Below are 55397 nucleotides of genomic sequence, written 5' to 3'. Positions count from 1 at the left end.
ACCAGGAGGGCGGCCGGATACGGCGCCTGCCGGGCGGCCCCGTCATGTCGCAGAAGGAGATCGGCGCGGCGTCCGACCCCCTCGCGTCCGCGGGCCGGGCGGGCGAGACCGCCGGACGGCTGCTCGCGGGCGTCGGGATGAACGTCAACCTCGCTCCGGTGCTGGACGTCCATCGCGTCGAAGGCGACTTCGCCGACCGGCTCGGGCGCTCCTACAGCACGGATCCGGCCGTCTGCGGCCGGCTGGGCGCCGCCTTCGTCACGGCGCAGCAACAGACCGGGGTCGCGGCGACCGTCAAGCACTTCCCCGGGCTCGGCGCGGCCGGCGCCGGCGAGAACACCGACCTGAGACCCGTCACGCTCGACGTCTCCCGCGCCGTCCTGCAGCGCGTCGACGAGCCACCGTACGCCACGGCGATCACGGCCGGCGTCAAGCTCGTCATGCCGTCGTGGGCCGTTTATCCGGCGCTCGACCCGGCCCGGCCCGCCGGCCTGTCCCCGGTCGTCCTCCGTGAGCTGCGCGACCGGTTCGGGTTCCGGGGCGTGACGGTGAGCGACGCCATCAACGCCGGCGCGCTGACGGCGTTCGGCACGTACCCGCAACGGGCGGTGGCCGCCGCACATGCCGGGATCGACCTCATCCTGGTCTGCTCCCAGCGGGTCGCGGACGGGCAGGCGGTCGTCGCCGGCCTGGCCGGCGCTCTGCGGAACGGCCGGCTCGACCGGGGCGGCTTCGACGCCGCCGGGGCACGCGTTGCGGCCCTGCGGCGCGCTCTCGGCTGAGCCCGGCGACCCGCCCGCGCTGAGCCCCATGCCACGGACCGGACCGAGCCCGGCGCCCCCAGGCCGAGCCCACGCCACGCGCCGAAGTAAACCCGGCGACCCGCCGGGCCGAACCCACACCACGGACCGGACCGAGCCTGGCGCCCGCGGGCTGAGCCCGGCGACCCGCCGGACTGAGCCCACGGCACGGGCCGGATTGAGCCCGGCGACCGGCTGGGGCGTCCAGCCGGGCGATCCGTCCGCGGTTGATCGAACGTGCCTGCGGCAAAATCCAGGTTTCGGGCACTACGATCCGGTGTGTCCATCAACCGGTCGTGGGCACGGCCGACGCACCCGGAGAGAGGCCCCCATGAGTGGCGATCAGGGCGATGGCGACCTGACCGGGATGGCAGACTTATGGACCCCATGCGCACGACGCCCTCCCACATCCTCGTGGTCAACGGCACCAAGGTCCGACGCCCGGTCTTCCTCCTGGGCGCCCCCCACTCGGGCACGGACCTGCTGGCGCGTGCGCTGCGGCGCACCGCCGCGTTCCACGTGACGATGGGACGGCCCGGTGTGGTCCGCACGGTGTACGCCTTCGCCCGGCGTCCCTCGATCGCCAGTGAACGGGGACAGGGCGCGGCGCGAGTACTGCGCGACGCGTACGCGCACAGCTGGCAGGTCACCCGGGAGGGCTGCGGAGAGTGCCCGGCGGAGTGCCGGGAGCTGGGCCGGATCGGGGCCGACGGCACGTGCGGGGATCCGCGCGGCGTCCAGCGGTTCGGCGACGCCACCCCCGACCTGATCTACAGCACGGACGTGCTGCTGGACGCCTTCCCCGACGCGCAGCTGATCCAGGTGATCCGGGACGGCCGCGACGCCGTCGCCGGGATGCTCACCGACGAACGCTGCCTGGCGTGGTTCCGGCCCGGGTTCGCCAACCTCGACGAGGTGTTCCCGAACCCGTTCCTCGGCGTCGAGGACGTGACCGAGCGCCTCCGCTGGCCGCGCGCCGGAGTCGCCGTCAAGTGCGCGCTGCGCTGGCGGGGATCGATCCGGCTCAGCGCCCGGCTCCGGGCCCAGACGCCGGAGGAGCAGCTGCTCACCGTTCGCTACGAGGAACTCGTGGCCCGGCCGCGGGAGGTCATCTCGGCCGTGTCCGACTACCTCGGCCAGCGGATCTCCCGCACCGCGCTGTACGGCGTCCACTACGGAGGTGTCGGCCGCTGGCAGGACGAGCTGACACCCAAGCAGATCACTCAGGTCGAGAAGGTCGCCGGGGCGGAGCTCACCCGCCTGGGCTACCGGCTCACCGACCGGTCATCGACGTCGTGACCCGCGCTCGTTCGGCATAGCGCCAGCCGATCGCCAGCCCGGCCGCACCGCATCCGACGACGAGTGCGGTGATCCGCCGCACTCCGCGCCTGTTGTTCTTCATCATCGCGCTCAACTCCGCAGTGACGATTCGCCGCCTGCTCTCAGACTCACCAGAACGCGCGACGGCGGCGTTGCCATGAGAATGCGCTCAGGTGAAACCGTTCCTAAGGGCTGAGCATGAGCCGTGCGTGCTCGGCCGGACGCTCCGAACGGCGTTGAGCGTCCTGGTTCCCTGCTTCCGCTCCGCACCCGATCGTTGCGACTCGTGATCGTGGTGCTGGGGCGCGGTTCCGCACGCCCTGGGGACGCCTGGGCGGTGGGACCCGGGACGGTCAGTCGTCGGGGCCGTCCTCGGGGCCGTTGTCGCGCAGGACGGTGTCGCCCGACCGGTCGACGTCCTGCCCGGACCGCTGGACACAGTGCACCGCAGCGCCGCGATCTGATCGGTGGGAGGAGGCGCAGCCGTTCTCGGGTTGCGTCGGCGGACGCCGCCGGAGCGGGAGCGGCGTAACCTCGCGGGCCACCCTCTCCCTGATCGCCCGCCCCGTCCAGGCATCCCCGTCCCCGCGGTGGACCGGCCCACGTTCCGGATGGACGCGAAAGGCCCTCGCCGTCCGGTGATGGGAGAGGTCCGCGTCCGGCGGCCCGGTCTCCTGGCGGCAGCCGGCGACCGCCAGCGCGGCTCCGAACGCCGCGCCCGCCACGGCGAGCGAACGTCTCATCCTCTCCCCCGATTCGCGTCCCTCAGGGACTGAAGTAGTGCTGCATCCGCGTGACCCGCCCCTGGGCGTCGAACCAGAGCTCGAACATGTGCGAGCGGTCCAGCAGCGGGTGAAGCCGCTCCTGAAGTTTCAAGAGCAGCGTGTGGAACTGTTGCGGGCTCAGCCGGACCCCGCGCACCCAGTCGGTGACGCCCTCGTTGGCGATCGGGGCCGACGCCCGGATCACGGCGCCAGAGGCCAGCCGGAGCCGGACGTACTGCCCCACGTTCGCCGGGTAGACCGTCTCCGGTCCTCCGGGCTGCACCTTGCGGGCCGGGGCGAACAGCACCATGTCCGCGGTGGGACCGGCCTCGACCAGGCCGAACACGCGGGACCGGTTCGCGTAGGCCGACCCGGGAGCTGCGGTCTCCGTGCCGGACTCCGCACTGGGGGACGCCGACGGCGCACCGGGCGCCGGCGGGTCGGCCGCCTCCGTCCGCGCGCCGGTCAACAGCAGACCGCTTACGCAGGCGCTCGCCGCGACGACGGTTACCCACAGTGCCCGTGCGGTATACGCAGCGCTCACGCGGTGGATCTACCCGCCTCGCCGCCGCTTACTCCTGGAATGACGGCACGCGGTCAACGGTCGTGGCCCTCGGGCTGGACGGCCGTCTCCGGCTCCTGGCTCCGCTCGGCGGACCTCGTCCGCTCCGATCGCGGCCTCCGGGACGCGCGCTCCCGCGCCTGATCCTTCCCAGCGCTCCGGCCAGGGCGTTCGAGCTCCTCGGCGACGACGCGGCCGACTTGCCGCATCAGCTCGCTGATCGGCCAGAGCTCGGCCGGCGGCGGGATATGGGTACGGGCGCGGTCATCCGGCATCACCATGACCGTTCCCTTCGCTCGCGGACGGGTGCTCGATGAGATCGTCTACCCGCGATCGGCGGTTGTACGCCCGGCGGCCCCACTCCCCCGCCGACGCGCCTGGCCCGGGGGCGCAGCCGACTCCGGCGCCCCCGCCGGCGAGGCCGACCCGGGTGCCTGCGCTCCTCCGGCGGCGCAGCCGGCTCCCGGCGGCCCGTCCCGCGTCGGCGCGCCTGGCCCGGGGGCGCCCCCAGCGCAGCCGACTCCAGCGCCCCCGCCGACGAGCCCGACCCCGGCGGCCCGTCCCCGCCGGCGCGCCCGACTCCGGGAGGCGCCGGCCCGGGCGTACGGCCGGTCAGTGCACCGTGTCGGGGAGGCTCTGCCGGGCGAACTGCGTGTCGTACAGCTCGCTGTACAGGCCGCCCTCGTCGAGCAGCTCGTCGTGCCGGCCCCGCTCGGCGACGCGGCCGTCGTCGATCACGAGGATCTGGTCGGCCTCGCGGATGGTCGACAGGCGGTGCGCGATGACGATCGACGTACGGCCCGCGAGCGCCGTGCTCAGGGCCCGCTGCACGGCCGCCTCGGACTCGGAGTCCAGGTGGGCCGTCGCCTCGTCGAGCACCACGACGGACGGAGCCTTCAGCAGCAGCCGGGCGAGGGCAAGGCGCTGCTTCTCGCCGCCGGAGAGCCGGTAGCCCCGATCCCCCACGACGGTGTCGAGGCCGTCGGGCATGCTCGCGACGAGGTCCCAGATCTGCGCGGCCTGGAGGGCCTCGGCCAGCTGCTCGTCGGTGGCGCCGGGCCGGGCGTACTCGAGGTTCGCGCGGATCGTGTCGTGGAACAGGTGCGCGTCCTGGGTGACCACGCCGACGGTGCCGCGCAGCGACTCCAGGGTCACGTCCCGTAGGTCCTGGCCGCCGATCCGTACGGCGCCGTCCGAGACGTCGTACAGCCGGGACACGAGCTGGGTGATCGTGGTCTTCCCGGCCCCTGAGGGCCCCACCAGGGCGGTCATCGTTCCGGGTTCGACGCGGAAGGTCACCCCGTGCAGCACCTCGCGAGCCGGCGCGGTGTCGGCCCGGGCGATCGACTCCAGCGAGGCGAGGGAGACCTCGGAGGCCGCGGGGTAGCTGAAGACCACGTCGTCGAACTCGATCGCCGGGGCGGCGTCGCCACCATCGTCGGGGTCGTCGTTCGCGGCGAGCGGGTCCGCGTCCGGCTTCTCATCGATCATGGGCTTGAGGTCGAGCACCTCGAAGACGCGGTCGAAGCTGACCAGGGCGGTCATCACGTCGACGTGGACGTTCGACAGCGCGGTCAGCGGGCCGTACATCCGGGTGAGGAGCGTGGCCAGGGCGACCAGCGTGCCGAGCTGGAACCCGCCGTTCACGACGAGCGTGCCGCCCACGCCGTACACCATGGCGGTGGCGAGCGAGGCCACCAGCGTAAGTGCCGTGAAGAAGACCCGTCCGTACATCGCGGAGGTGATGCCGATGTCGCGCACCCGCTGCGCGCGGTCGGCGAACCCCGCCGACTCCTCCTCCGGGCGGCCGTACAGCTTGGCGAGCATCGCGCCGGCGACGTTGAACCGCTCGGTCATCAGCGAGCTCATCTCCGCGTCCAGCTGCATCTGCTCCCGGCTGATCTTCTGCAGCCGCCGCCCCACCCACTTGGCGGGGAAAATGAAGATCGGCGTCAGCACCAGCGCGATCAACGTGACCTGCCAGGACAGCAGGAACATCGTGCCGAGCACGAGCAGCAGGCTGATCACGTTGGAGACGACCGACGACAGGGTCGTGGTGAGGGCGCGCTGGGCGCCGATGACGTCGCTGTTGAGCCGGCTGACCAGCGACCCCGTCTGCGCCCGCATGAAGAAGGCGACCGGCATGCGCTGGACGTGGTCGAAGACCTCGGTGCGCAGGTCGTAGATGAGACCCTCGCCGATGCGCGCGGAGTACCAGCGCTGGGCCAGCCCGATCAGCGCCTCGACCAGGGCCAGGCCGCCGACGGCGATGGCGAGGCCGAGGACGACGCCGCTCTTGTGCGGCACGATGCCCTTGTCGATGATCGACTTGAGCAGCAGCGGATTGGCCACGACGATCACCGCGGCGACGGCGTTCAGGGCCAGGAACAGGATGAGCTCGCGGATGTAGGGGCGGGCGTAGCCGGCGATGCGCCGGACCGTCCCTGCCTTCAACCGCTCCTTGACGACGGATTTGTCGCGGCGGAACGACGCCATCATCATCCAGCCGTTGTCCGGCATGCCCACGGCGACCCTCCCGTTGGGTTCAGCGACGTAATCATGTAAGCGTCCGCGACAACGTACCGGACCGGCGGTTGATTCCCACCCTGCGGAACGCCGATCGCGGCCCTCACGAACAGACTGCGCCATTCGCGAGGGCCGCGCCATCGGCCATGCGCCGGAGAACGCCTCAGACGGAGGACCTACGGCGTCGCTGGAGCAGAAGTCCGTTCGCGGCGGCCGGCGCCACGTCGCCCACCGGATGCGCGGCGACCGCTCCGAGCCGCGCGGCTACTTCCTGCCGACGGCGTTCGTCGAACGCGCCTCCGTCGGGCCGCCGAAGCGGGTCACGCGCCGAGACCGAACATGTCCAGGACGGGGTCGCCGGAGCCGGTCACGCGCCGAGGCTGAAGGTGTCGGGGTTCGGCCCGGTGCGCTCGCCGCGGTTCAGGCGCGCGATCGCGGCCAGGTCGTCGTCGCTCAGCTCGAAGTCGAAGACCTCGATGTTCTCGCGGATGCGGGACGGTGTGACCGACTTGGGGATCACCACGTTGCCGATCTGGACGTGCCAGCGCAGGACGATCTGCGCGGGGGTCCGGCCGTGCTCGGCCGCCAGCCGGGTGACGGTGTCGTCCTTGAGCAGCGTGCCGCCCTTGGCGAGGGGGCTCCAGGCCTCCGTCGCGATGTCGTGCTCGGCGTGGAACGCTCGCAGTTCCTCCTGCTGGAGGTACGGATGCAGCTCGATCTGGTTGACGGCGGGCACGACGTCCGTCTCCTCGAAGAGCCGCCGCAGGTGCGGGATCTGGAAGTTCGAGACGCCGATCGCCTTGGCGCGGCCCTCGTTGTACACCTTCTCGAGGGCCTTCCAGGTCTCGACGTAGGCGTCCTTGGCCGGGAGCGGCCAGTGGATCAGGTAGAGGTCGATGTAGTCGAGGCCGAGCTTGTCCAGGCTCAGGTCGAAGGCCCGCAGCGCGCGGTCGTACCCCTGGTCGGCGTTCCACAGCTTCGTGGTCACGAACAGTTCGTCGCGGGGCACCTCGGGCAGGGCGATCGCCTTGCCGACGCCCGCCTCGTTCGCGTACGCCGCGGCGGTGTCGATGCTGCGGTAGCCCGCCTGGATGGCGGTGCGGACCGCCGAGACTGCCTCCTCGTCGGGAACCTGCCAGACGCCGAACCCCAGCTGCGGCATCGCGGCACCGGTGTTCAGGGTCACGATCGGGACGGTGGTCACGAAGAAGAGTCCTTCCGTTGTCGTGTTCTCGCCCCCACGGTAGGGCCCCGACCGGAACGCGCCTCCGGCCGGGGCCGGTTCAGCCGCCGAGGGGGCGGACCATCACGTATTGCCCTCTTTGTCGGTCCCCATTCCGCGGTCGCGGACGGCGACGAGGTCGTGCCGGGCCTCCGGGCCCTTCCCCTCTTCGGCGCCCTCGACGACGAACCCCGCGTCGGCGATCATCCGCAGATCGTCGTCGCCGGCCTGCCCCTCGCTGGTGAGGTAGTCGCCCAGGAAGATCGAGTTGACCACGTGCAGCGCGAGCGGTTGCAGGCTCCGCAGGTGGATCTCCCGCCCGCCGGCGAGCCGCACCTCGACGTCCGGGAAGACGAGCCGGAAAAGCGCGAGGATGCGCAGACAGCGCAGCGGCGTCAGCTCCCAGGTGCGGGCCAGCGGCGTGCCCTCGAACGGGATGAGGAAGTTCACCGGCACCGAGTCCGGGTTCAGCTCGCGCAGCGCGAAGGCGACGTCGATGACGTCCTCGTCGCTCTCTCCCATGCCGAAGATCGCTCCGGAGCAGGGGGACAGCCCGGCCGCCGCCGCCTCGTTGACCGTGTCGACCCGGTCCTGGAAGCCGTGGGTCGTGCAGATGTCGCCGTAGCGCTCGGCGCTGGTGTTGAGGTTGTGGTTGTAGGCGAACGCCCCGGCCTCGCGCAGCTGCTCGGCCTGGCCCGGCTTGAGCAGGCCGAGGCACACGCAGACCTCGACGTCGCGGGAGGCGATCTCCCGGACGGCCTCGCCGACCCGGTCGATGTCCCGCTGGGCGGGCCCCCGGCCGCTGGCCACCAGGCACACCCGGCGGGCGCCGCGCGCGACGGCCTTGTCGGCCGCGCGGACCATCTCCTCGGTGTCCTGCCAGGAGTACTTGAGGATGTCGGCGTCGGACCCCTTGCGCTGGGAGCAGTAGAAGCAGTCTTCCGGGCACAGGCCGCTCTTCATGTTGACCAGGTAGTTCAGCTTCACCCGGTCGCCGAAGAACTCCCGCCGTACGCGCCCGACCGCCGCGACGAGTTCGAGCGTGCCCGCGTCGGAGACGCCGAGCACCGCACGGGCCTCATCCCGGGTCGGCGCCTCCCGGCGCATCGCCTTGGCCACGATCGGATCCACGAGATCGTCCATGGGGCGAGTCTGCCGTGTCGCGCTCGAGGCGCGGAACGGCCACCGGCACAACAGGGCGGACCGTGGCTTGTAGACGCGGTCTACTTGACGTCGCCGCGCCTCTCAGGAGCCGAGCAGGACCACCTGCTCGCGGCGCTCGGCCGCCGCCTGCTCCTCGAGTGTGTTGTGCGGGGCCTGCCGCAGGAGACGCTTGGTCGCGGCCGCCGTCTCCGGCTTGACCTGGAGGATCGCCGCGACGAGGTCGGCGACCGCGGAGTCGAGCTCGGCGGCGGGCACGACCAGCTCGGCCAGGCCGAGGCGGGCGGCCTCGTCGGCGAAGATCGTGCGGGTCGTCAGGCAGATCTCCAGGGCCCGGGGCACGCCGACGATGTCGACGAGCGGCTTGGTGCCGGTGAGGTCCGGGACGATGCCGAGCGCGGGCTCCTTCATGGCGAACTTCACGTCGTCGGCGACCACGCGCAGGTCACACGCGAGCGCGAGCTGGAAGCCGCCACCGATGGCGTGCCCGTGGACGGCGGCGATGGAGACGATGTCGGGGCGGCGCAGCCAGAGGTACCCGGCCTGCAGGCCGGCGATGAACTCCTCGTCGCGAGGGCCGGCGGTGTCCTCTCCGGGAACGCCCTCCGGGCTGAACAGGCGCAGGTCGATCCCTGCCGAGAACGACGGTCCGTCGCCGCGTACGACGACGACGCGCACACCGTCGGGCAACGTCTCGCCGATCCGGGCGAGCGTCCGCCACGTGCTGAAGGTCAGGGCGTTGCGCCGCTCGGGCCGGGCCAGAGTGATCGTCGCCACGGCGTCGTCGACGTCGAGGCGCAGACCGGCTCGTTCGAGCTCGGCGGTGGTGAGCGGTGAATCCGCCATGACGCCCCTTCCGGCATGTGCGTCGTGGCGGAGGGCCCGCCACCGCGCCCGACCCTAGCGGGTCGGGCACGGTGGCCTCTCATGCGGTCCGGCGCCGAGAGTTGGGGGGAGCTAGTCCGTTAGGACTTCTTACCGCGGGTAGCCCCACCGCGTCCGCGCAGATTCACGCCGGACTCGGTGAGGATGCGGTGGATGAAGCCGTACGACCGTCCGGTTGCTGCAGCCAGGGCACGGATGCTCTCGCCGGAGTCGTAACGCTTCTTCAACTGCTCCGCCAACTTATCTCGCTCGGCACCGGTCACGCGGGTGCCCTTCTTTAGGGTCTCGGCCACGAGTACCTCCCGTAGTGATGCGGTGACCGCTGCGTTATCCCCAGCCATGATCAGACATTCGCGCGCGATCGGCTACCCACTACGCCAGAAAAGATCTGCTTCCTTGGGTCAAGGCTGCGCTGCAGGTCAGGCAAGTGCCACGAGATCGGAAAATTCGTCACTCCAGATGTCCTCTACACCATCCGGAAGCAAGATCACTCTTTCCGGTTGCAGCGCCTGCACCGCACCCTCATCGTGGGTCACCAGAACGATGGCCCCGGCGTAGGTGCGGAGGGCCGCCAGGATCTCCTCGCGGCTCGCCGGATCGAGGTTGTTCGTGGGCTCGTCGAGCAGCAGCACATTGGCGCTGGAAACGACGAGAGTGGCCAGCGCCAGGCGGGTCTTCTCGCCCCCGGAGAGCACGCCTGCGGGCTTGTCGACGTCGTCCCCGGTGAACAGGAAGGAGCCCAGGATCTTACGCGCCTCCGTCTCCGGAAGGTCGGGGGCGGCGGACCGCATGTTCTCCAGCACGGTACGGTCGACGTCGAGCGTCTCGTGCTCCTGGGCGTAGTAGCCCAGGCGCAGGCCGTGCCCGTCGATAAGCTCGCCCGTATCGGGCTTTTCGACGCCTGCGAGCATGCGCAGTAGGGTCGTCTTGCCCGCGCCGTTGAGGCCCAGGACGACCACTCGACTGCCCCGATCAACCGCTAGGTCGACATCGGCGAAGACTTCCAACGAACCGTACGATTTGGACAAAGCTCGTGCCATGAGCGGCGTTTTGCCGCACGGAGCCGGCGCGGGGAACCGAATCTTGGCCACCTTGTCGGCCTGACGCTCGTCCTCGACCCCCGACAGGAGGCGCTGGGCACGGCGCTCCATCTGCTGTGCGGCCTTCGCCTTCGTCGCCTTGGCCCGCATCTTGTCGGCCTGGGCCTGCAGGGTGCTCGCCTGGCGCTCGGCGTTGGCACGCTCGCGCTTGCGGCGCCGCTCGTCGGTCTCCCGCTGGGTCAGGTAGGTCTTCCAGCGGACGTTGTAGAGGTCGATGACGTTGCGGTTCGCGTCGAGGTGGAACACCTTGTTCACGACCGCGTCGAGCAGGCCGACGTCGTGACTGATCATGATCAGTCCGCCCTGGTGCGACTTCAGGAAGTCGCGCAGCCAGGAGATCGAGTCGGCGTCGAGGTGGTTGGTCGGCTCGTCGAGCAGGAGGGTGTCGGCCCCGGAGAACAGGATGCGGGCCAGCTCGACCCGGCGGCGCTGACCGCCGGAGAGGGTCCGCAGCGGCTGGCCGAGCACCCGGTCCGGCAGGTTCAGGCTCGAGGCGATGGAGGCGGCCTCCGCGTCGGCGGCATAGCCGCCGAGGACGTGCAGCCGGTCCTCCAGCCGGCCGTACCGGCGGACGGCCTTGTCGCGCTCGGCGCCCTCGGCCGTCGCCATCTTCTCCTCGGCCTGGCGCATCTCCCTGATGACCTCGTCCAGTCCGCGCGCGGACAGGATCCGGTCGCGGGCGAGGACCTCCAGATCGCCGGTGCGGGGATCCTGCGGGAGATAACCCACGGTGCCGGACCGCGTCACCTCGCCGGCGGCGGGCAGGCCCTCTCCGGCGAGCACCTTGGTGAGGGTGGTCTTGCCGGCCCCGTTGCGGCCGACCAGGCCGACCCGGTCGCCGGGGTTGACGCGGAACGTGGCTCCCTCGAGCAGCAGACGGGAGCCGGCGCGGAGTTCGATGTCACGGGCGGTGATCACAGTGAGAACGCTCCTGGGGGGCGGGCTGGGAGAAGGCGGGGACGACGAAAAGGGCGCCGCCCGGGGCCTCGTCCGGCCCGGCCGCGCCCTTGGAGCGCCTGATCAGCTCGCAAGCATGGTCCTCAGTGTAAGGGACAACACCGGGGATCTCGGCATCGCCGCCTCCGGCGGGGCGAACTCGGTGATCTTCCACGTGTGGCGACCGCGATCAGGGGGAAACGTGTACGGCGACCGGCCCGCCGCGCCCGGCGGACCGCACGACCAGGAGGGGAGGCCGTGACATGGCCGACGATCAGTCGAGGGAGGACCTGGAGGAGGAGCTCCGGGTGGTGGAGGACGACATCGCGTCCATCCGCCCGGAGCTGGAGGAGATGCGCCGGCGGATCGGCGACCGGGAAGAGGGCGTGACCGATCCCGCCGAGAATGCCGCGATGATCGAGAACGCCGATGAGCAGGAGGCGCTCCTCGGGCGGCTGGAGGAACGGCATGCGGTACTCCTGCGGCGGCTGGGCCGGGAGTGACGCATATCCCCGCCCGGCCACCCGGGAACGCGTACCCATACGGGGAGTCCTCCCGTAGTCGCGCACCGTTCCCGCGGCGAGAGTGGATATCGACCGTTTCCATCCCCTGACCTCCGAGGAGAGATCGTCCGATGCGCCGCATCCAGCAGGTCAAGGTCAAACGCCCGCGTCCGACCCCAGCCGCCGAGCTCGACCTGCGCACCCCCTCCGGCCGCGTGCTCCCCTACTGACCCCCCCATCCCCCTGACCGGCGGACCGCGCCGAGTCCGGATCGTGATCCACGGCCCGCAACCGTTCTGACGTCGCCCGCGTCTGAGCCGGCATGCGTGGAAGATCGCTCGCCCGGCTCCTGATCCCCCTCGTGGTCGCCGCGGCCACATTGGGCGTCGTCCGACCGTCCTGGGCCTGCGGCTGCGGGGCGCTCATCACCTCGACGGACTCCGGAGTCAACGTCGCCGAGGAGACCTCCATCGTCCGCTACGACGGCTCCGCGGAGGAGATCGTCATGCGCCTGTCGGTGCGGTCCAGCGCCCGCGACGCCGCGTGGCTGATGCCGACCCCGGCCCGCGCCACCGTGACGCTCGGCGAACGCGGCTGGTTCGAGCAGCTCGACCGCCTCACCGAACCCCGTGTCGTGAAGCGCCGGCACTGGTTCCCGGACCTTGGCCCGGCCCGGACGGCGGGCGCCCCGGCACCGAGGGCGGGCGCCGGCGTGGGGGTGCTCAGGCAGCAGCGGCTCGGCCCCTTCGAGGTCACGACGCTGTCGGCCCGCGACTCGCACGCGCTCGCGTCCTGGCTGACGAGCCATGGCTACCGTCTGAAGGGCCGGCTCGCCCAGGCGCTCGAACCGTACGTGGCGCGGAGGTGGACCTACACGGCGATCAGGCTCGCCCCCGAGAGCGGCCCGCTCACCGGTGAGCTCGATCCGCTGCGCATCAGGTTCACGACCGCCGCGCCGGTCTACCCGATCCGGTTGTCGCGGCTGGCGAGCACGCCCCAGGCCGTGCACCTGTACGTCCTCGCGCCCCATCGGGTCACCGTCCGCGGCCTCGGGCTGTTCACCACGTACGCGGGCCGGGTGAGCCCCGCGCAGGTCTCCTCCCCCGGCCTGCGCGGCCTGCTGGGCGGCGGGGCGTTCCTGACCGAAATGGTGCGCCAGGGGATCCCACCGTCCGACTTCACCGACGACCTGACGTTCGCCAATGCCGGCGACACGCCGTACCAGCAGGTGGACTACGTGGAGGACGGCCTGGTGACGTTCCTGGGCGTGCCGGCCTTCCTGTGGCTGCTCGGGACACCCGTGGTGGCGCTCGTGGCCGTGGTGGTGGTCGTGGTGGTGGCCCGGCGTTCCAGGCGCGCACGGCGGGGAGTCGTCCCAGAACCGTCGTGACCAAGGGGCGGCTCGCCCGGGGAGAGCCCGGGAGGTCGGTCGGGGTGGGTTGGTCGGGGAGAGCACAGCAGGTCGGTCGGGGTGGGTTGGTCGGCGAGAGCACAGCAGGTCGGTCGGGGTGGGTTGGTCGGGTGGGACTCGATTTGCCGCACCCTGACCGGTGATCGCCATTTTCATCACCGTCGGTTTGGGAACGGCGACCCGGTGGGAGGATGTCGGGCATGTGGATCGCTCCCGAACGCCGGCGCGTGGGCCGGTGGATCGCACCGGCGCTCGCCGTCGCCGCCGGTGTGGCGATCGGAGCCACCGAGGCGTCCCGGGGGCACATGTCGACGGGCCTGGTGGGGTTCGCGGTGCTCCTCGGCTACGGGGCGCTGCTGGCCTACCGCCGGGGCGAGTCGGTCCTCACCACGCACGAGACGTTCGGAGTCGGCAGGCGCTCGGGGATCCATCTGCGCGCCGCCGCGATGACCGGTGACGTGCTCGTCGGGGTGATCGTCGCGGCGATGCTGGTGCAGGCGCTGCGGGGCGCGGAGATCGGCCTTCTCGCCGGCCTCGCCGCCGTCGCGGGCGTGACCTACTTCCTGTCGATCGTGATGCTCAACCGCACGTACTGACCGGCACGGCCCGCATGGCCGGTCGTGGTGACCCGCGGTGACACGGCCAGGACCCCGGTCGGCCGACGAGCCTCTCGCCGCGGCCCGTCGAGCGTCGCACCCCCGCGTCGGCCCCCGTGCGGAAACCCCCGCGTGGAGCCCGCTCCTGCGTCCGGGAGGTTACGGAAGACCGCGTACCACAACATGGCCCCGCCCGATATCAGAACAGCGGCAAACTGTGAAATTCCCGATGAATAGTGAGGTCAGAGGCGTCCAACGGCGCGGAAGAGGTCGCAGAATGGGTTCGTGACCGCTTTCGCCGCCGCCCCCGGCGGCCCGGAGTCCGCGTTCGCGGGGCGTCCCGACGTCCCGCCTTCGACGCACGCAGCGCGCGCGGAGTCCGCGTTCGCGAGGCGTTCGGACGACCCGCCTTCAGCGCACGCGGGGCGTTCGGACGTCCCGCCTACGGCACACGTCACCTTCCACCCCATCGTCGACCTCGACGCCGGAACCGTCGTCGCCGTGGCGCCCTCCGTACCCGGTCCCCCGGTCCTCGATCCGGATCTCGACGTCGACTGCGCGGTCCTCGCCGCCCGTTCCCTGTCCCGCCGGGAGACGTTGCTCCCCGTCCTGCTCGTTCTGCGGATGGGCACGCTCGCCTACGACCGGCCGATGGAGCGGCTGCACCGGACGCTGGCGAGCCTGGGCCGCCGACCAGGCGGCGTCATCCTGGGGGTGACGGGCGACCTCGCCGCGGTGTCGCTCGACGAGGCCGCCGCCCGGCTGAGCGGGATCCGCTCGGGCGGGTACCTGCTCGCCGTGGAGGCGGGAGACCTGCCGACGCGGTTCGTCGCCGACATCGCCCCGACGATCCTGATGCTCACGCCCGAGGTGACCCGGCGGGCCACCGCGGACCCCCGGCGCTCCGCGATCGCCGAGGCTCTGGTCGCACTCGGCCGCCGCATCGGCGGTCATGTGCTCGCCCCCGGCGTGATATCCGACGATCAGCTCACCCACCTGCGGGGACGCGGGGTGCGGCTCGCGCAGGGACCGCTGCTGGCGTCTCCGCAGTGGCTGCCCGGGGTGCCGGTGAACGTCCCGGTCGGATCGCGCGACGTCGAACGCGACCGGCTCGGTCCGCGCGTCACGGAGTTCATGATGCCGGCGACGATCATGCCCGACACGGCCACCGCCGAAGAGGTCCTCTCGGTGTTCAACGCGGACCCGGCCACCAGCAGCGTCGTCCTCGTCGACCAGGCCCAGCGCCCCCGGCACATGGTCGACCGCACCCGGTTCCTGCTCCGGCTCGCCGGAGCGTACGGTCACGCCCTGCACGCCCACAAGCCGGCCGCCCGGCTCGCCGACGCGCCTCGGCCGGTCCCCCGGACGGTGCCGGCGATCGCGGCCCTCCGCGCGGCGGGCAACGACGCCGAGCGCGTCTACGAAGACCTCGTGGTGATCGACGAGGTCGGGCGCTGCCTGGGCATCGCGCGGGTCGGCGACCTGATCCGCAGCCTGTCCGCGCTCGATCACTGACGTTTCAGACGTGCTCGGCCCGCCGCACCGAGGTGAGGAAACGCTCGACGCCCTCGATGACGCGGGCCGTGCGGTACGACGGGAAGATGTCGAAGGCGTGCTGGGCGCCCTTCATCTCGGCGTACAGCACCGGGGCCGCCGACACCTCCCTGAGCCGCTCCGCGAAGGAGCGCGCCTGCGTCACCGGCACCAGCGTGTCGAGGCTCCCGTGGACGACGAGGAAGGGCGGCGCGTCCGCGTTGATCCAGTGCGCCGGTGAGGCCTTCTCGTACGCCATGGGGTGCTCCGCCCGCCGTACGCCCATGACGTGGTGTTCCATGGCGGACGCGAACGTCCTCGAGCCGCCGTCCAGCAGGGTGGCGATGTCGTAGACGCCGTAGAAGGTCACGGCCGCCCGCACGGTCGTGTCGACGTCCTCGAACCCCGGCTGGTACTCCGGGACACCGGGCGTGAGCGCGAGGAGGGCGGCGAGGTGGCCGCCCGCCGACCCACCGGTGACGCACAGGAAGTCCGGGTCGGCCCCGTACTCCGTCGCGTGCTCGCGGTACCACCGGATCGCCCGTTTGAGGTCGATGAGGTGGTCGGGGAACTTCACGCGCGGGCTGAGCCGGTAGTCGACGTTGACGCCCACCCAGCCGTTGGCGGCGAGGTGGTTCAACAGCGGGATGCCCTGCTCCCGCTTGCTGCCGATCATCCAGGCCCCGCCGTGCACCTCCATGATCCCCGGGCGGCGCTCCCCCGGCTCCGACGGCCGGTAGACGTCGAGCCGCATGTCCGGCTCGTCCCCGTACGCGATGTCCCGGGTCCGCGTCACCCCGGAACGGCGGGTCATGAGGAAGGGGAAGACGACGTGGGACCGGGGAAACGCCGGCGCCCGCTCTCCCGGATCGAGCTCCAGTTCGGCGCTCCACTCCCGGACGGTCACCGTCGTCCGCCGCGCCCGCGCCATGACCACCGCCAATCCGGCCCAGCCGAGGACGGTCGCGGCGAGCCCCACCCAGCCGGCCGGGCCCGCGAGACCACCCGCACCGGCGAGGAGCGCCGTGACCACCGCCTCGATCACGAGGACCCAGGGCGCGAGCTCGATCGTGAGCCACGCGACGAAGAAACCGGGGATCAGCAGGAGGCGCCCCCGGCGCGGCCACAGCGCGTTGACCGTGGTGAGCAGCGCGAGGACGCCCGAGGCGAGGAGAACGTACGGCATCGTGCCTCCGAGGCGAGGGTCGATTTCACGATCCACCACGGAGCGCACGACGACAACGTGACCACAGCCACACGCCGGGTTCTGGGGGTTCGGGCCGGCGACGGAGGTTCGGGCCGGGCTCTGGGGGCCGGGCAGGCGACGCCCGGAGGGGTCTTCGCGATCAGGATTCAGGCGGAGGTCAGGCCGATCTCCTGGGCGTAGATCGCCGCCTGGACACGGCTGCGCAGCCCCAGCTTGGCGAGGATGCGGCTGACGTGGGTCTTGGTCGTCGTCTCCGCCATGGCGAGCCGGGCCGCGATCTCCTGGTTGGACAGCCCCTCCCCCAGGCAGGCGAGCACGTCGCGTTCCCGAGGAGTGAGCGCGGCCACCGGTCCGGTGGCGGCGGGCGGGCGGGTGGCGGCGAAGGCGGAGATCAGCCGGCGGGTGACCGCCGGCGCGATGAAGCCGTCCCCGGCGGCGACCAGCCGTACGGCCTCGATGAGACGATTCGCGTCGATGTCCTTCAGCAGGAAGCCGGCGGCGCCGGCGCGCAGCGCGCCGAAGACGTACTCGTCGAGGTCGAAGGTGGTCAGCACGAGGACGTCGGCGACGCCGGCCAGCTCCCGTGTGGCCGCGATGCCGTCGAGGCGCGGCATCCGGACGTCCATGACCACGACGTCCGGACGGAGCTCCCGGGCCATGGCGACCGCCTCCCGGCCGTCGGCGGCCTCACCGGCGACCTCGATGCCGCGCGCGGAGCCCAGGATCAGCACGAGCCCGGCCCGTACGGCCGCCTGGTCGTCGGCGACCAGCACCCGTATGGTCATTCTCTCTCCTTCATTCGCCGACCGGCGGCCGGGCGTGGACCGTTCATCCGTCCAGCGGAAGCCGGGCGTGGACCCGTTCATCCGCCGACCCGAAGCCGGGCGTGGGCCTGTCCATCCGCCCACCGGATGCCAGGCGTGGATCCATTCATCCGCTCACCGGAAGCCGGGCGTGGACCCGCCATCGGCCGCCGTCTCGGCCGACGGCGAATGAGCCGCCGAGCAGCGACGCCCGTTCGCGCATCCCGATGAGACCGGTGCCGGTCCCCAGAATCCCGGTCCTCCCGCCGAGCGGGCTGTCGACGACGATGGTGACGGCGTCCCCGCCATGTGTGATGGCGACCGCCGCCTCGCCGTCGCCGGCGTGCTTGACGACGTTGGTCAGCGACTCCTGAACGATCCGGTACGCGGCCAGCTCGACGGCGGCCGGCAGCTCCGCGGGCTCGCCGTCCGTGGTGAGGCGGGTGGTGAGGCCGTCCCGCCGGGTGCGCTCGACGAGGGCGGCGACGTCGTCGAGGCGCGGACGCGCAGCAGGGCCGGCGCCCTCGCTCCCGCGCAGCAGCCCGATCATGCGGCGCATCTCCGCGAGCCCCTGCACGCTGTTCTCCCTGATCACCTCCAGCGCTCTCCGTACGGCCGCGGCGTCCATGTCCGGCACCGAGAGCAGCGCAGACGAGTGCAGGGCGGCCGCGCTGAGGTGGTTGGCGATGACGTCGTGCAGCTCCCGTGCCATCCGCGCGCGCTCGTCGGCCACCGCCTCCCGGCGGTCCAGCTCGGCCAGGCGGGCGACCTGCTCGGCGCGCACGCGTTCCGCCTCCGCCAGCTGGGCGGCCTGCTCCGCGCGCACGCGTTCCGCCTCCGCCCGGTCGCGGTGCTCGCGGACGACGATCGCGGTGAGCACCGGCACCACGAGCACCAGCGCGATGCTCGCCAGGTTGGTGACGATCGTGCCGGGACTGCTGGCGTCGAGCACGCTGATGACGCCGGTGAGCGCGAGGGTGACCGCTCCGGTCGCGGTCAGCAGCCGGCGAGGAGCGGCCGCCGGTCCGTACAGCGCCGCCGCGTAGAGCGCGTCGGTGAAGATCGCGACAGTCGGGAAGCTCGTCCCCAAGACGGCATCCGCGACGACGGCGAGCGTGGCGATGGCGAGCGTGGCCATCGGCGCGATACGGCGGAAGAGCATCGCCGCGCACACGCCGAGCAGCGGGATCGCCCGCCACAGCGGGCCGGGGTCGGGCCGCCCGGGCCAGTGGATGTAGGAGTGGGCGGCCAGCATCACCACGCCTCCGGCGAGCGCGGCGGTGGCCAGCAACGCGTCCTGCCGCGTCGTCCATCGCATGGGTCGATCACACCATCCCCCCGACCGCGTTCGCACCGGCCAGAGGCCGATCGACGCGTACATCGAAAGGAGGACCCCCGATTCATCACCCGCGACGAGCGTCCGGCGAGGTCTCCCGGCCGACGATGGGACCGTGCTCTTCCTGATCATCGCCGGCTGCGAGGTCGGCTTCTGGCTGTTCCTGTTCGCCGGGCTGGCGACCCGTTACCTCGCCCGTCGGCGCAGGCTCGGCGCGGCGCTGCTGATCTGCGTGCCGCTCGCCGACCTGACCCTGCTGATCGCCACGGTCGTCGACCTGCGCCGGGGCGCGACGGCCGGCTTCTCCCACGGCCTCGCCGCCGCGTACCTCGGCTTCTCGGTCGCCTTCGGCCACGGGATGATCCGCTGGGCCGACGAGCGGTTCGCGCACCGGTTCGCGGGCGGGCCGCCTCCGAGCAAACCGCCCCGCTACGGCCGGGCACGCGCCCGGCACGAGTGGAGAGAGTTCGGCAAGGCCGTCATCGCCTGGGCGATCTCCTGTGCGCTCCTCCTCGCGGCGATCGCCCTGGTCGGCGACGCGGACCGCACGGCCGCGCTGCGTGGCTGGCTGGACCGCCTCACGGTCATCCTCGGCATCTGGGCCCTCTGGCCGATCACCTACACGATCTGGCCCGCCAAACCGAAGAAGACCTCCCCCTGACGCCCGGACGACAACGCCGCGAGGCGTGCTCTGGGCGCCGCACCGGCCGGGCGAAGATCCACCGGGCGCGGCTCACTCCACCTCGGCGTCCTCGGGGGCGTTCCGGGCCAGTGCGGCCAGGGTCTCGAGAGCGGCGGCCAGGGTGTCGATCGGTGGCGCCGACAGGGCGAGACGGACGGCGTTGGGCGCGCGGGACACGACGACGGTGAACGCCGCGCCCGGGGTGACGGCGATGCCACGTCGGGCGGCGGCCGCGACGAACGTGTCGGCCCGCCAGGGATCCGGCAGCCGCCACCAGCAGTGGAAGGCCTGTGGATCGGCCTCGACGGCGAATTCGGCCAGGTGTTCGCGGACGAGCCGCTGGCGTGCCATCGCGTCGCGGCGTTTGATCCCCTGGAGCGTCGTGGCGGTGCCGTCGGTCAGCCATCGCGTCGCTGCCTCGACGGCGAAGCGCGACGCCGTCCAGCCGCCGGAGCGCAGCGCCGAGGCGACGCGGTCGCCGATCGCCTCCGGCGGCACGGCGAAGCCGACGGTCAGGCCCGGGGCCACCCGTTTGGACAGGCTGTCGACGACGATGACGCGCTCCGGCGCCAGCGCGGCCAGGGGCGGAGGATCGTCGCGGAGGAAGGCGTAGATGGCGTCCTCGACGGCGTAGACGCCGAGGTCGCACAGCGCGTCGGCGACCTCGGCGCGCCGGTGTTCGGGCATGGTGACCCCGAGCGGGTTGTGCAGCGTGGGCTGGAGATAGACCGCACGCAGCGGCCCGGCCGATCGGATGGCCTCCGGGAGCACGCCGGACTCGTCCATGGCGAGGGGCACCAGCGTGATGCCGAGGCGGGCGGCGATGCCCTTGACCAGGGGGTAGGTCAGCTCCTCGACGCCGACCCGGTCACCGGCGGGCACCAGGGCCGCCAGCGCCGCGGCGATCGCCTGCCGTCCGTTGCCGGCTAGGAGCACGCGCCCGGGGTCGAGAGTCCAGCCGGGACGGGCGAGCATCGCAGCGGCGGCCTCCCGGGCGGCCGGCGTGCCCGCAGCCCCGATGGGCGTCAGCGCCCCGGCCAGCACGTCGGGGCGCAGCATGCCGCTGAGGCTGTCCGCGAGGAGCGCGGGCTGCTCGGGCGGGAGGGAGAAGTTCAGCTCCAGGTCGACCCGCGCGCGGGCTGGCTCGGCGAGGGCGGGCTCGCCGGCGGGTGCGGCGGCGCGGACGAAGGTGCCGCGCCCCACCTCACCGACGGCGAGGCCGCGGCGGATCAGCTCGCCGTACACCCGTGCCGCGGTGGAACCGGCGATGCGATGCCTGCGGGCGAACTGCCGCTGAGGCGGCAGCCGGTCCCCCGGCCGGAGGCGCCCGTCGGCGATCTGCGCCGCCAGCGCGTCCGCGATCCGCCGGTAGTCGTCCATCCCGCCTCCACGCCAACATTGCACCGAGAGCAATTTAAGTATTGCACCGAGATATTGCCCTCATTAGCATCGAGCCGTCAAGCATGACCCATGAAGGAGACACAGGACATGGGCGTTTTCCGCAATGGCCAGATAGCGATCGAATACGATGACCACCGCTCCGACGGCGTCTCTCCGCCGCTGGTGCTCGTCCACGGTCACCCCTTCGACCGCTCGATGTGGGCGCCCCAGGTTGAGCGCATCGACGGGCGGCGGGTGATCGTGCCGGACCTGCGCGGCTACGGCCGGAGCACCGTCGTCCCGGGGACAACACCGTTCCAGGCGTTCGCCGAGGACATCGCCGGCCTTCTCGACCACCTCGGCGTCGCGGAGATCGTGCTCGGCGGCCTGTCGATGGGCGGCCAGATCGTCATGGAGTTCCACCGCCTGTTCCCGGAGCGGCTGCGCGGCCTGCTGCTCGCCGACACGACTCCTCAGGCGGAGAGCGAGGAGAGCGGGCGGGCCCGCAACGCCATGGCCGACCGATTGGCCCGGGAGGGCATGGGCGGCTACGCGGATGAGGTCCTGCCCAAGATGGTGGCGCCGGCCAACATCCAGCGGTTCCCGGCGGTGGCCGAACACGTCCTCGGCATGATGCGAGGAGCGCCTCCGGAGGGCGCCGCCGCCGCGCAGCGCGGCCGCGCCGAGCGCCCCGACTACGTCGCGTCGCTGGCGCGCGTCCGCGTCCCCACGCTCATCGTCGTCGGCAGCGACGACGAGTTCACCCCGATCGCCGACGCCCGGCTCATGCACGAGGTCATCCCGGGATCCACGCTCGTGGTGATCGAGGGCACCGCGCACATGCCCAACCTCGAACGGCCGGCCGAGTTCAACGAGGCCCTGGCCAAGTTCCTCGACGTGATCCCCGGGAAGCGTTGAGCACCATGGCTCTGACCGCATTCGTCACCGGCGCCAGCACCGGATTCGGCGCCGCGCTCACCCGCCGTCTCGCCGCCACGCACGCGTCTTCAGGTCGGCACGCAGAGCGCACCTGCTCGCCGAACTGGCGGCCGACCATCCCGGCGCCGTCCACCCGCTCGAACTGGACGTCCGGGACTGGGTGGCGGTCGAGCATACGATCGCCACCCTGCCCGCGGTTCGTCCATCAGTTCGGCGTCTCTGATTGGCTAAGCGATCCTGAGGCATCCTCAGGAATCGTCCCGGCTGGATGCCAGGTATGCACCAATCGTCTTCGTGCCCTGGTGTCGGCAGGCAGAGCCGCCGACCCGCGTGGCACGTCCCTCCGGACGCTATCGGTCCAGCCTGCACAGCTATAGGACCGAGGAGGGTGCCCCGCGTCGCCTGGGCACGGGGCGTGCTGATGACAGGACGATACCATGTGATCGCCAAGAGTGACTAAAAAAAGAGAAGTGAGCCTGAACCTGCGGAGCGACCTGCACAGGACGGGCGTCCGCGTCACCTGCGTCGAACCCGGCATGTGCGGAGACACCGAGTTCTCCACCGTGCGGTTCGGCGGGGACCGGGAGAAGGCCGATGCCGTCTACGCCGGAATGCAGCCGCTCGGCCCCGACGACATCGCCGAGGCCGTGTCCTGGGCGGCGTCACTCCCGGCCCATGTCAACATCAACGTCATCGAGCTGATGCCCGTCGCCCAGAGCTTCGCGGCGTTCCCGGTGGACCGGTCGGTCAGCGCTCCAGCGCCGTCTTGATGCGGGCGAGAGTGGTACGCATCCCCTGCCGGTTGACGTCGGCGCGCCCCTCCGCGGGGACGCCGGTGAAGACCCTGCCGAGGAGGGAGACGAACCCCGCTCCGCGGTTGTCCCGCCGCAGGTCCTCCCAGTGCTCCGTCAACCGGGTCGACCCGTCTTCGGCCGGGTCGACCCGGTAGCCCCACACGGCCACCGGGATCCCGAAGCTCGCCACCCGGAACGCGAAGGCCCTGCCGGGCACCGCCTCGGTGACCCGGCAGTTCGTGAACCACACACGCGGGCCCATGCGGTTGAACCCGACGAACGTCAGACCGGAGACCACGCGGCGGCCGCGCACCCAGACCGCGAAGACCTCCGGGCTCCACTCGCCCATGCGGCGCGGGTCGGCCACCGCCTCGTACACCCGCTCCGGCTGCGCGTCGATGACGACGCTCTCCTCGACCGTCCACTGGCGTTCCATGCCCGCGATCATCCCGTACGGCCGCGGGCGCGGTCAGCGATCCTGCCATCTCGTACGGCCGGACACGATCAGCGCAGGTGGGCGAAGCGCTCCTGCCAGTCGGCGAACCAGGCGGCGAACCAGGGCTCGCCCGCGGCGAGCGGCACGATGTAGGTGACCGTCTCGGCGTGGTAGCGGCGCTGGAAGTCGGGCGGCAACCGGTCCAGGGTCTGGACGTTGCTGACCCGGTCGGCGAGCTTGACCAGGATCGCCTCGCGAGGCGCGTCGCGCAGCCGCCGCAGGTAGGACACCTTCGCAGCCCGCTTGGCGGCCTTGCCCTGCACCGGCGGCTTGGTCACCCAGTCCACCAGCTCCCCGACGACCGGGCCGAACTCCGCCTCGACGTCGGCGAGCGTCGCCGGGGTGTCCTCCACCGCGTCGTGCAGCAGGGCCGCCACGAGCATGTCGGTCTCGGTGACGCCGACGCCGCGGACCAGCACCTCCAGCGCTTCGAGGAGATGCTCGGCATAGGGGGCGCCGGTGGGCCGCGTCTGCTCGCCGTGCCAGCGCAGCGCGGCGTCGGAGGCCCGATCGAGGGTCGCCAGATCGACCGGCCGCGAGGCCAGGGCGGGGCGGGCCTGCTCCCACGTGCGCCAGTTGGTGAAGATCTCCACCGTGCCCTTTCCTCCGAGTCACCGCGCATCGTCACGAGGTCGTCTCGATCGCCCGTGAGCCTGCGCGAAGCCGTACGCTCGCGGCATCATTACACAGTGAGGAATCCGCCCGACGATCATGCCATCGCGGTGTGGATATGGCCCCGGGCGCTCCCCCTCGCCGAGATCTTCGGATCGGCGTGGGACGGCCCGGAGATCCGCGCCCGCTTCCTCACCCTCACCGGCCAGTGGCACGCCCGCCATCCGGCCCCGGCGGCCACGGGCGAAGGCGCCGGGCCGCAGCCCGGCCAGTGGATGTGGCACCCGCCCGCGCACCGGATCTACGACTGCCACACCTATGAGACCGGGGACGACTGGCTCGAAGTGGCGATCCGGATGGAGACGGTCGACTTCTACCCGAACCACTGCCGGCTCGGTGCCAGCCTGACCATCGCGTGCCGGTGCGAGACCGCGCACCGGGCGCACACGATCGTGGAGACGTCATGGCGCACCGGCGGGCCCGCCGGTGCGCTCGACGCCCTCACGGCGATCCTGCGGTACACCGACCAGTGGATCGCCAACTCCCAGCAGCCGACGGGCTGGCGGCGGCACGCCGGTCTCGACTGACGGGCGTCAGACGTTGAAGCCCAGGGCGCGCAGCTGCTCCCGCCCGTCCTCGGTGATCTTGTCCGGACCCCACGGCGGCAGCCACACCCAGTTGATCGTGACCTTCTCCACGAGCCCCTCCAGGGCGCTCGCCGTCTGGTCCTCGATCACGTCGGTGAGCGGGCAGGCCGCGCTCGTGAGCGTCATGTCGAGCGTGGCGACGTTGTCGTCGCCGATGTTGACGCCGTAGACCAGTCCGAGGTCGACGACGTTGATGCCGAGCTCGGGGTCGACGACGTCGCGCATCGCCTCGAGGACGTCGTCCTCGGCGGCCTTCGTGTCGCTCATGAGTTGTTGCCTTCCATGGCCTTCGCGGTCGCGTCCTTCCACGCCATCCAGGCGAGCAGGGCGCACTTGATACGGGCGGGAAACTTCGACACCCCGGCGAAGGCGACGGCGTCCTCGAGCACGTCCTCGTCGGGCTCGTCCTGCCCGCGGGACTGCATCAGCTTGAGGAACTCGTCGCCGGTCACCATCGCGTCCTTGACCGGCCTGCCGATGATGAGGTCGGTCATCACCGACGCGCTGGCCTGGCTGATCGAACAGCCGAGCGCGTCGTACGACACGTCGACGACCTCATCGCCGTCCAGCTTGACGCGCAACGTCACCTCGTCACCGCAGGTCGGGTTCACATGGTGCACCTCGGCGTCGTACGGCTCCCGGAGACCCTTGTGGTGAGGGTTCCGGTAGTGGTCCAGGATGATCTCCTGGTACATCGACTCGAGCTGCATCTGCTCCCCTTCCAAGCGGCCGATCGGTGCAACGTCAGGCCGTGCCGAAGAATTTCTGCGTCTCCCGCAGCCCCTCGACGAGCGCGTCGACGTCGTCGCGGGTGTTGTAGAAGTACAGCGACGCGCGCGTGCTGGCGGTCACACCGAAGCGCTTGTGCAGCGGCTTGGCGCAGTGATGGCCGGCGCGCACCGCGACGCCGTGGGCGTCAAGCACCTGGCTGACGTCGTGCGGGTGGATCTCCCGCCCGTCCGGCCCCTCCAGGGTGAAGGAGATGGCGGTGCCGCGGTCCTCCGCGTCGACCGGGCCGATGATCCGCAGGCCGTCGACGGCGGTGAGCGACTTGAGCGCGTACGCGAGCAGCTCGTTCTGCTGCGCCTCGATCTCGTCCAGGCCCACCTCGGTGAGGTAGTCGATGGCGGCGCCGAGCCCGGCGGCCTCGGCGATCGGCATCGTGCCGGCCTCGAACTTGTGCGGCGGCGGCGCGTACGTCGAGCGCTCCATCGCGACGGTCTCGATCATCTCGCCGCCGCCGAGGAACGGCGGGAGCGTCTCGAGCAGCTCGGCGCGGCCCCACAGCACCCCGATGCCGGTCGGGCCGCAGAGCTTGTGCGCGGTGAAGCCGTAGAAGTCGACGCCGAGCTCCTGGACGTTGACCCGCATGTGCGGTACGGCCTGGGCGCCGTCGGCGAGCACGAGCGCGCCGACCGCGTGGGCCTTGTCGGCGATGAGACGCAGCGGGTTGATCGTGCCGAGGACGTTCGACTGGTGCGCGACCGCGACGATCTTCGTGCGCCCGTTGATGAGGTCGTCGATGTTCGACAGGTCGAGGCGGCCGTCGTCGGTCACCCCGAACCAGCGGAGCGTCGCGCCGGTGCGCTGGGCGAGCAGCTGCCACGGCACGATGTTGGAGTGGTGCTCCATCTCGGTGATGACGATCTCGTCGCCGGGGCCGACGCGGAACCGTTCGGCCTCCGGGCCGGAGGTAGCCGCGTTGCCCATGGCGTAGGCGACGAGGTTGATGCCCTCGGAGATGTTCTTGGTGAACACCACCTCGGTCTCGCTGGCCGCGCCGATGAGCTGCGCGGCCTTGATCCGGGCGCCCTCGTACGCCTCGGTCGCCTCCTCGCCGAGCTGGTGCGTCGCCCGGTGGATGTTGGCGTTGTGCCGGGCGTAGAAGTCGTCGATCGCGTCGATCACCTGGCGGGGCTTCTGCGAGGTGTTGGCGCTGTCGAGGTAGACCAGCGGCTGCCCGTCGCGGACAGTGCGGGTCAGGATCGGGAAGTCCGCCCGGATCCGTTCGACGTCGATGCTCACGCGGACGCGCCTGCCTTCGTGAACTTCTCGTAGCCCTCGGTCTCCAGCAGTTCCGCCAGCTCCGGGCCGCCCTGCTCGACGATGCGGCCGGCGGCGAAGACGTGCACGAAGTCGGGCTTCACGTAGCGGAGGATGCGGGTGTAGTGCGTGATCAGCAGCACGCCCGTGTCGCCGGACCGGAACCGGTTGACGCCCTCGGAGACGACCTTCAGCGCATCGATGTCGAGGCCGGAGTCGGTCTCGTCGAGCACCGCGACCTTCGGCTTGAGCATCTCGAGCTGGAGGATCTCGTGGCGCTTCTTCTCACCGCCGGAGAAGCCCTCGTTGAGGTTACGCTGCGCGAACGCGGAGTCGATCTGCAGCTCGGCCATTGCCGAGCGCATCTCCTTGGAGAACTCCCGCAGCTTCGGCGCCTCGCCGCGCACGGCGGTGACGGCGGTGCGCAGGAAGTTCGACACCGACACGCCCGGCACCTCGACGGGGTACTGCATCGCGAGGAACAGCCCGGCGCGGGCGCGCTCGTCGACGCTCATGTCCAGGACGCTCTCGCCGTCCAGGAGCACCTCGCCGCCGGTGACGGTGTACTTCGGGTGACCGGCGATGGCGTAGGCGAGGGTCGACTTGCCGGAGCCGTTCGGCCCCATGATCGCGTGGGTCTCGCCCGCCTTCACGGTCAGGTCGACGCCCCGGAGGATCTCCTTGTCCTCGACGGAGACGTGCAGGTCGCGGATCTCAAGTGTGGCCATGGTGTTCAGGACTCCTTGAGCGACACGTACACGTCGTCGCCCTCGATCTTCACTGGGTACGTGGGAACCGGCTGCGTGGCCGGCGGATTGGTGGGCTTGCCCGTGCGCAGGTCGAAGCACGAGCCGTGCAGCCAGCACTCGATGGTGTGGTTGTAGACGTCGCCCTCGCTGAGCGCGACCTCGGCGTGCGAGCAGACGTCGCGCATTGCGTAGACGTCGTCGCCGGTGCGGACGACCGCCACCGGGGTGCCGTCGATCTCCACCGCGAGCGCGCCCTCCTCGGGCAGCTCGGACAGCGAGCAGGCGCGCGTGAAGCTCATCGGTCGAGCTCCTCGTCGATCGCGGCCAGGACCCGCTCCTGGATCTGCGGCAGGTCGATCTTCTCGACGAGCTGGCCGAGGAAGCCGCGCACGACCATCCGCCGCGCGGTGTCGTACGGGATGCCCCGCGCCTGGAGGTAGAACAGGTGCTGGTCGTCGAGGCGGCCGGACGCCGAGGCGTGGCCCGCGCCGGCGACCTCGCCGGTGAGGATCTCGAGGTTCGGCACGGAGTCGACGCGGGTGCCGTCGGTGAGCACGAGGTTGCGGTTGAGCTCGTACGTGTCGGTGCCCTCGGCCTCGGCCCGGATGATCACGTCGCCGATCCAGACGGCGTGCGCGTCCTCGTCCTGTAGTGCGCCGCGGTAGTCGACGCGGCTGCGGCAGTTGGGCTGCGTGTGGTCGACGAGCAGGCGGTGCTCGAGGTGCTGGCCGCCGTCGGCGAAGTACACGCCGTACAGTTCGGCGTCGCCGCCGGGCGCGTCGTAGGCGACCGTCGGAGCGATGCGCACGACCTTGCCGCCGAGGCTGACGACGAAGCTCTTGAACCGCGCGTCGCGGCCGAGCCTGGCGTGCTGGTGCGACAGGTGCACGGCGTCCGGCGCCCAATTCTGCAGGCTGAACACCGTGAGCGAGGCGCCGTCGCCCACGACGAACTCGACGTTGTCGGCGTAGGCGGCCGAGCCGGTGTGCTCCAGCACGACCGTGGCCTGCGCGAACGGCTCCAGGATGATCGTGGTGTGGCCGTAGGCAACGCCGCCGCCCTCGCCGCGCAGCGTCAGGACGGTCGGCTCGGTGGCCACGACCTCCTTCATCACGGTCACCACGGTCGCCTGCGTGAACGAGGCGTACGCCTGCGCGCTCACGCGGTCGGACGGGACGTACGCCTTGCCGACCCGCTCGTCGTCCCGGGACACCGTCTCGACGGTGACCTCGGGCGCGGCCGACACGTCGACGATCACCTTGCCGTCGGCGGACGCGCCCTTGTGCAGGTCGCGGAGACCGCGCAGCGGGGTGAACCGCCACTCCTCCTCGCGCCCGGTCGGCACAGCGAAGTCGTCGACGTCGTACGACGTGTGCTCGTGGAGGGTGGACAGCGGTTTGGTCTCCAGACCCATGTCAGCCCACCGCTCCTTCCATCTGCAGCTCGATCAGGCGGTTCAGCTCGAGGGCGTACTCCATCGGGAGCTCGCGCGCGATCGGCTCGACGAAGCCGCGCACGATCATCGCCATCGCCTCGTCCTCGGTGAGCCCGCGGCTCATGAGGTAGAACAGCTGGTTCTCCGAGACCTTCGAGACGGTGGCCTCGTGGCCCATCTCGACGTCGTCCTCGCGGACGTCGACGTAGGGGTAGGTGTCGGAGCGGCTGATCTGGTCGACCAGCAGCGCGTCGCACTTGACCGTCGACTTGGAGTGCTCGGCGCCCTCCTGGATCTGGACCAGGCCGCGGTAGCTCGTGCGGCCGCCGCCGCGCGCCACCGACTTGGAGATGATGGTCGAGGAGGTGTTGGGCGCGGCGTGCACCATCTTCGAACCCGCGTCCTGGTGCTGGCCCTCGCCCGCGAAGGCGATGGACAGCGTCTCGCCCTTGGCGTGCTCGCCCATGAGGTAGACGGCCGGGTACTTCATCGTGACCTTGGACCCGATGTTGCCGTCGATCCACTCCATCGTCGCGCCCTCGTAGGCGACGGCGCGCTTGGTGACGAGGTTGTAGACGTTGTTCGACCAGTTCTGGATGGTCGTGTAACGACAGCGGGCGTTCTTCTTCACGATGATCTCGACGACCGCGGAGTGCAGCGAGTCGGACTTGTAGATCGGCGCGGTGCAGCCCTCGACGTAGTGGACGTACGCGCCCTCGTCGACGATGATCAGCGTCCGCTCGAACTGGCCCATGTTCTCGGTGTTGATCCGGAAGTAGGCCTGCAGAGGTATCTCGACGTGCACGCCCGGCGGCACGTAGATGAACGACCCGCCCGACCACACGGCCGAGTTGAGGGCGGCGAACTTGTTGTCGCCCACCGGGATCACCGAGCCGAAGTACTCCTGGAAGATCTCCGGGTGTTCCCGGAGACCGGTGTCGGTGTCGAGGAAGATGACGCCCTGCTGCTCCAGGTCCTCGCGGATCTGGTGGTAGACGACCTCGGACTCGTACTGGGCCGCGACGCCGGCCACCAGGCGCTGTTTCTCCGCCTCGGGGATGCCGAGCTTGTCGTAGGTGTTCTTGATGTCCGCCGGGAGCTCTTCCCACGACGCGGCCTGCTTCTCCGTCGACCGGACGAAGTACTTGATGTTGTCGAAGTCGATGTCGGTGAGGTCGGCGCCCCACGTCGGCAGCGGCTTCTTGCCGAACAGGCGCAGGCCCTTCAGGCGAAGGTCGAGCATCCAGTCGGGCTCGTTCTTCTTCGCCGAGATGTCGCGGACGACCTCATCGGACAGCCCGCGACGGGCCGAGGCGCCGGCCACGTCAGAGTCGGCCCAGCCGAACTTGTAGTTTCCGAGCCCTTCGAGCTCGGGATGGGCTGCCGTAGTCATGCGGAGGTGCCTCCGGAGTCCTGCTCGTCGTTCTTATCGGTTTTTTCGGTCAGTTCACGTGACGTCACGTGGGTCGTGCATATTCCATCGCCGTGCGCGATCGTGGCCAGCCGCTGCACGGGGACGCCGAGCAGCCGGCCGAACGCCGCCGTCTCCGCCTCGCACAGCTGCGGGAACCGGGCCGCGACGTGCGCGACCGGGCAGTGGTGCTGGCACAGCTGCTGCCCGCCGGCCGGGGCGGTGCCGGCCGAGGCGGCGTAGCCGTCCACGGACAGCGCCTCGGCGAGGGCCTGCGCCCGCTGCTGCGGCGGGACGTCCCGGATCGACGCGCCGTAGCGCGCCTCCAGGTCGCTCACCTGGCGGCGAGCGAACTCCGCGACGGCCTCCTCGCCGAGCGTGTCGGCCAGGAACCGCAGGGCGTTGGCCGCGAGATCGTCGTAGGCGTGCACGAAGGCGCTGCGCCCGGCGTCGGTGATGACGAACAGCTTGGCCGGACGGCCGCGCCCGCGCCTGGACTGCGGACGGCTCCGCCGCTCCTCGATCATCCCCTCGGCGAGGAGGTGCTCGAGGTGGCGGCGCACGGCCGCGGGCGTGAGCCCGAGCCGCTGTCCGAGCGCCGAGGCGCTGATGGGACCATATTCAAGAATCAGGCGGGCCACCCGGGCACGGGTGGTGCGCTCGGTGTGGTTCGGACCGAGCGCGGGCACGCCGACGGCCGCCGGCGCGGTGCTCTCCGTCTCGGTCACGTATTTCACAACATCAGTGTGGCCTAATTCCTTCCCGCGACACAAACGGATCCCGGTAATCCGCATCACTAAGGCGAGCCTTGCCTCACCTGCCCGGACGCTCCCGTACGGTGAGGGCCACGACCACGGCTCCGATGAGGAACGCCGCGCCTGCGCCGGCCATGGGCGCCGCGAGCCGACCTCCGGCGCCCAGAGTGCCGAGCAGGGCGACGCCGACCGTGCTGCCGACCTGCCGGGCCGCGTTGACCGCTCCGGAGGCGACGCCCGCCCGCTCCGGCGGCGCGGCCTCCACGACGGTGGTGGTGGCGGCCGGCATCGTGAACGCCATCCCGAAGCCCGCCGCCATCAGTCCGAGCATGATCAGCAGGTACGGCGTGCGCGGGCCCACCGCCATGAGTGCGAGCAGCCCGGCCGCTCCCGTGCACAACCCGATCAGCATCGTCGGGCGGGTGCCGGACCGGCCCGAAAGCCGCCCGGACAGGAACGACGCCACCGAGACGAGAATCCCCTCCGGCAGCAGCGCCAGACCGGCCATCGTCGGGCTCATCCGCCGGATGTCCTGGAAGAACAGGCTGACCATGAACAGTTGGCCGTAGAAGCCGAGGTTGATCAGCATTCCGACCGCGTTGCCGCCGGAGAACCGCCGGCTCTGGAAGAGGCCCAGGGGCAGCATCGGGTTCGCCGACCGCCGCTCGACCGCGACGAAGGCCGCGGCCGACAGCGCAGCGAGGGCCAGCGCGCCGAGGACGGCCGGCGAGAGCCAGCCGCGGGTCCGCGCCTCGATGAGGGCGAAGGTCAGCAGGCCGAGCGCGGCGACCGCGGCGACCTGCGCGCCCGGATCGATCCCCCGCCGGCCGTGCCCCTCCGGCCGTACGACGTGGCGGACCGTCAGCAGCAGAGCGACCAGCCCGATCGGCACGTTGACGAAGAACACGACACGCCAGCTCACCGCGTCGGTCAGCACGCCACCGAACACGGGGCCTGAGGCGGCCCCGATCCCGGCGACCGCGCCCCACACGCCGACGGCCCGGGCGCGCGCCGCCGGGTCGGGATTGGCGGCCTGCAGCAGCGCCAGGGACGACGGCACCAGGATCGCGGCCGCGACGCCCTGCACCAGCCGCGCTGCGACGAGAGCCACGGTGGTCGGCGCGAATCCGCAGGCCGCCGAGGCGACGATGAACAACAGGAGCCCGGCGCAGAAGACCCGGTGGGGTCCCACCCGGTCGCCGAGCGCGCCCGCGGACAGCAGCAACGTGGCGAACGTGAGGGTGTAGCCGTCGACCACCCACTGCAGGACGCCCATCCCGCCGCCGAGGTCACGGCCCAGCGCGGGCAGCGACAGGGTCACCGCCGTGGCGTCGATGATCACCATGAGGTAGCCGAGGCAGATTGCGAGCAGAGGCAGCGCACCGGCCCGTGGCCGAGACCGCGTGTCGGATTTCAGGGCGAACATGCCTCAATGCTGGCCCGCATTCGTTTAGACGATCGCCGAAGCGTCGCCGCGACGGCCTGGGGGCGGGTTCAGCCGGCGAGGGTCGCGACCAGGATGGCCTTGATGGTGTGCAGGCGGTTCTCGGCCTGGTCGAAGACGATCGAGGCCTCCGACTCGAAGACCTCGTCGGTGACTTCGAGCCCCTCCAGGCCGAACTGCACGTAGATCTCCTCGCCGACCGTCGTCTCCCGGTCGTGGAACGCCGGGAGGCAGTGCATGAACCGCACCGACGGGTTCCCGGTCGCGGCGAGCGCCTCGGCGTTGACCTGGTACGGCTTGAGCAGCGCGATCCGCTCGGCCCAGACCTCCTTCGGCTCGCCCATCGACACCCAGACGTCGGTGTGCAGGAAGTCGGCGCCGCGCACGCCTTCGGCGACGTCGTCGGTCAGGGTGATCCGGGCGCCGCTGCGCTCGGCGAGGCCGCGGGCCGCGGCCTGGACCTCGGCGGACGGCAGCAGCCCGCCGGGCGCGACGAGCCGGACGTCCATGCCCAGCAGGGCGCCCATGACGAGCAGGGAGTTGCCCATGTTGTTGCGCGCGTCGCCGAGATAGGCGAAGGCGATCTCATCGAGGGGCTTGGCCGCGTGCTCGGCCATCGTGAACGCGTCGCAGAGGCTCTGGGTCGGGTGCCACTCGTCGGTGAGACCGTTCCAAACGGGGACGCCGGCGTACGCGGCGAGGGCCTCGATGTCCGCCTGGCGCCTGCCGCGGTACTGAATACCGTCGAACATCCGGCCCAGCACCCGTGCGGTGTCCTTCACCGACTCCTTGTGCCCGATCTGGGAGCCCGACGGGTCCAGGTAGGTCACGTGCGCGCCCTGATCGTGCGCCGCGACCTCGAACGCGCTGCGCGTGCGGGTCGAGGTCTTCTCGAAGATCAACGCGATGTTGCGGCCGGTCAGGCGGAGCTTCTCGGTGCCCGCGCGGCGGGCTGCCTTCAGCTCTCCGGCCAGGTCGACGAGCGAGCGGAACTCCTCGGCGGTGAAGTCGAGCTCTTTGAGGAAGCTCCGGCCGCGCAGCATGTGACCTCCCAGTGGCATGCACCAGACTGTATCGTCATGCGTCTTGCTGAATCAATATACAGATCGATCTTCGGGGTCCCTGCCTCGCGCCGAGCCGCCCCTCCTAGACTCGGGGGCATGGAACCCCTCGCCGTCGCAGTGAATGACCTGGTCAAACGCTATGGCATAGTCACCGCGGCCGACGGCCTCTCATTCGACGCCCGGCACGGCGAGGTGACCGCCCTCCTGGGCCCCAACGGAGCAGGCAAGACCACCACGGTCGAGATCTGTGAGGGCTACCGGCGCGCCGATTCGGGCACCGTGCGCGTCCTCGGCCGCGACCCCCGCGACCCGGAGCTGAAGACGCGCATCGGCGTGATGCTGCAGTCCGGGGGTGTGCCGACCAACGCGCGCGCCGGGGAGTTCCTGCGCCTGATCGCGAGCTTCTACACCACGCCCCTCGACCCGGCCGCGCTCCTCGAGCGGCTCGGGCTCACCGCCGCCGCCCGCACGCCGTACCGCCGCCTGTCCGGCGGTCAGCAGCAGCGGCTGGCCCTCGCCGCCGCCGTTGTCGGCCGCCCCGAGCTGGTCTTCCTCGACGAACCCACCGCCGGCCTCGACCCGCAGGCCCGCCACGCGACCTGGGAGCTCGTCGAGGACCTCAAGGCCGCCGGCGTGGCGGTGATCCTCACCACCCACCACATGGACGAGGCCGAGCGGCTGGCCGACCAGGTGGTGATCGTCGACCACGGGACGGTCATCTCCTCCGGCCCGCCGTCCTCGCTGACCGGCGCCGAGCGCCAGCTCCGCTTCCGGGCGCGCCCCGGCCTCGGCCTGGACGAGCTGCTGTCCGCGCTGCCGCCCGCGACGATGGCCAAGGAGTCACCGGCCGGGCACTACGTCATCGAGGGCGACCTCGTGCCCGAGTTGCTGGCGACCGTGACCGCCTGGTGCGCCTCCAACGGCGTCATGACCGAGGACCTGCGGATCGAGCGGCGGACCCTCGAAGACGTGTTCCTCGAACTGACCGGACGGGAGCTCCGCTCGTGACGGACCTGACCTTCACCCCCTCGCCCGGCGCTGCGCCGGCGTCCCGGATGATCCGGGCCCAGACCGCGTACGAGCTGCGCACGCTGCTGCGCAACGGCGAGCAGCTGCTGCTCACGCTCATCATCCCCATCGCGTTGCTGGTCCTCTTCAGCTCCGCGCCGCTGCTCGACGTCGGCGCGGGCAAGCGGGTCGACTTCCTCGCCCCCGGCATCCTGGCGCTCGCCGTGATGTCCACCGCGTTCACCGGGCAGGCGATCGGGACGGGCTTCGAACGCCGGTACGGCGTGCTGAAGCGCCTCGGCGTGACGCCGCTCCCCCGGTCCGGGCTGATCGCCGCGAAGACCCTCACGGTCGTGGCCGTCGAGGTCCTGCAGGCGGTCGTGCTCTGCGTCGTGGCGTTCGCGCTCGGCTGGAGCCCGCACGGGAACCCGGCGACCGTCATCCTGCTGCTGATCGTGGGCACGGCGGCGTTCAGCGGCTTTGGGCTGCTCATGGCGGGCACCCTGCGCGCGGAGGCCACCCTGGCCGCCGCCAACCTCGTCTACCTGCTCCTACTCGTCCTCGGGGGCGTCGTATTTCCGTTGACAAAGTTCTCGGGCGGCGTACGGTCGGTACTCGAACTGCTACCGATCTCCGCGCTCGCCGACGGGCTGCGCCAGGTACTGCAGCACGGTGCCGGGTTCCCCGTCCGCGACCTGGTGATTCTCGCCGTGTGGGCGGTGCTCGGCCTGGCACTCGCCGCGCGCTTCTTCAAGTGGGAGTGACGCATGGCGCTCGCTGACACCCCGGGTTCCTACGGCCGGGGCGGATGGTTCCGTGCCCGCCCAGCCGGCCTCCGGCTGTCCCTGGGCTCGGTGCCGCCGCCGGCCCTGATCATTCTCGGCATCGTCTCGGTGCAGGTCGGCGCCGGCCTGGCCAAGAACCTCTTCGGCCAGATCTCCCCGGACGCGATCGTGACGCTGCGCCTGCTCACCTCGGCCGTCGTCCTCTCGGTGATGGCCCGCTCCGCGCTGCGCGACCTGCGCCGCGCGCACTCCCTGCGGGACCTCGGGATCGCCGTGCTGTTCGGCCTCACCCTCGCCGGCATGAACTTCAGCTTCTACCAGGCGATGGCCCGGATCCCGCTCGGCGTGGCGGTGACGATCGAGTTCATCGGACCGCTCACCGTCGCGATCGTCGCGTCGCGACGCCGGCTCGACCTGATCTGGGCGGTCCTGGCACTGGGCGGGGTGGCGTTGCTCGCCCGCGGCAGCGGGGACGTCTCGATGACGGGCGTGGCGTTCGGGCTGCTCGCGGCGGTCGGCTGGGCCCTGTACATCCTGCTGAGCGGGGCGACGGGCAAGCGGTTCTCCGGGTCCACCGGCCTGGCGATCGCCAGCGTCGTCGGGGCGGCCGCCATGATGCCGGTCGGGATCGCCACCGGCGGATCGGCGCTTCTCGACCCGAAGATCCTGCTGATCGGCCTCGGCGTCGGCCTGCTGTCCTCGGTCATCCCGTACAGCCTGGAGCTGGAGGCGCTGCGGCGGATGCCGGCCCAGGTGTTCGGCATCCTGATGAGCCTTGAACCCGCGGTGGCGGCCCTGGTCGGCCTCGTCTTCCTCGGCGAGATCCTGCAGTGGCGCGAGTGGCTCGCGATCGGCTGCGTCATCGCCGCCTGCGTCGGCGCCACCCGCTCCCAGCAGTCCCCGCCCGAAGCCCCCGAGGCCTGACAGGCGGACCAGAGCCGCACAACCATCACCGGTCGGCTGAGGGCGACGTCGTCGGAGGGACCCGGATCCGGGACATGGGCGGGCGCTCGTACGATGAAGGACGTGCGATCCGATAACCCGCTGGCCCGGCTCCGTGACCTCGTGTGGCGTCCCACACCCGCCTCCCTGCGCGGGCTCGCGCTCGCGAGCGTGGTCGGCAACGCCTTGATCATGGCGACGGGCGCGGCCGTGCGCGTCAGCGGTTCGGGGCTCGGCTGCCCCACGTGGCCGAAGTGCACCGGTAGCAGCCTGGTGCCGACGCACACCCCGGAGCACTCGGCCGTCAACATGGCGATCGAGTTCGGCAACCGGATGCTGACCTTCCTCGTGCTCGCGCTCGGCGCGCTGGTGTTCGTCGCGGCGCTGCGGCTGCGTCCGCGGCGCCGTGGTCTGGTGGGGCTGGCCGCGATCCAGCCGTTCAGCGTGGTGGCGCAGGCGATCGTCGGCGGGATCGTCGTTCTCACCGACCTGCACCCGGTCGCGGTGACCGTGCACTTCCTGCTGTCGCCGGCGATTCTGGCGGCGGCCGTGGTCCTGTGGGTGCGCACGGACGAAGGCGACGAGCCGGCCCGGAGCCTCGTCCGCCAGGAGCTCGTCTGGCTGGGACGCGCCCTGACCGGTGTCGTCTTCCTGCTGCTGGTGGCCGGCACCGTCGTGACCGGCACCGGACCGCACGCCGGCGACCCGAAGGCCCGGCGCTACGGCTTCCAGATCGAGCAGGTCGCCCAGCTGCACGTCGACATCGTCTGGGCCACGGTCGGGCTGACCTTCGCCCTGCTCCTCGGCCTCCGCCTCACCAGTGCCCCGACACGCGTGCAGCGGCGGGCGCTCGAGCTCCTGGTAGTGGAGCTGGCGCAGGGCGTCATCGGCTACGTTCAGTACTTCACCAACGTCCCCGGCACGCTCGTCGTCGCGCACGTCCTGGGCGCGGCCCTCGTGTGGATCGCGACCCTGCGCGTGGTCTTCGCGCTCCGCGACCGCGGCCCCATGCCCGCCGCCCCGGCGCCGAAGCCGCCGGCCGCCACCCGCGACACCGCTCCGGCCGCCTCTCTCGGCACCTGACACGGCCGCTGCTCCATCCCCGCAGGGCTCGGGCGAAACGGTCCCTCATGGCATCGTCGCGCCTTCTGGGCGGGCCGGGGGTGGGCTCAGGAGGCGTGGGTGAGCTTGGTGGTGAGCCACTGGAAGCACTTGGGGAGCATGGCGGTCCAGACCCCGATGTTATGGCCGCCACGCGGGACCACATAGGTGTAGACGATCGAGGGCGGGCGGGCCGCCTTGACCATCGTGTCCACCGCGCTCGTGGTGCCGGGGTCCTGCTTGCTGGCGGTCAGGAGCAGGTCGATGGGCGGGTGCCTGGTCTCCAGGAGGGCGGGGACGTTCTCTCCCGGCGCTTTGGCGAGCGCCGCCGTGGACGGGGTGAAGTAGCCGGACATGCTGACGCCCGCGCGGAACAGGTGAGGGTACTGCGCGGTGAGCTTGGCGGCGCAGTACCCACCCGTCGAGTAGCCCATGGTCCCCCAGCCGTCGCGGTCGGGCAGGGCGCGGAAGTTCTCGGTGACGATGCGCCGGACGTCCTCGGCGAGCCAGGTGGCCACCTTGGGGCCGTGCGGCACGTTGGCGCACTCGGTGTCGTGGCCGGGGACCACGGTGATGGTCGGCGCGACGAGGATGTACGGCTGCGCGGCGCCCTTCTTCATCGCCTCCTGCAGCTTCTTCGGCCCCTGCATGGTGTGCAGCCAGGTGACCGGTGTGCCGGGGAAACCGGGGAACAGCTCGATGACGGGGAACCGCTGCCGCGGGTGCTGCTGGTACTGCGGCGGCAGCCACACCCAGATCTTGCTGCGGATCCCCGACTTGGCGCCCACGAGAGTGGCTGAGAAGGTGTCCTTCCCGTGGTCGGGACGGAAATCCTTGCGGAGACGCTGGGACAGGCCGCGCCCCAGGGGTTCGGATCCGCCGTTCTGCTGCTGGATGGGCGCGTCGGCGCCGTTCTGACCGGTCAGGTCGCTCCACGAGGCGAAGAACTCGAAGTGATCGTTCAGGCCGACGCCCGCCACGAGGACCGCCGTCACCTGGCTCAGCACGATCAGCGAGACCCTCACCGGCCAGGCGCCCGCGCCTCGCACCCGCCCCCACAGCAGCGCACAGCCGACCGGCGCGGTGACCGCGAGCAGGATCGACAGGACGAGCAGCGGCAAGCCCAGCAGACTCAACCGTGGCCTCCCCGAAAGGCGTGGAACTGAGCATCGCCGCAACAGATGCTGGATGGCGGCTCAAGATGTGTGTATCGCGGGCCGATCGTAGAGGCGTTCGGGTTCACCTTTGCTTGATCACAGGTGTCCTTCGCGTGTACTCCGCGTTCACCTGACGTGAAGGTTGCCGCCCGGCCCTCCCGGCGGGCGCACCTGGCGCCCCGGTCACGCGCTCAGCACGTATCGGAACCTTCAGCCGGCATCAAGATATGCGCGCAGGCGTTCCAACGGCCAGGTGTTGACGACGTCGTCCGGGGTGAGCCAGCCGCGCTGGGCCGTGCCGACGGCGTAGCGGAGGTTGTCGAAGTGACCGGGGGCGTGCGCGTCACTGTCGATGGCGAACTTCACGCCGTGCCGCCGGGCGTGCCGGATCAGATCGGCGGGCAGGTCGAGGCGGTCGGGGAAGGCGTCGATCTCCAGGATCGTCCGGGACCGGGCGCACGCCGCGAACACGGCTTCCCAGTCGGCGTCGACGGGGGCGCGGCGCCCGATGCTCCGGGCGGTGGGGTGGCCGAGGACGTGGACGTGGGGGTTCTCCACCGCGCGGACGATCCGGCGGGTCATCTCCTCGCGGTCCTGGGTGAAGTGCGAGTGGACCGACGCGACGCAGATGTCGAAGCCCGCCAGGAACTCGGCCGGCCAGTCGACCTCGCCGTCGGGGTCGATGTTCAGCTCGGTGCCGTGCAGCAGCGTCATGTCCGGGTAGCGCTCCTGCAGCGCCCGCACGGCCTCCCGCTGGGCGAGCATCTTCTCGTCCGTCATCCGCTGCATGAACAGGTTCGGAGCGTGGTCGGTGATCGCGTAGTACTCGTTGCCGCGCGCGGCCGCGGCGGCGACCATGTCCTCCAGCGAGGCGACGCCGTCGGTCAGGTTCGTGTGGGTGTGCAGGTCGCCGCGGAGGTCGGCGAGCTCGACGAGACGGGGCAGCTCGCCGCGCAGCGCCGCCTCGATCTCCCCCTCGTCCTCGCGCAGCGGTGGCGGGATCCACGGCAGGCCAAGGCGGGCGTAGACGTCCTCCTCGGTGGCGGAGACGACGAGCTCGCCGGTCTCGACGGAGGACAGGCCGTACTCCGACAGCTTCAGCCCGGCGCGGACGGCCATCTCGCGAGTGCGGACGTTGTGCGCCTTCGACCCGGTGAAGTACTGCAGCGCCGCGCCCCACGCCTCCGGCGGCACGACGCGCAGGTCGACCTGGAGGCCCTTGACCGTACGGACGGAGGTCTTGGTCGCGCCGCTGCCGATGATCTCGGTGACGAAGGGCAGGGCGGTGAACGCCGCCATCAGCGGGCCCGAGTCCTCGGCGGTGGCGAGGATGTCGATGTCGCCGACCGTCTCCCGGCACCGCCGCAGCGACCCGGCGTACGCGCACCGCCCGGCGAGCGGGGACAGCTCGGCGACGATCTCCTCGGCCAGCTCGGTGGCGACGTCCATGAGCGCCCGCTCGCCCGCGTGCCGCAGCAGCTCGATGCCGTGGAGGATGTTCTCCTCGGTCTTTGCACCGAAGCCCTTGAGGCCTTCGAGGCGGCCGGCCGGGATCGCCTCGGCGAGCTGCTCGACCGAGGAGATCCCCAGCTCCTCGTAGAGCACCATGGCCTTCTTCGGCCCGAGGGTCGGGATGGCGGTGAGGGCCCGCACCCCCGCCGGGATGCGTTCGCGCAGTGCCTCCAGCTGCCGGATCGTGCCGGTCTGCTGGTAGTCGAGGATCTTCTTGGCGATCGCCTCACCAACGTTGGGGATCTTCCGCAGGCCCTTGAGGTCGAGCCGGGTGACGTCCTCCGGATATCCGCCGATGGCGCGTGCCGCCTTCTCGTAGGCACGGACCTTGTACGCGGCCTCGCCGGTGATCGAGAGCAGGTCGGCGAACTCCTGGAACAGAGCCGCGACGTCGTCGTTAGGGCGCCCCATGCCTCTGATCCTAGAAGCAGCCTCCGTCAGGCGGTCAGCAGTCCCAGGTCGGGGCCAAACGCCTCGTAGTGGATGCGCGCCGGGGGAACGCCGCGGTGATCTCGTCGATCGCCGCGCCGTCCGGCAGGGTGGCGCGTACGACGGCAGCGGATCTCTCGGACAGCGTGCGATCGCCGGGCGGCTCTCACGACCGCCGTCAGGGCGCGTAGCTCATCACGTGGGCGTGGACCAGGCGGCCGACGCCCGGGTCCTGACGGCGGAACGCCTCGGTGATGTCGGTGTGCTCGGCGGCCTTGCCGCACAGCTCGGTGCCCCGGCGTCGCAGCGACAGGGTCGTCCAGACCTCGATGCCGAGCGACTGCCACACCGAGCGGAGCAGGCGGTTGCCGGACGCCTCCACGATCTCGCGGTGGAACGCGATGCTGTGCCGCATGACCTCTCCCGTGTCGGTCGCGGCGGCGAGGCGTGTGATGTGGACCTCGAGCGCGTCGACCTGGCCGGCCAGCCGGTGAACGGCGAGGTCGGCGGCCGTCTCCTCCAGCCCGGCGCGGACGGGGAAGACCTCGGCGAGGTCCTCGTCTGTGAAATCGCGCACTCTTGCGCCACGGTTGGGCAGCGTCTCGATCAGCCGGAGGGCCTCGAGATGACGCAACGCCTCGCGGACGGGCGCCTGGCTGACGCCGAGTTCGACGGCGATGCGGCGCTCGACGATACGCTCACCGGGTGCCCACCGGCCGGAGGTGATGCCGTCGATGAGCACCTGGCGGATCTGGTCGCCGAGGCCGGTGCGCACCAAAGCGGAAGAGGCGTTCATGTTACTCCATGGTAGCTGCCGCTAACGTGGACGAACTCTAATATGACTGATCTATGATCGATCATTGATCGCCTCCTGATTGTATGGGCGCAAGTCGTGGGAACCCCATCGCAGCGCCCGAGCACGAAGGGAAGACCTCGATGGGTGACACCAAGACGAGGACTCCGGCACGCCGGACCCGGAGCCGGAAGGCGCGACCCGAGCCGGAGACGCTCGTCGCGTACTACCGGCAGATGCTGCTGATACGCAGGTTCGAGGAACGCGCCGCCCGCGCATATACCGAAGCCAAGATCGGTGGCTACTGTCACCTCAACCTCGGCGAGGAGGCGACGGTCACCGGGCTGATGGCGGCGCTGGAGCCCCGTGACTACCTGTTCACGAACTACCGCGAACACGGATACGCCCTCGCCCGCGGCATCGACGCCCGCCGGGTCATGGCCGAGCTGTACGGCCGCAGCACCGGCGTCTCCAAGGGCTGGGGCGGGTCGATGCACATGTTCGACCTGGAGACGCGGCTGCTCGGCGGGTACGGCATCGTCGGCGGGCAGCTCCCGCTTGCCACGGGCGCGGCGCTCGCCGTGTCGTACAAGGGCGGCGACGAGGTCGTCATGTGCCAGATGGGCGACGGCACGACCAACATCGGCGCCTTCCACGAGTCGCTGAACATGGCCGCCCTGTGGGACCTGCCGATCGTGTTCGTCGTCATCAACAACGGCCTGGGCATGGGCACCACGGTCGAGGCGTCCTCGGCCGAGCCGGAGCTGTACCGCCGGGCCTCCGCCTACCGCATGGAGAGCGCCCGCGTCGACGGCGCCGACGTCGTCGCCGTACGCGAGGCCGCCCACGCGGCCGTCGAGCGGGCCCGCGCCGAGCAGAAGCCGTTCCTGCTGGAGACGACGAGTCCGCGCCTGCGCGGCCACTCGGTCGTCGACCCGGCCCGCTACCGTACGGCGGAGGAGAAGGACGCCCTCAAGGCCGCCGATCCCCTCGCCCACCTCGCGCTGGAGCTGGAGGAGGCAGGTGTCCTCGACGCGGAGGCCCGCGACAAGCTCGACGCCGAGGTGAAGGCCGAGGTCGACGACGCCGCCGCGTTCGCCGACGAGAGCCCGCACCCGGACGTGTCGACGCTGTTCGACTACACCTACGCCAGCCCCGTACGGGGCGAGTCCCGCCGTCTGCCGGCCGACCCGGTCTTCTGAGGAGAATCACATGGCGACCATGACCTACCGCCAGGCCCTCCGGGACACCCTGCGCGACGAGATGCTGCGCGACGAGAACGTCTTCGTCATGGGCGAGGAGATCGGCGTCTTCGAGGGCTCGTACAAGATCACCGAGGGGCTGCTCAAGGAGTTCGGGCCGAAGCGCGTCCGCGACACCCCGATCGCCGAGGAGGGCTTCGTCGGCGCCGCGATCGGCGCGGCCATGCTCGGCCTGCGCCCCGTCGTCGAGATCATGACGATCAACTTCTCGCTGCTGGCGCTCGACCAGATCGTCAACCACGCGGCGAAGATCTACGGCATGTTCGGCGGGCAGTGCAGCGTCCCGATGGTGATCCGCACGCCCGGTGGCGGCGGGCAGCAGCTCGGGGCCACGCACTCGCAGAACGTCGAGCTGTTCTACTCCTTCATCCCGGGCCTGAAGGTCCTCGCCCCCAGCACGCCCGCCGAGGCGTCGGCGATGCTGCGAGCGGCGATCCGCGACAACGACCCGGTGCTGTTCCTGGAGAACCTCGCGCTGTACAACACGCGCGGCGAGGTGCCCGAGAACCTCGAGGACCTCGAGCCCGCCGAGATCGGCCGCGCCGCCGTGACCCGGCCGGGCACGGACGTGACGATCATCGCGTACTCGCGGATGGCGCACGTCGCGGCGGAGGCCGCCGAGAAGCTCGCCACCGACGGCATCAACGCCGAGATCGTCGACCTGCGCAGCCTGCGCCCGCTCGACCGGGAGACCGTCGTCGAGTCGGTCCGCCGCACCGGCTGCGCCGTCGTCGCCGAGGACGACTGGCTCACGTACGGCATCGGCGCCGAGATCGCCGCGACGATCCAGGAGGGCGCGTTCGACTGGCTCGACGCGCCGGTCCGCCGGGTCGCCATGGCCGAGGTGCCGCTGCCCTATTCCAAGCCGCTCGAACTGGCCGCCCTGCCGTCGGCCGAATCGCTCGTCACCGCCGTCCGCGACACCGTCCGCGCGACCGGTCGTTAGGAAGATCCATGTCCGACATTCTCATGCCACGCCTGTCCGACACCATGGAGGAAGGCGTCATCAGTGCCTGGCACAAGAAGCCAGGCGACAAGGTGACCGCCGGGGACTCCCTCGTCGACATCGAGACCGACAAGGCCCTCATGGAGTACGAGGCGTACGAGGACGGTGTGCTCGGCGAGATCCTGGTCGCCGAGGGCGAGACCGCGTCGATCGGCACGCCCATCGCCACCCTCGTCGGCGCGGGCGAGACCGTCCCCGCCGCGCGGCAGGCGCCCGTCGCCGAGGCGGCCTCCGCCGCGACCGGCCAGGCCGCCGCCGCTCCGGCGGCGACCGTGGCGGACGCCCCGACCGCGACCGCCCCGGCGCAGGCCGTCGAGACCGCGCCGGCCAACGGCACGCGGTCGCGCCCGCCGTCCTCCCCGCTCGCCCGTCGGCTCGCGCGGGAGAACGACGTCGACCTCACCGCTCTGACCGGTTCGGGCCCCGGCGGCCGGATCGTCCGCGCCGACATCGAGGCCGCGCTGAAGAACGCCCCGGCCGCGCCGGTCCCCGCGCCCGCTCCGCAGGCCTCCTCCCCCGCGGTGGCCGAGGACCCGGACGTCGAGCGGGTGCCGCTGAGCCGGATCCGGAAGGTCACGGCCCGCCGACTCACCGAGAGCATGCAGACGACGCCGCACTTCTACCTGACGCGGATCGTCGACGTCGGCGCGCTGCTCACGTTCCGCAAGACGCTGAACGAGGCCCTAAACCCGGCCAAGGTCAGCGTCAACGACCTCATCGTCAAGGCCTGCGCGACGGCCCTGCGCGCCAGCCCGGTGCTGAACGTCTCGTTCACCGAGGACGCCCTCCTCGTGCACAAGCGGGTGAACGTGGGCGTGGCCGTGGCGCTGGAGGACGGCCTCGTGGTCCCGGTGATCCGTGACGCGGACCGCAAGAGCGTGTCGCAGATCGGCGAGGAGACCCGGGAGCTGGCCGGGCGGGCGCGCGAGCAGCGGCTCACCCCGCAGGAGATGTCCGGGGGGACGTTCACCGTCAGCAACCTCGGGATGTTCGGCGTCGACGCCTTCACCGCCGTCATCAACCCGCCGGAGGCGGGGATCCTCGCCGTCGGCGCGACCCGCAAGGACGTCGTGGTCGGCGACGACGGCGAGTTCACCGCCCGTGACCGGCTGACGCTCACGATGTCCGTCGACCATCGGGCCTGCGACGGCGCGACCGGCGCGAAGTTCCTCGGCGAGCTCGCCGAGCTGCTGGAGAACCCGCTCCGGATCGTCGCCTGAACCACGTACGCCGAAGGGCGCCCTTCCACGGCCAACGTGGGAGGGCGCTGTTGGCTCCGTCACCGATTCACCGGACGGCCGCTCGCGCCAGCAGGTCGCGGAGGCGCTCGTACGAGCGGTCCCAGCTCCACTCCGCGCGGACCCACGCGCGGCCCTTCTCCCCCATCGCGCCCGGATCGGTCAGCAGCTCGACCAGCCGGTCGGCGATGGCCGGCACCGACCGCCCGTCGACGACATGCCCGGTCTCCCCGTCGCGTACGGCGTCCGGGGCACCGCCGGAGTCCCCGGCGAGCACCGGCAGGCCGGCGGCGGCGGCCTCCAGGAAGACGATCCCGAGCCCCTCGACCTCCAGGCCCGACAACCGGCTCCGGCACGGCATCGCGAAGGCGTCCGCGGCGGCGTAGAACGGTGGGAGGTCGTGGTGCGGGTGCCCGCCCGCGAACACCACCCCGTCCCCGGCGAGTTGGCGCAGCCGGTCCTCGTACGGTCCCGCCCCGACGATCAGCAGTGTCGCGTCCGGCACGGCGCGACGCACGAGCGGCAGCGCGCTGATCAACCGGTCCTGGCCCTTGCGCGGCACCAGCCGTGACACGCTCAGGATGACGGGCTGCTCCCCCAGGCCGTACCGCTCCCGGACCGCCGCGCCGCCGGCGTCCGGGCGGAACACCGAGGTGTCCACGCCCGGCACCAGCCGGGTCGTGCGCGTCCGGGGGCCGAGCGCCCGGGCGATCCGCCGCCTCGTGTATCCGGTCAGGTACGTGACGGTGCCCACCTGGTCACCGATCCGGCGCAGCACCTGCCGCGATCCCGGCAACGACGCCCACCAGATCTCGTGGCCGTGCGTGGTGGCGACCGAGGGCAGGCCGAGCCGGCCGGCGAGCAGGCCCAGCGGCGCGGCCGCGCCGAACCACACGCGGTCGCACCCGTACCCCTTCGACAGCGCCACCGCCGTCGCGGCCACCTCACGCGTCGGCAGCAGCGTACGGGCCCGGTCCCGCACCACCGGGAAGGGCAGCCCCGCGTCGAACCGGTCCCCGTGCGGTTCGCGGGACGTGTAGACCACCACTTCGCCGGGCGGGAATCGGCGGGCGATCTCGTACACGAACGTCTCGATGCCGCCGAGGCGCGGCGGAAAGTCGTTGGTGATGATGAGCGTCGCGCCCATGGTTCACACGTCGCGACGGTGGACGACGGTGACGGCGACGGCCGCCGCGGTGAGCGCCCACAGGGCCAGCGCGATCCACGCCTCGGTGGTCGTAGTCGGATGGCGCACGGTGAAGCCGAAGCGTCCGTATCCGATGTCGGTCAGGCGTCCCCACGCGCTGGCGGGCAGCGCGTGCTTGATGTCGGCCGTCCAGCGGTAGTGGTCGGTGAAGAAGAGCGGCAGCAGCAGGAGGACGGCGGCCGTGATGACCATGGTCGCCGCGCTGTGCCGGACGATCGCGCCGATGCCCATGCCGATGAGCGCGCACACCGGCGCGAGCACCGCCGACGCCGCGACCGCCGGAAACGCTCCGGGGTAGCCGATCGACAGGCCGACGTGACGGCCCGACAGGATGGCCTGGGTCGCCCAGAACGAGACGCCGGCGACGACCGTCCCGTAGCCCAGCATGACCACCGTCACGTCGATCAGCTTCGCCGCCACCAGCGAACGGCGCGCCGGCATGGCCGCGAAGGAGGTGCGGATCAGGCCGGTCCCGTACTCGCCCGTGAGCGTGATGGCGCCGACGCTGCCGGCGGCGAGCATGAGGACCAGGCCGGCGCCCTGCGGGAAGGCGTCCCGCATCGCCCAGATCGGGACGAAGATGGCTCGGATGTCGGCGTTGTAGTGCGGCCAGTTGCGGTAGTCGGCGACGGCGGCGTTCACGTTCAGCCCGATGATGACCAGCCCGCTGAGGAGCAGGGTCCAGTAGGTCGAGCGGAGCGACCAGAGCTTGGTCCACTCGGCGGCGAGGAGGTCGCGGAACCGGGCCTGGGGCTCGGTGGCGGTGGGGCGGGCGGTGATGGTCGGTGCGGTCATCGGGCGTCTCCGGCGAGGTATTCGACGCTGTCGGCGGTGAGTTCCATGAACGCCTCCTCCAGCGAGGCGGTGCGGGGGGCGAGTTCGTGGAGCATGATCCGGTGCTGGAAGGCGAGTTCGCCGATGCGTGCGGCGCTCAGGCCGGTGACCGTGAGCGCCCGGTCGCCGCCCGGCCGTACGGACGCGCCTTCGGTGGTCAGGACGGCCGTCAGCGAGGAGGCGTCGGGTGCGCGCACGGTCACGCTCTGGGGTGTGCCGCGGGCCGCGAACTCCGCGAGGCTCTCGTCGGCGATCAGCTCGCCCCGGCCGATGACGATGAGATGGTCGGCGGTGTGCTCCATCTCGCTCATGAGGTGGCTGGACACGAACACGGTCCGGCCCTCGGCGGCCAGCCGCCGGAACAGGCCGCGGACCCATCGCACCCCTTCGGGGTCAAGGCCGTTGATCGGTTCGTCGAACAGCAGAACGGGCGGGTCGCCGAGCAGGGCGGTGGCGATGCCGAGCCGCTGCCTCATGCCGAGGGAGAAGCCCCCTATGCGGCGGCGCCTCACCTCGGCCAGGCCCACCTCCCGCAGCACCTCGTCCACCCGGCGCCGCGGGATCCGGTTGCCCCGGGCCAGCGCGGACAGGTGCGCGTACGCGGTGCGGCCGCCGTGCACGTCCTGGGCGTCGAGCAGCGCCCCGACGTGCCGGAGCCCGCGCGGGCGGTCGCGGAACGGGCGGCCGGCGACGGTGGCCGTTCCGCTGGTCGGCTCGTTCAGCCCGAGGATCATCCGCAGAGTGGTGCTCTTGCCCGCGCCGTTGGGTCCGAGGAACCCGGTGACATGTCCGGGACGCACCGTGAAGGTCAGGCCGTTGACCGCCGTCTTGGGGCCGTAGCGTTTCGTCAGTCCGTTCACTTCGATCACGCGGCCAACGGTGTCGCGGGCCGGGCTCCGCGCACATCGAGCCGTCGTCGGCATTCCCGGGCTCACGTACCGACCGTGGTCGTACACCCGTGGTCCGATGCAGCCGCGGAGATCACACCATTACGATTCGGACATGTCCGCCGTGCCCCTTTCTCCCCTGCTCAGGCGCGTTCCGCCGGGCGCGTGGACGGCCGCGGCCTGGTGCGCCGGCACGGTGTTCACGTTCCTCATCCGCATGCGGCTGCCCGGTGAGAACATGCCCTCGTTCCAGGCCGGGGTGCTCTTCTACCGGTGGGACGGCCGGGCAGAGCTGATGACGGCCACCGTGCTCACGCTGATCGGCAGCGGCCTGCTGCGGCGGCGGCCGCTCACGGCACTGGTCCTGTTGCTCGCCGGCTCCGTCCTCGGGACGCTCCCGCTGAGCGTCGGCGCGATCCCGGTGCCGCAGTTCCTCTCCGTCGACGTCGCCCTGTGGTTCATCGCGGCCACCGGGCGACGCCGGACATCGCGCACCGCGGCCGGTCTGGCGCTCGCCACGCTGGCCGCGTACCTGGCCTTCCGGCTCCTGTGCGGGTGGATCATCGGCACCTCGACGGAGCTGGCCGTGGCGATGACCGCCGCCATCGCCTGGCTCATCGGCAACTCGACGCACCAGGCGCGAGAGCACGCCGAGGACATGCGCGCCCAGGCCGCCACGCAGGCGGTGACCACCGAACGGCTCCGCATCGCCCGCGAACTGCACGACGCGGTGGCCCACAACATCGGCATCGTCGCCCTGCAGGCCGGAGCGGCGCGGAGGGTCATCGACACCCAGCCCACCCGGGCACGCGACGCTCTGAAGGCGGTGGAGACGTCGAGCCGGGAGACGCTGTCGGGGCTGCGCCGGATGCTCGGCGCGCTCCGGCAGGCGGAATCGGAGGCGGCACCGCTGCACGACCTGCCCGGCCTGGCGGACCTCGATCGGCTGGCGGAGGCCACCACGGTCGCCGGTGTCCGCGTCGACGTGCGGTGGCGGGGAGAACCCCGCCCGCTGCCGCCGGAGGTCGACCTGTCGGCGTTCCGGATCATCCAGGAGGCCGTCACCAACGTGGTGCGCCACGCCGACACCCGGTCCTGCGTGGTGTCCATCGACCGCCGGGAGGAAGAACTGACCGTCGAGGTCGTCGACGGCGGGCGCGGCCACGGCGCCACCCCCGGCACCGGCTACGGCCTGCTCGGGATGCGTGAACGCGTCACCCTGCTCCATGGGGACTTCTCCGCCGGGCCGCTGCCCGAAGGCGGCTTCCGGGTCACGGTCCGCCTCCCTCTCCCCATGGATGTCACATGACGCGCACTCCCGCGATGCGGATGAGGGGAATCGTGGCCTGGGGCGGAGCCGTCCTCTATCCCTTCGCGCTGGCCTGGTCGCAACTGGCGTCGCCGCGCATTGGACCGGAATTTGGACCGGAATACAGCCCTGCCCAGGTCCTCGCGGCGATGCTGTCGATGAGCCTGCTCATCGGCGTCCTCCGGCGGATTCCCCTTTTCGCGCTGGTCATGATGCTCTTCGGCTGTGTCCTCGTGGTCGTGCTGGCCGGGCCCCAGCACATGGGCGCTTCCCGAACCCCGTTCCTTACCTTTCTGGTGGTGGATCTGGCTCTGGCGTACATCGTCGCCACCCGGACCTCGCGGGTCTCGACCACCGCCGTGGTGCTGTCGTTCGTCGTCCAGTCCCTGACCATCGCCGGCTTCTCTCCCGGGATGGATGTCACGACCAACGCCGAGGTCGCCATCCTCGCGGTCACCACGGCCTACGTCGCAGGCAGGCTGTTTCGCGAGCGCCGCGAGTACGCGGCGGCGCTGCGTTCTCGCGCGGTGGCCGACGCCGTCACCGCCGAACGGCTTCGGATCGCGCGCGAGCTGCACGACATGGTGGCGCACACCATCGGCATCGTCGCCCTGCAGGCCGGTGCGGCCAAGCGGGTCATCGACACCCAGCCCGCCCGGGCGCGCGACGCGCTCGGCGAGGTCGAGATGGCGAGCCGGGAGACGCTGTCCGGGTTGCGCCGGATGCTCGGCGCGCTCCGGCAGGCGGAAGCAGAGGCCGCGCCGCTCCACGAGATGCCCGGCCTGGCGGACGTCGATCGGCTGGCCGAATCGACCACGGCCGCCGGCGTCCGCGTCGACGTCCGATCGCGCGGGGAACGGCGCCCGCTCCCACCGGACGTCGACCTGTCGGCGTACCGGATCATCCAGGAGGCCGTCACCAACGTCGTACGGCACGCCGACACCCGATCCTGCACCGTGACCATCGAGTATCGGGACGAGGACCTCACCATCGAGGTCACCGACGGTGGCCGCGGCCACGGCGCCGCCCCCGGCACCGGCTACGGCCTGGTCGGCATGCGCGAGCGCGTCACCCTGCTGCACGGAGACTTCACCGCCGGACCACACCCCGAAGGCGGCTTCCGCGTGACGGCCCGCCTCCCCCTACCGACAGGAGTGAAATGACCGTCCGCGTTGTTCTCGCCGACGACCAGCCGCTGGTGCGCACCGCCCTGCAAATGGTCATCACCGACGCCCCCGACATCGAGGTCGTCGGCGAGGCCGGAACCGGTGCCGAGGCGGTGGAGCTGACCCGGAGCCTCGAGCCGGATGTCGTCGTGATGGACATCCGGATGCCCGGCATGGACGGCATCGAGGCCACCCGGGAGATCACGACCGGTTCGGGCTCGACGCACGTCGTCGTCCTCACCACGTTCGACGATGACGACTACGTGTACGGCGCGCTGCGCGCCGGTGCGGCCGGGTTCCTCGTCAAGGACATGGCGCTGGACGACATCCTCGCCGCGATCCGCGTCGTCGCCGCCGGGGACGGACTGATCGCGCCGAAGGTCACGCGCCGCCTGATCGAGGAGTTCGCCGGGCGCCCGGGGCCCGTTCCCGGGCGGCGCACGCTCGACGGCATCACCGAACGGGAGAACGAGGTGCTGACCCTCGTCGGGCGCGGCATGTCCAACTCCGAGATCGCCGCCGAGCTGGTCATCAGCATCGCCACCGTCAAGACCTACGTGACGCGGCTGCTCACCAAGCTGGACGCCCGCGACCGGGTCCAGCTCGTGATCATCGCGTACGAGACCGGCCTGGTCGCGCCCTCCCGGTGACCGTCCCCGGCTTCGAGCCTGTGGCCTGCCTAAACAGCAAGAACGCGGGGTAGGTCTCGGACGGACAACGGGGAAGGCCGCCGCGCCGGTGTGGGGCCGGGTTCGCCTGGCGGTCGCGCACGAACAGGGGGAGTGCGCCGTGCGGGTGATCGTCGATCTCACACGATGTCAGGGGTATGGCCAGTGCGCGTTCCTCGCGCCGGACGTGTTCGCCATGAACGGTGAGGAAGCGCTGCTGTACGACACCGACGCGGACGAGGCGCAGCGCGAGCACGTCCTCCGCGCGGCGGCCGCCTGCCCGGTTCAGGCCATCCACCTCGACCAGATGGCGACCCAGCACCGGGGGATGCGGACGGGCACGGTCGTCTCCCCTCCGGTCGGTGACGGGTTCCGGAAGACCGGCCGGATCGTGATCGTCGGCGCCTCGCTGGCCGGGGCGCGGGCCGCGGGCGTGCTCCGCCGCGACGGCTTCACCGGCTCACTGACCCTGATCGGGGACGAGCCGTACGAGCCGTACGACCGTCCGCCGCTGTCCAAGCAGGTGCTGACCGGCCGGGTGCCCGCGGATCACACCCTGCTCCCCCGCCTGCGCGAGGTCGACGCCGAATGGCTACCCGGCGTCGCCGCCGCCGGACTCGACCTGGCCGCCAAGACCGTGCGGCTCGCCGACGGCCGGGAGGTCGGCTTCGACCGGCTGCTGATCGCGACGGGCGCGCGCGCCCGGCCGTGGCCGAACCCGGAGGAGGCCGCGCTGGACGGGGTCCTCCCGCTGCGCACGATCGAGGAGTCGTCCCGGCTCCGGGAGCGTCTCGCCGCACGCCCACGCCGGGTACTGGTGATCGGTGCGGGGTTCACCGGCTCGGAGGTCGCGTCGGTCTGCCGTGACCTGGACCTCCCGGTGACCGTCGCCGAACGCGGTCCGGCGCCGCTCATCGGCGCGCTGGGCGGCGTGATCGGCAAAGTCGCGGCCGAAATGCAGCGCGCGCACGGCGTGGACCTTAGATGCGGCGTCACGGTGGAGGCCCTGGAGGGAGACGCGGACGGCCGGCTCCGCGCCGCGCGGCTCTCCGACGGCGACACGGTGGAGGCCGACGTCGCGGTCGTCGCGCTCGGGGCGATCCGCAATGTCGAGTGGCTGCGCGACTCGGGGCTGGCCGCCGGCGTATGGGGGGTGGCCTGCGACGCGGGCTGCCGCGCCGTCGACATGAACGGCCTGGTCACCGACGATGTCTTCGTCGCGGGCGACGTCGCGCGCTTCCCGCACCCGGTCTACAACTACCAGTTCATGACGCTCGAGCACTGGGGCAACGCGGTCGCCCAGGCCGAGATCGCCGCGCACAACATGCTCAGCGACCAGGCGCACCGCTGGCCGCACCTGTCACTGCCGGTGTTCTGGTCCAACCAGTTCGGGACCAGCATCAAGTCCGTCGGCGTGCCGACCTTCGCCGACGAGGTGGTCATCGCCCACGGCTCCACGGAGGAGCGCCGGTTCGTCGCCGTCTACGGCTACCGGGGCCGTGTCACCGCGGCGGTCACGTTCGACCGGGCGATGTGGCTGGAGTTCTACCAGGGCCTGATCGAGCGGGCCGCGCCCTTCCCGCCCGAGTTCCGTGCCGCCGACCGGCCGGAGACGCTGCGGCCCGTCCCGGCCGAGGTTCCGGAGCGACTCGAGGCGACACAGGTCACCGTCGTGGTGACCGGGCACGATCCGGCCGAACGCCGCGCCACCTTGGTGCACCGCTGACCGATGAACGAGTCACGAGGAGGCGCCGCCATGGCACCGTCCAGCGTCTTCGAGCAGATCCTCGACCAGTCCCACCGCGCCGACCCGTACTCCCTGTACGCCGAACTGCGCAAGACGCCGGTGGAGCGGCAGGAGGACGGCACCTATGTCGTCAGCGGCTACAAGGAGATCGTCGCGCTGCTGCACGATCCACGCATCAGCTCCGACCGTCGCAACCGCCCGCGGCCGCCCGGGTCCGAGGAGGAGGAGGCGACGGGTCTGCCCGGATTCATCAACACCGATCCGCCCGAGCACGACCGGCTCCGGCGTCTGGCGATGCGCCACTTCGGTCCGCCGCATTCGCCGCACCGGATAGAGAACATGCGGCCCGAGCTGGTCCGTCTCGTCGGCGGCCTGATCGACGGCGTCGCCGACCGGACGCGGATCGACATCGTCGACGACATCGCCTACCCGTTCCCCGTGACCGTGATCTGCCGGCTTCTCGGAGTGCCGCGTGAGGACGAGCCGCGGTTCCACGTGTGGGCCGACGCCATCGCCGAGTCGATCAGCCCCGGAGAGGCGGGCCGGGCCGAGCGTGAGCGGCGGCGGGCGGACGCGCAACTCGAACTCGGACGGTACCTCGCCGGGCTCGCCGACGAGCGGCGGAAGAACCTGGGCGACGACCTGCTCTCCGGCCTGATCTCCTACGAGGGCCCGGACGGGGCGATGTCACCGTACGACGTCGCGGCCACCGGCTCGCTGCTGCTGGTCGCCGGGCATGAGACGACGGTCAACCTGATCACGAACGGGATGCTCACCCTGCTCCGCCATCCGGAGCTGATCCACCGGCTGCGCAACGAGCCCGATCTGGTCATCTACACGGTCGAGGAGCTGCTGCGCTACGAGCCGCCGGTGCAGTTCATCTCCTCGCGGATCGCCCTGGAGGACATCGACATCGCCGGGACCACGATCCCCAAGGGCGCGCCCATCGCCCTGGCGCTGGCGGCCGGAAGCCGCGACCCGGAGCACGTGCCCGAGCCCGACCGCTTCATCCCGGACCGCCGGTACAACGAGCACCTCGGTTTCGGTGCCGGGATCCACTACTGCTTCGGCGCTCCGCTCGCCAGGCTGGAGGCGCAGATCGCCCTGAGCGAGCTGGCGAAACGGCTGCAGAACCCCCGCCTCGTCACCGATCCGCCGCCGTACCGGCCCAGCGCGGGCCTGCGAGGGCCACGCCACCTCCTCGTCGACATCGACGGTGTCGCCGGCTGATCCGTTCGGAGCGCGGGAGGTCCCGGACGGCCGTCGGCGTGCCGGACCTCGCGGATGGAACCGCTCGTGGCGGGGATGCGTCTAAGAGGCTCGTCCTCCGCCGAAAGGCCGTCATGCGCTCTCGTCTGATCGCCGTCGCCGCCGGACTCGCGCTGATCCTCACCGCCTGCGGTCAGCGGACCGCACGCGGGCCGGGGCCCGCGAACGACGACTTTCGACAGCGCGCTGGACGGGCGATCGCGGCGTGGGAGGCCGTGGGCAAGCCGAAGGCGTGGACCTCCGGCTTCGTGCCGCTCGAAGAGCTCACGCTCCTTCCGCGCGACCCCGGCTTCACCGACACCACCCGGCTCGCGTACCGCATCGGCGCCTACCGGCTCAGCGGCCGCCTGCCCGAGAACGCGCCCGGGCGCGGCACGATCCGCTGGCCCGACGGCCGGACGCTCTCCCTTCCGCTGTCCAGTGCCCGGGAGGCGTACGCGGCGCTGGACCGCGGGCCGATGAGCCGGACGGTCCCGGACAGGTCGAGCCCGGGAACCATGCCGCCCGACGGGGCGACGGGGGCGTCCGCCGTGCCGTGCCCCGAATGCGACCTCACGGTGACGGGTGCCCGGCTCGGGCCGGTCTCCCTGCACACCAGCCGAGGCGTCGCGCAGGTCCCCGCCTGGTGGTTCACGGTGCCGAAGCTGAAGAGCCCGGTCGTCCGGGTGGCGGTCCGGCCGGAGACCGTCGGCGCGCTTCCGACGCCCTCGACCGCTCCCGGGGGCGATCCCGTGTACGGGCTCGACGCGGTCCCCGGCGACCCCCGGCGGCTGCGCGTGACGGTTCTCACGCCCGACGGTGAGTGTGGGGCGCGCTCCGTCCGAAGCCGGGTCTACGAGTCCCCGCACGCGATCGTCGTCGGGAGCGCGGTGACCGGCCGCACCGGCGACTGCCCCGGTTTCGGGGCGGCGCGGACGCTGGACGTCACGCTGACCGGACCGGTCGGCGGACGGGTGGTGCTCGACACGACCGGCCGCCCGATCCGCCTGGGTGAACACCGCCCCATCCCCGCCTGACACAACGAAGATCACGATCGCGCCCCGCGCAGCCGAGACGAGGCCTGCTTCTAGAGGGTGCTGCCCCGGTGCGTGGGCGCACCGGGGCAGCACGGGGTCAGGAGGCCCGGTGAGCCCGCCGACGGGCTCACCGGGGCCCGCTCAGGAGAAGGACCAGGCGAAGACGTGCAGCGACCCTCCGCCGGTCGGAGTGTTCAGCGTGACGCTCTTGACCTGCTTGCTCGCGTCGAGCGCGATCGGCGTGGCGCCGAACACGTAGATGTTGAGCTTCTGCTGGTTGCCGTCGGAGCCGTTGCGGTAGGGGGTCTTGGCGACGATCTCGTTGCCGTACTGCGGCGGGTAGGCGTCGGCGCCGAGCGCCCAGTCACTGAACTCCAGCTTGCCCGTCGCCGTCGACGCGTCCGTATAGGTGATCGTCACCGTCGACGGGGCGTTTCCGTTGCCCGCCGAGCCGAGGAACGCCAGCTTGGAGGCGCCCTTCGGAGCGTCGGGCAGGTCGACGACCTGGCCGCTCGCCTGGATGTTGTCGAGCTGCCCCGGCGTGCGGTTCGGCCAGGCGAAGGTGAAGCCGTTCCAGGTCACCGGCTGACCGGGCTTGAGGCCGGCCGCGGCCAGCGCCTGCGCGGAGTAGCTCCACCCGCCGCCGTCGAAGTTGGCGTTGCCCTGCTTGCCGTCGTCGGAGATGCCGGCGTTGTTCTGGTACCACTCGATCGTGCCGCGCTTGGCGACATTGAGCGTGATGCCGGTGGTGCCCACCGACTGCCCGGAGGCGGTCAGCTCGATCGGCACCGAGTAGTAGTCCAGCTTCTGGCCGGCGGCCACCGAGATGGTCACCTTCTGGTCGGCGTGGCCGGCGTCGGGGACCTTCAGCGTGCCCGAGGACGGCGTGACGGTGATGCCCGCCGGCGGCTTGGCGGTCCAGGTGACGGTGTCGCCCGTGCCGAC

At 71.5% G+C, this 55397-nt stretch carries 57 protein-coding genes (2 of these 57 cut by a window edge); 24 read left to right on the top strand and 33 right to left on the bottom strand.

Annotation, left to right across the window (positions count from 1 at the left end; all coding sequences use genetic code 11):
- Positions 1-782, top strand: partial view of a glycoside hydrolase family 3 N-terminal domain-containing protein gene (locus AB0I04_RS04970; RefSeq protein ID WP_360879146.1) — the 3' portion only. The gene continues 322 nt to the left of window position 1, outside the view; only the last 782 of its 1104 coding nucleotides appear in the window; the start codon falls outside the window, past its left edge; it ends in the stop codon at positions 780-782.
- Positions 783-1187: 405 nt separating this feature from the next.
- Positions 1188-2099 carry a sulfotransferase gene (locus AB0I04_RS04965; protein WP_360879143.1) on the top strand — a complete coding sequence of 304 codons (912 nt, stop codon included), beginning with the start codon at positions 1188-1190 and terminating at the stop codon, positions 2097-2099.
- Here AB0I04_RS04965 and AB0I04_RS04960 read toward each other — a convergent pair.
- The 10 genes from AB0I04_RS04960 to AB0I04_RS04915 all read right to left on the bottom strand — a co-directional run bounded on the left by AB0I04_RS04960 (position 2074) and on the right by AB0I04_RS04915 (position 11258).
- Positions 2074-2205 carry a hypothetical protein gene (locus AB0I04_RS04960; protein WP_360879140.1) on the bottom strand — a complete coding sequence of 44 codons (132 nt, stop codon included), beginning with the start codon at positions 2203-2205 and terminating at the stop codon, positions 2074-2076. The two genes, AB0I04_RS04965 and AB0I04_RS04960, sit on opposite strands and share 26 nt — an antisense overlap.
- A gap of 268 nt (positions 2206-2473) precedes the next feature.
- Positions 2474-2863: a hypothetical protein gene (locus AB0I04_RS04955; protein WP_360879137.1), complete on the bottom strand. Its 390-nt coding sequence runs from the start codon at positions 2861-2863 to the stop codon at positions 2474-2476.
- A 22-nt stretch (positions 2864-2885) separates the two neighbouring features.
- Positions 2886-3428 carry a hypothetical protein gene (locus tag AB0I04_RS04950; protein WP_360879134.1) on the bottom strand — a complete coding sequence of 181 codons (543 nt, stop codon included), beginning with the start codon at positions 3426-3428 and terminating at the stop codon, positions 2886-2888.
- A 53-nt stretch (positions 3429-3481) separates the two neighbouring features.
- Positions 3482-3727: a hypothetical protein gene (locus tag AB0I04_RS04945; protein WP_360879131.1), complete on the bottom strand. Its 246-nt coding sequence runs from the start codon at positions 3725-3727 to the stop codon at positions 3482-3484.
- A 331-nt stretch (positions 3728-4058) separates the two neighbouring features.
- A complete protein-coding gene (locus tag AB0I04_RS04940; protein ID WP_360879971.1) occupies positions 4059-5966 on the bottom strand; it encodes an ABC transporter ATP-binding protein in 1908 nt (635 codons plus the stop codon).
- A 373-nt stretch (positions 5967-6339) separates the two neighbouring features.
- Positions 6340-7134 (bottom strand): aldo/keto reductase, encoded by a 795-nt coding sequence (locus AB0I04_RS04935; RefSeq protein ID WP_360879968.1) that lies wholly within the window; start codon positions 7132-7134, stop codon positions 6340-6342.
- 144 nt (positions 7135-7278) lie between these two features.
- Positions 7279-8337, bottom strand: a complete 1059-nt coding sequence (gene bioB, locus AB0I04_RS04930; protein WP_360879128.1) for a biotin synthase BioB — start codon at positions 8335-8337, stop codon at positions 7279-7281.
- A 102-nt stretch (positions 8338-8439) separates the two neighbouring features.
- A complete protein-coding gene (locus AB0I04_RS04925; RefSeq protein WP_360879125.1) occupies positions 8440-9201 on the bottom strand; it encodes an enoyl-CoA hydratase/isomerase family protein in 762 nt (253 codons plus the stop codon).
- 119 nt (positions 9202-9320) lie between these two features.
- On the bottom strand, positions 9321-9533 hold the full coding sequence (locus AB0I04_RS04920; RefSeq protein ID WP_141961196.1) for a helix-turn-helix domain-containing protein: 213 nt from the start codon (positions 9531-9533) through the stop codon (positions 9321-9323).
- 126 nt (positions 9534-9659) lie between these two features.
- A complete protein-coding gene (locus AB0I04_RS04915) occupies positions 9660-11258 on the bottom strand; it encodes an ABC-F family ATP-binding cassette domain-containing protein (protein WP_360879122.1) in 1599 nt (532 codons plus the stop codon).
- Positions 11259-11373: 115 nt separating this feature from the next.
- Between AB0I04_RS04915 and AB0I04_RS04910 the strand changes: the two genes are divergently transcribed.
- The 5 genes from AB0I04_RS04910 (at position 11374) to AB0I04_RS04890 (ending at position 15301) form a co-directional block, all read left to right on the top strand.
- Positions 11374-11538 (top strand): hypothetical protein, encoded by a 165-nt coding sequence (locus tag AB0I04_RS04910; protein WP_360879119.1) that lies wholly within the window; start codon positions 11374-11376, stop codon positions 11536-11538.
- A 1-nt stretch (position 11539) separates the two neighbouring features.
- Complete coding sequence (locus AB0I04_RS04905; protein WP_360879116.1) at positions 11540-11779, top strand: hypothetical protein; 240 nt, start codon at positions 11540-11542, stop codon at positions 11777-11779.
- A gap of 322 nt (positions 11780-12101) precedes the next feature.
- Positions 12102-13169 carry a DUF2330 domain-containing protein gene (locus tag AB0I04_RS04900; protein WP_360879113.1) on the top strand — a complete coding sequence of 356 codons (1068 nt, stop codon included), beginning with the start codon at positions 12102-12104 and terminating at the stop codon, positions 13167-13169.
- Positions 13170-13390: 221 nt separating this feature from the next.
- On the top strand, positions 13391-13786 hold the full coding sequence (locus AB0I04_RS04895) for an ABC transporter permease (protein ID WP_360879110.1): 396 nt from the start codon (positions 13391-13393) through the stop codon (positions 13784-13786).
- Positions 13787-14071: 285 nt separating this feature from the next.
- A complete protein-coding gene (locus AB0I04_RS04890) occupies positions 14072-15301 on the top strand; it encodes an EAL domain-containing protein (RefSeq protein WP_360879107.1) in 1230 nt (409 codons plus the stop codon).
- A 4-nt stretch (positions 15302-15305) separates the two neighbouring features.
- Here AB0I04_RS04890 and AB0I04_RS04885 read toward each other — a convergent pair whose 3' ends face one another.
- The 3 genes from AB0I04_RS04885 to AB0I04_RS04875 form a co-directional block, all read right to left on the bottom strand.
- Positions 15306-16505, bottom strand: a complete 1200-nt coding sequence (locus AB0I04_RS04885) for an alpha/beta hydrolase (RefSeq protein WP_360879104.1) — start codon at positions 16503-16505, stop codon at positions 15306-15308.
- Positions 16506-16672: 167 nt separating this feature from the next.
- Complete coding sequence (locus AB0I04_RS04880) at positions 16673-17311, bottom strand: response regulator transcription factor (protein ID WP_360879101.1); 639 nt, start codon at positions 17309-17311, stop codon at positions 16673-16675.
- A 145-nt stretch (positions 17312-17456) separates the two neighbouring features.
- On the bottom strand, positions 17457-18647 hold the full coding sequence (locus tag AB0I04_RS04875; protein ID WP_360879098.1) for a histidine kinase: 1191 nt from the start codon (positions 18645-18647) through the stop codon (positions 17457-17459).
- A 133-nt stretch (positions 18648-18780) separates the two neighbouring features.
- Here AB0I04_RS04875 and AB0I04_RS04870 point away from each other — a divergent pair, with 133 nt between their 5' ends.
- Positions 18781-19326: a hypothetical protein gene (locus tag AB0I04_RS04870; protein ID WP_360879095.1), complete on the top strand. Its 546-nt coding sequence runs from the start codon at positions 18781-18783 to the stop codon at positions 19324-19326.
- A gap of 72 nt (positions 19327-19398) precedes the next feature.
- Here AB0I04_RS04870 and AB0I04_RS04865 read toward each other — a convergent pair whose 3' ends face one another.
- Entirely contained in the window at positions 19399-20727 is a 1329-nt protein-coding gene (locus AB0I04_RS04865; RefSeq protein ID WP_360879092.1) for a PLP-dependent aminotransferase family protein, read from the bottom strand.
- A 108-nt stretch (positions 20728-20835) separates the two neighbouring features.
- Here AB0I04_RS04865 and AB0I04_RS04860 point away from each other — a divergent pair, with 108 nt between their 5' ends.
- Together AB0I04_RS04860 and AB0I04_RS04855 are read left to right on the top strand one after the other, a co-directional pair.
- Positions 20836-21645, top strand: coding sequence for an alpha/beta fold hydrolase (locus AB0I04_RS04860; protein ID WP_360879089.1), 810 nt, complete (start codon positions 20836-20838; stop codon positions 21643-21645).
- 491 nt (positions 21646-22136) lie between these two features.
- Positions 22137-22436 (top strand): hypothetical protein, encoded by a 300-nt coding sequence (locus AB0I04_RS04855; protein WP_360879086.1) that lies wholly within the window; start codon positions 22137-22139, stop codon positions 22434-22436.
- Here the strand turns inward: AB0I04_RS04855 and AB0I04_RS04850 are convergent.
- Entirely contained in the window at positions 22414-22896 is a 483-nt protein-coding gene (locus AB0I04_RS04850) for an SRPBCC family protein (protein WP_360879083.1), read from the bottom strand. The two genes, AB0I04_RS04855 and AB0I04_RS04850, sit on opposite strands and share 23 nt — an antisense overlap.
- A gap of 68 nt (positions 22897-22964) precedes the next feature.
- On the bottom strand, positions 22965-23549 hold the full coding sequence (locus AB0I04_RS04845) for an HD domain-containing protein (protein ID WP_360879080.1): 585 nt from the start codon (positions 23547-23549) through the stop codon (positions 22965-22967).
- Between the two features lie 96 nt (positions 23550-23645).
- Between AB0I04_RS04845 and AB0I04_RS04840 the strand changes: the two genes are divergently transcribed.
- On the top strand, positions 23646-24155 hold the full coding sequence (locus AB0I04_RS04840; RefSeq protein WP_360879077.1) for a hypothetical protein: 510 nt from the start codon (positions 23646-23648) through the stop codon (positions 24153-24155).
- Positions 24156-24161: 6 nt separating this feature from the next.
- On the opposite strand, the gene AB0I04_RS04835 is transcribed toward AB0I04_RS04840, so the two are convergent.
- The 10 genes from AB0I04_RS04835 to argF form a co-directional block, all read right to left on the bottom strand.
- Positions 24162-24482 (bottom strand): metal-sulfur cluster assembly factor, encoded by a 321-nt coding sequence (locus AB0I04_RS04835; RefSeq protein WP_360879074.1) that lies wholly within the window; start codon positions 24480-24482, stop codon positions 24162-24164.
- Positions 24479-24925 carry a Fe-S cluster assembly sulfur transfer protein SufU gene (sufU, locus tag AB0I04_RS04830; protein WP_360879071.1) on the bottom strand — a complete coding sequence of 149 codons (447 nt, stop codon included), beginning with the start codon at positions 24923-24925 and terminating at the stop codon, positions 24479-24481. The genes AB0I04_RS04835 and sufU overlap by 4 nt, the downstream gene beginning before the upstream one ends.
- Positions 24926-24959: 34 nt before the next feature.
- On the bottom strand, positions 24960-26240 hold the full coding sequence (locus tag AB0I04_RS04825) for a cysteine desulfurase (RefSeq protein ID WP_360879068.1): 1281 nt from the start codon (positions 26238-26240) through the stop codon (positions 24960-24962).
- Positions 26237-26986, bottom strand: a complete 750-nt coding sequence (sufC, locus tag AB0I04_RS04820; protein WP_360879065.1) for a Fe-S cluster assembly ATPase SufC — start codon at positions 26984-26986, stop codon at positions 26237-26239. Before sufC ends, AB0I04_RS04825 begins: the two co-directional genes overlap by 4 nt.
- 5 nt (positions 26987-26991) lie before the next feature.
- Positions 26992-27306 carry a non-heme iron oxygenase ferredoxin subunit gene (locus AB0I04_RS04815; protein WP_345436417.1) on the bottom strand — a complete coding sequence of 105 codons (315 nt, stop codon included), beginning with the start codon at positions 27304-27306 and terminating at the stop codon, positions 26992-26994.
- Positions 27303-28421: a Fe-S cluster assembly protein SufD gene (sufD, locus tag AB0I04_RS04810; RefSeq protein ID WP_360879061.1), complete on the bottom strand. Its 1119-nt coding sequence runs from the start codon at positions 28419-28421 to the stop codon at positions 27303-27305. The genes AB0I04_RS04815 and sufD overlap by 4 nt, the downstream gene beginning before the upstream one ends.
- A 1-nt stretch (position 28422) precedes the next feature.
- Complete coding sequence (sufB, locus tag AB0I04_RS04805) at positions 28423-29835, bottom strand: Fe-S cluster assembly protein SufB (RefSeq protein WP_360879058.1); 1413 nt, start codon at positions 29833-29835, stop codon at positions 28423-28425.
- Positions 29832-30581, bottom strand: coding sequence for a metalloregulator ArsR/SmtB family transcription factor (locus tag AB0I04_RS04800; protein WP_360879055.1), 750 nt, complete (start codon positions 30579-30581; stop codon positions 29832-29834). The genes sufB and AB0I04_RS04800 overlap by 4 nt, the downstream gene beginning before the upstream one ends.
- Before the next feature lie 85 nt (positions 30582-30666).
- Positions 30667-32034 carry an MFS transporter gene (locus AB0I04_RS04795; RefSeq protein WP_360879052.1) on the bottom strand — a complete coding sequence of 456 codons (1368 nt, stop codon included), beginning with the start codon at positions 32032-32034 and terminating at the stop codon, positions 30667-30669.
- A 68-nt stretch (positions 32035-32102) separates the two neighbouring features.
- Positions 32103-33095: an ornithine carbamoyltransferase gene (gene argF, locus AB0I04_RS04790; protein WP_360879965.1), complete on the bottom strand. Its 993-nt coding sequence runs from the start codon at positions 33093-33095 to the stop codon at positions 32103-32105.
- A 117-nt stretch (positions 33096-33212) separates the two neighbouring features.
- Between argF and AB0I04_RS04785 the strand changes: the two genes are divergently transcribed.
- The 4 genes from AB0I04_RS04785 (at position 33213) to AB0I04_RS04770 (ending at position 36934) form a co-directional block, all read left to right on the top strand.
- Positions 33213-34124 carry an ABC transporter ATP-binding protein gene (locus AB0I04_RS04785; RefSeq protein WP_360879048.1) on the top strand — a complete coding sequence of 304 codons (912 nt, stop codon included), beginning with the start codon at positions 33213-33215 and terminating at the stop codon, positions 34122-34124.
- A 47-nt stretch (positions 34125-34171) separates the two neighbouring features.
- The gene (locus AB0I04_RS04780; protein ID WP_360879962.1) at positions 34172-34888 is read left to right on the top strand and encodes an ABC transporter permease; all 717 of its coding nucleotides are present in this window, start codon (positions 34172-34174) and stop codon (positions 34886-34888) included.
- Between the two features lie 3 nt (positions 34889-34891).
- The gene (locus AB0I04_RS04775) at positions 34892-35833 is read left to right on the top strand and encodes an EamA family transporter (protein WP_360879045.1); all 942 of its coding nucleotides are present in this window, start codon (positions 34892-34894) and stop codon (positions 35831-35833) included.
- A 93-nt stretch (positions 35834-35926) separates the two neighbouring features.
- Complete coding sequence (locus AB0I04_RS04770) at positions 35927-36934, top strand: COX15/CtaA family protein (RefSeq protein ID WP_360879042.1); 1008 nt, start codon at positions 35927-35929, stop codon at positions 36932-36934.
- Between the two features lie 86 nt (positions 36935-37020).
- On the opposite strand, the gene AB0I04_RS04765 is transcribed toward AB0I04_RS04770, so the two are convergent.
- From AB0I04_RS04765 to AB0I04_RS04755, 3 genes are all read right to left on the bottom strand, one after another.
- Entirely contained in the window at positions 37021-38088 is a 1068-nt protein-coding gene (locus tag AB0I04_RS04765) for an alpha/beta hydrolase-fold protein (protein WP_360879039.1), read from the bottom strand.
- 231 nt (positions 38089-38319) lie between these two features.
- A complete protein-coding gene (polX, locus tag AB0I04_RS04760) occupies positions 38320-40032 on the bottom strand; it encodes a DNA polymerase/3'-5' exonuclease PolX (protein WP_360879036.1) in 1713 nt (570 codons plus the stop codon).
- Between the two features lie 196 nt (positions 40033-40228).
- Positions 40229-40846, bottom strand: a complete 618-nt coding sequence (locus AB0I04_RS04755) for a GntR family transcriptional regulator (protein ID WP_360879033.1) — start codon at positions 40844-40846, stop codon at positions 40229-40231.
- 140 nt (positions 40847-40986) lie between these two features.
- Here AB0I04_RS04755 and pdhA point away from each other — a divergent pair, with 140 nt between their 5' ends.
- From pdhA to AB0I04_RS04740, 3 genes are read left to right on the top strand one after another with little or no spacing between them, the layout of a single operon-like run.
- Positions 40987-42045 carry a pyruvate dehydrogenase (acetyl-transferring) E1 component subunit alpha gene (gene pdhA / locus AB0I04_RS04750; protein ID WP_360879030.1) on the top strand — a complete coding sequence of 353 codons (1059 nt, stop codon included), beginning with the start codon at positions 40987-40989 and terminating at the stop codon, positions 42043-42045.
- A gap of 10 nt (positions 42046-42055) precedes the next feature.
- Entirely contained in the window at positions 42056-43051 is a 996-nt protein-coding gene (locus AB0I04_RS04745; RefSeq protein ID WP_360879027.1) for an alpha-ketoacid dehydrogenase subunit beta, read from the top strand.
- Between the two features lie 8 nt (positions 43052-43059).
- A complete protein-coding gene (locus AB0I04_RS04740; RefSeq protein ID WP_360879024.1) occupies positions 43060-44331 on the top strand; it encodes a dihydrolipoamide acetyltransferase family protein in 1272 nt (423 codons plus the stop codon).
- A 67-nt stretch (positions 44332-44398) separates the two neighbouring features.
- Here AB0I04_RS04740 and AB0I04_RS04735 read toward each other — a convergent pair whose 3' ends face one another.
- From AB0I04_RS04735 to AB0I04_RS04725, 3 genes are read right to left on the bottom strand one after another with little or no spacing between them, the layout of a single operon-like run.
- The gene (locus AB0I04_RS04735) at positions 44399-45496 is read right to left on the bottom strand and encodes a glycosyltransferase family 4 protein (protein ID WP_360879021.1); all 1098 of its coding nucleotides are present in this window, start codon (positions 45494-45496) and stop codon (positions 44399-44401) included.
- 3 nt (positions 45497-45499) lie between these two features.
- Complete coding sequence (locus AB0I04_RS04730; RefSeq protein WP_360879018.1) at positions 45500-46351, bottom strand: hypothetical protein; 852 nt, start codon at positions 46349-46351, stop codon at positions 45500-45502.
- On the bottom strand, positions 46348-47259 hold the full coding sequence (locus AB0I04_RS04725; protein WP_360879015.1) for an ABC transporter ATP-binding protein: 912 nt from the start codon (positions 47257-47259) through the stop codon (positions 46348-46350). Before AB0I04_RS04725 ends, AB0I04_RS04730 begins: the two co-directional genes overlap by 4 nt.
- A gap of 133 nt (positions 47260-47392) precedes the next feature.
- On the opposite strand from AB0I04_RS04725, the gene AB0I04_RS04720 reads away from it, so the two are divergent.
- The 6 genes from AB0I04_RS04720 (at position 47393) to AB0I04_RS04695 (ending at position 54452) form a co-directional block, all read left to right on the top strand.
- Positions 47393-48586, top strand: a complete 1194-nt coding sequence (locus AB0I04_RS04720) for a sensor histidine kinase (protein ID WP_360879012.1) — start codon at positions 47393-47395, stop codon at positions 48584-48586.
- Positions 48583-49749: a sensor histidine kinase gene (locus AB0I04_RS04715; protein ID WP_360879009.1), complete on the top strand. Its 1167-nt coding sequence runs from the start codon at positions 48583-48585 to the stop codon at positions 49747-49749. Before AB0I04_RS04720 ends, AB0I04_RS04715 begins: the two co-directional genes overlap by 4 nt.
- Positions 49746-50402: a response regulator transcription factor gene (locus AB0I04_RS04710; protein ID WP_360879006.1), complete on the top strand. Its 657-nt coding sequence runs from the start codon at positions 49746-49748 to the stop codon at positions 50400-50402. Before AB0I04_RS04715 ends, AB0I04_RS04710 begins: the two co-directional genes overlap by 4 nt.
- Positions 50403-50490: 88 nt before the next feature.
- Positions 50491-52146: an FAD-dependent oxidoreductase gene (locus AB0I04_RS04705; RefSeq protein ID WP_360879003.1), complete on the top strand. Its 1656-nt coding sequence runs from the start codon at positions 50491-50493 to the stop codon at positions 52144-52146.
- Positions 52147-52176: 30 nt separating this feature from the next.
- Complete coding sequence (locus tag AB0I04_RS04700) at positions 52177-53397, top strand: cytochrome P450 (RefSeq protein ID WP_360879000.1); 1221 nt, start codon at positions 52177-52179, stop codon at positions 53395-53397.
- Between the two features lie 113 nt (positions 53398-53510).
- Positions 53511-54452 (top strand): hypothetical protein, encoded by a 942-nt coding sequence (locus tag AB0I04_RS04695; RefSeq protein ID WP_360878997.1) that lies wholly within the window; start codon positions 53511-53513, stop codon positions 54450-54452.
- Positions 54453-54593: 141 nt separating this feature from the next.
- On the opposite strand, the gene AB0I04_RS04690 is transcribed toward AB0I04_RS04695, so the two are convergent.
- Positions 54594-55397, bottom strand: the final stretch of a protein-coding gene (locus AB0I04_RS04690; RefSeq protein WP_360878994.1) for a GH92 family glycosyl hydrolase. 2484 nt of this gene lie beyond the right edge of the window; only the last 804 of its 3288 coding nucleotides appear in the window; its start codon lies off the right edge, out of view; the stop codon is at positions 54594-54596.

The sequence above is a fragment of the Actinoallomurus sp. NPDC050550 genome (assembly GCF_040655075.1).
Taxonomy (GTDB): domain Bacteria; phylum Actinomycetota; class Actinomycetes; order Streptosporangiales; family Streptosporangiaceae; genus Actinoallomurus.
The sequence above is the reverse complement of the archived record's forward strand: the minus strand, read 5'-3'. Positions and strand labels throughout refer to the sequence as shown.

Bases quoted from the DNA above. Each gene is read 5' to 3' on its own strand.
- AB0I04_RS04955 (WP_360879137.1), bottom strand. From the start codon at position 2,863: ATGAGACGTTCGCTCGCCGTGGCGGGCGCGGCGTTCGGAGCCGCGCTG.
- AB0I04_RS04775 (WP_360879045.1), top strand. From the start codon at position 34,892: ATGGCGCTCGCTGACACCCCGGGTTCCTACGGCCGGGGCGGATGGTTC.
- AB0I04_RS04695 (WP_360878997.1), top strand. From the start codon at position 53,511: ATGCGCTCTCGTCTGATCGCCGTCGCCGCCGGACTCGCGCTGATCCTC.
- AB0I04_RS04735 (WP_360879021.1), bottom strand. From the start codon at position 45,496: ATGGGCGCGACGCTCATCATCACCAACGACTTTCCGCCGCGCCTCGGC.
- AB0I04_RS04935 (WP_360879968.1), bottom strand. From the start codon at position 7,134: ATGCCGCAGCTGGGGTTCGGCGTCTGGCAGGTTCCCGACGAGGAGGCA.
- argF (WP_360879965.1), bottom strand. From the start codon at position 33,095: ATGCTGCGCGGCCGGAGCTTCCTCAAAGAGCTCGACTTCACCGCCGAG.
- AB0I04_RS04945 (WP_360879131.1), bottom strand. From the start codon at position 3,727: ATGGTGATGCCGGATGACCGCGCCCGTACCCATATCCCGCCGCCGGCC.
- AB0I04_RS04755 (WP_360879033.1), bottom strand. From the start codon at position 40,846: ATGAACGCCTCTTCCGCTTTGGTGCGCACCGGCCTCGGCGACCAGATC.
- AB0I04_RS04960 (WP_360879140.1), bottom strand. From the start codon at position 2,205: ATGATGAAGAACAACAGGCGCGGAGTGCGGCGGATCACCGCACTCGTC.
- AB0I04_RS04875 (WP_360879098.1), bottom strand. From the start codon at position 18,647: ATGCGATGGACGACGCGGCAGGACGCGTTGCTGGCCACCGCCGCGCTC.
- AB0I04_RS04720 (WP_360879012.1), top strand. From the start codon at position 47,393: ATGTCCGCCGTGCCCCTTTCTCCCCTGCTCAGGCGCGTTCCGCCGGGC.
- AB0I04_RS04885 (WP_360879104.1), bottom strand. From the start codon at position 16,505: ATGCCGTACGTTCTCCTCGCCTCGGGCGTCCTCGCGCTGCTCACCACG.
- AB0I04_RS04770 (WP_360879042.1), top strand. From the start codon at position 35,927: ATGAAGGACGTGCGATCCGATAACCCGCTGGCCCGGCTCCGTGACCTC.
- AB0I04_RS04740 (WP_360879024.1), top strand. From the start codon at position 43,060: ATGTCCGACATTCTCATGCCACGCCTGTCCGACACCATGGAGGAAGGC.
- AB0I04_RS04780 (WP_360879962.1), top strand. From the start codon at position 34,172: ATGATCCGGGCCCAGACCGCGTACGAGCTGCGCACGCTGCTGCGCAAC.
- AB0I04_RS04835 (WP_360879074.1), bottom strand. From the start codon at position 24,482: ATGAGCGACACGAAGGCCGCCGAGGACGACGTCCTCGAGGCGATGCGC.
- sufC (WP_360879065.1), bottom strand. From the start codon at position 26,986: ATGGCCACACTTGAGATCCGCGACCTGCACGTCTCCGTCGAGGACAAG.
- polX (WP_360879036.1), bottom strand. From the start codon at position 40,032: ATGGGGCGCCCTAACGACGACGTCGCGGCTCTGTTCCAGGAGTTCGCC.
- AB0I04_RS04895 (WP_360879110.1), top strand. From the start codon at position 13,391: ATGTGGATCGCTCCCGAACGCCGGCGCGTGGGCCGGTGGATCGCACCG.
- AB0I04_RS04785 (WP_360879048.1), top strand. From the start codon at position 33,213: ATGGAACCCCTCGCCGTCGCAGTGAATGACCTGGTCAAACGCTATGGC.
- AB0I04_RS04745 (WP_360879027.1), top strand. From the start codon at position 42,056: ATGGCGACCATGACCTACCGCCAGGCCCTCCGGGACACCCTGCGCGAC.
- sufB (WP_360879058.1), bottom strand. From the start codon at position 29,835: ATGACTACGGCAGCCCATCCCGAGCTCGAAGGGCTCGGAAACTACAAG.
- sufU (WP_360879071.1), bottom strand. From the start codon at position 24,925: ATGCAGCTCGAGTCGATGTACCAGGAGATCATCCTGGACCACTACCGG.
- AB0I04_RS04795 (WP_360879052.1), bottom strand. From the start codon at position 32,034: ATGTTCGCCCTGAAATCCGACACGCGGTCTCGGCCACGGGCCGGTGCG.
- AB0I04_RS04880 (WP_360879101.1), bottom strand. From the start codon at position 17,311: ATGACCATACGGGTGCTGGTCGCCGACGACCAGGCGGCCGTACGGGCC.
- AB0I04_RS04905 (WP_360879116.1), top strand. From the start codon at position 11,540: ATGGCCGACGATCAGTCGAGGGAGGACCTGGAGGAGGAGCTCCGGGTG.
- AB0I04_RS04700 (WP_360879000.1), top strand. From the start codon at position 52,177: ATGGCACCGTCCAGCGTCTTCGAGCAGATCCTCGACCAGTCCCACCGC.
- AB0I04_RS04965 (WP_360879143.1), top strand. From the start codon at position 1,188: ATGCGCACGACGCCCTCCCACATCCTCGTGGTCAACGGCACCAAGGTC.
- AB0I04_RS04900 (WP_360879113.1), top strand. From the start codon at position 12,102: ATGCGTGGAAGATCGCTCGCCCGGCTCCTGATCCCCCTCGTGGTCGCC.
- AB0I04_RS04940 (WP_360879971.1), bottom strand. From the start codon at position 5,966: ATGCCGGACAACGGCTGGATGATGATGGCGTCGTTCCGCCGCGACAAA.
- sufD (WP_360879061.1), bottom strand. From the start codon at position 28,421: ATGGGTCTGGAGACCAAACCGCTGTCCACCCTCCACGAGCACACGTCG.
- AB0I04_RS04860 (WP_360879089.1), top strand. From the start codon at position 20,836: ATGGGCGTTTTCCGCAATGGCCAGATAGCGATCGAATACGATGACCAC.
- AB0I04_RS04730 (WP_360879018.1), bottom strand. From the start codon at position 46,351: ATGACCGCACCGACCATCACCGCCCGCCCCACCGCCACCGAGCCCCAG.
- pdhA (WP_360879030.1), top strand. From the start codon at position 40,987: ATGGGTGACACCAAGACGAGGACTCCGGCACGCCGGACCCGGAGCCGG.
- AB0I04_RS04910 (WP_360879119.1), top strand. From the start codon at position 11,374: ATGGTCCTCAGTGTAAGGGACAACACCGGGGATCTCGGCATCGCCGCC.
- bioB (WP_360879128.1), bottom strand. From the start codon at position 8,337: ATGGACGATCTCGTGGATCCGATCGTGGCCAAGGCGATGCGCCGGGAG.
- AB0I04_RS04925 (WP_360879125.1), bottom strand. From the start codon at position 9,201: ATGGCGGATTCACCGCTCACCACCGCCGAGCTCGAACGAGCCGGTCTG.
- AB0I04_RS04815 (WP_345436417.1), bottom strand. From the start codon at position 27,306: ATGAGCTTCACGCGCGCCTGCTCGCTGTCCGAGCTGCCCGAGGAGGGC.
- AB0I04_RS04865 (WP_360879092.1), bottom strand. From the start codon at position 20,727: ATGGACGACTACCGGCGGATCGCGGACGCGCTGGCGGCGCAGATCGCC.
- AB0I04_RS04710 (WP_360879006.1), top strand. From the start codon at position 49,746: ATGACCGTCCGCGTTGTTCTCGCCGACGACCAGCCGCTGGTGCGCACC.
- AB0I04_RS04850 (WP_360879083.1), bottom strand. From the start codon at position 22,896: ATGGAACGCCAGTGGACGGTCGAGGAGAGCGTCGTCATCGACGCGCAG.
- AB0I04_RS04715 (WP_360879009.1), top strand. From the start codon at position 48,583: ATGACGCGCACTCCCGCGATGCGGATGAGGGGAATCGTGGCCTGGGGC.